51 protein-coding genes and 2 pseudogenes are annotated in these 47,709 nt (G+C 64.5%); 23 read left to right on the top strand and 30 right to left on the bottom strand.

The annotated features are described in order from the left end of the window. Nucleotides 1–122: 122 nt before the first annotated feature. Entirely contained in the window at nt 123–587 is a 465-nt protein-coding gene (locus G3480_RS10455; protein ID WP_240905738.1) for a hypothetical protein, read from the bottom strand. A 165-nt stretch (nt 588–752) separates the two neighbouring features. Then, nucleotides 753–1,232, bottom strand: a complete 480-nt coding sequence (locus G3480_RS10450; protein WP_164653832.1) for a putative toxin-antitoxin system toxin component, PIN family — start codon at nt 1,230–1,232, stop codon at nt 753–755. Between G3480_RS10450 and G3480_RS10445 the strand changes: the two genes are divergently transcribed. Then, nucleotides 1,191–1,424, top strand: coding sequence for a hypothetical protein (locus G3480_RS10445; protein ID WP_164653831.1), 234 nt, complete (start codon nt 1,191–1,193; stop codon nt 1,422–1,424). The genes G3480_RS10450 and G3480_RS10445 overlap by 42 nt on opposite strands. 3 nt (nt 1,425–1,427) lie before the next feature. Continuing rightward, nucleotides 1,428–1,607 carry a hypothetical protein gene (locus G3480_RS10440; protein WP_164653830.1) on the top strand — a complete coding sequence of 60 codons (180 nt, stop codon included), beginning with the start codon at nt 1,428–1,430 and terminating at the stop codon, nt 1,605–1,607. A gap of 248 nt (nt 1,608–1,855) precedes the next feature. Here G3480_RS10440 and G3480_RS10435 read toward each other — a convergent pair whose 3' ends face one another. After that, a complete protein-coding gene (locus tag G3480_RS10435; protein WP_164653829.1) occupies nt 1,856–2,164 on the bottom strand; it encodes a Clp protease/crotonase-like domain-containing protein in 309 nt (102 codons plus the stop codon). Nucleotides 2,165–2,231: 67 nt separating this feature from the next. On the opposite strand from G3480_RS10435, the gene moaE reads away from it, so the two are divergent. Further along, on the top strand, nt 2,232–2,690 hold the full coding sequence (moaE, locus tag G3480_RS10430) for a molybdopterin synthase catalytic subunit MoaE (RefSeq protein ID WP_164653828.1): 459 nt from the start codon (nt 2,232–2,234) through the stop codon (nt 2,688–2,690). Between the two features lie 2 nt (nt 2,691–2,692). On the opposite strand, the gene G3480_RS10425 is transcribed toward moaE, so the two are convergent. Together G3480_RS10425 and G3480_RS10420 are read right to left on the bottom strand one after the other, a co-directional pair. After that, the gene (locus G3480_RS10425) at nt 2,693–3,091 is read right to left on the bottom strand and encodes a hypothetical protein (protein WP_164653827.1); all 399 of its coding nucleotides are present in this window, start codon (nt 3,089–3,091) and stop codon (nt 2,693–2,695) included. 4 nt (nt 3,092–3,095) lie between these two features. Then, complete coding sequence (locus G3480_RS10420) at nt 3,096–3,275, bottom strand: hypothetical protein (protein WP_164653826.1); 180 nt, start codon at nt 3,273–3,275, stop codon at nt 3,096–3,098. A 609-nt stretch (nt 3,276–3,884) separates the two neighbouring features. On the opposite strand from G3480_RS10420, the gene G3480_RS10415 reads away from it, so the two are divergent. Further along, nucleotides 3,885–4,631, top strand: coding sequence for a HesA/MoeB/ThiF family protein (locus G3480_RS10415; RefSeq protein WP_164653825.1), 747 nt, complete (start codon nt 3,885–3,887; stop codon nt 4,629–4,631). Between the two features lie 2 nt (nt 4,632–4,633). Here the strand turns inward: G3480_RS10415 and G3480_RS28310 are convergent. The 4 genes and pseudogenes from G3480_RS28310 to moaB all read right to left on the bottom strand — a co-directional run. After that, nucleotides 4,634–4,840: pseudogene (locus G3480_RS28310) on the bottom strand (ISNCY family transposase); the annotation flags it as partial. A gap of 478 nt (nt 4,841–5,318) precedes the next feature. Then, entirely contained in the window at nt 5,319–5,573 is a 255-nt protein-coding gene (gene moaD, locus G3480_RS10405) for a molybdopterin converting factor subunit 1 (protein WP_164653823.1), read from the bottom strand. A 13-nt stretch (nt 5,574–5,586) separates the two neighbouring features. Continuing rightward, nucleotides 5,587–6,840, bottom strand: a complete 1,254-nt coding sequence (locus G3480_RS10400) for a molybdopterin molybdotransferase MoeA (RefSeq protein ID WP_164653822.1) — start codon at nt 6,838–6,840, stop codon at nt 5,587–5,589. A gap of 10 nt (nt 6,841–6,850) precedes the next feature. Next, nucleotides 6,851–7,381, bottom strand: coding sequence for a molybdenum cofactor biosynthesis protein B (gene moaB / locus G3480_RS10395; protein ID WP_164653821.1), 531 nt, complete (start codon nt 7,379–7,381; stop codon nt 6,851–6,853). A gap of 205 nt (nt 7,382–7,586) precedes the next feature. Here moaB and G3480_RS10390 point away from each other — a divergent pair, with 205 nt between their 5' ends. After that, nucleotides 7,587–7,934, top strand: coding sequence for a nitrous oxide-stimulated promoter family protein (locus G3480_RS10390; RefSeq protein WP_164653820.1), 348 nt, complete (start codon nt 7,587–7,589; stop codon nt 7,932–7,934). Nucleotides 7,935–7,952: 18 nt separating this feature from the next. On the opposite strand, the gene G3480_RS10385 is transcribed toward G3480_RS10390, so the two are convergent. Both G3480_RS10385 and G3480_RS10380 read right to left on the bottom strand, forming a co-directional pair. Next, nucleotides 7,953–9,125, bottom strand: coding sequence for an NnrS family protein (locus G3480_RS10385; protein ID WP_164653819.1), 1,173 nt, complete (start codon nt 9,123–9,125; stop codon nt 7,953–7,955). 126 nt (nt 9,126–9,251) lie between these two features. Then, nucleotides 9,252–9,893, bottom strand: coding sequence for a TusE/DsrC/DsvC family sulfur relay protein (locus G3480_RS10380; RefSeq protein ID WP_164653818.1), 642 nt, complete (start codon nt 9,891–9,893; stop codon nt 9,252–9,254). Nucleotides 9,894–10,073: 180 nt separating this feature from the next. On the opposite strand from G3480_RS10380, the gene G3480_RS10375 reads away from it, so the two are divergent. Then, nucleotides 10,074–10,934, top strand: a complete 861-nt coding sequence (locus tag G3480_RS10375; protein ID WP_164653817.1) for a LysR family transcriptional regulator — start codon at nt 10,074–10,076, stop codon at nt 10,932–10,934. A gap of 119 nt (nt 10,935–11,053) precedes the next feature. On the opposite strand, the gene G3480_RS10370 is transcribed toward G3480_RS10375, so the two are convergent. The 3 genes from G3480_RS10370 to G3480_RS10360 form a co-directional block, all read right to left on the bottom strand. Beyond that, nucleotides 11,054–11,617, bottom strand: a complete 564-nt coding sequence (locus tag G3480_RS10370) for an HPP family protein (protein WP_164653816.1) — start codon at nt 11,615–11,617, stop codon at nt 11,054–11,056. Further along, complete coding sequence (locus G3480_RS10365) at nt 11,614–12,246, bottom strand: CBS domain-containing protein (RefSeq protein ID WP_164653815.1); 633 nt, start codon at nt 12,244–12,246, stop codon at nt 11,614–11,616. The genes G3480_RS10370 and G3480_RS10365 overlap by 4 nt, the downstream gene beginning before the upstream one ends. Before the next feature lie 289 nt (nt 12,247–12,535). Next, nucleotides 12,536–13,078 carry an MOSC domain-containing protein gene (locus tag G3480_RS10360; RefSeq protein WP_164653814.1) on the bottom strand — a complete coding sequence of 181 codons (543 nt, stop codon included), beginning with the start codon at nt 13,076–13,078 and terminating at the stop codon, nt 12,536–12,538. A gap of 841 nt (nt 13,079–13,919) precedes the next feature. Between G3480_RS10360 and moaA the strand changes: the two genes are divergently transcribed. After that, a complete protein-coding gene (gene moaA / locus G3480_RS10355) occupies nt 13,920–14,957 on the top strand; it encodes a GTP 3',8-cyclase MoaA (RefSeq protein WP_338114110.1) in 1,038 nt (345 codons plus the stop codon). On the opposite strand, the gene G3480_RS10350 is transcribed toward moaA, so the two are convergent. The 9 genes from G3480_RS10350 to G3480_RS10315 form a co-directional block, all read right to left on the bottom strand. After that, complete coding sequence (locus G3480_RS10350; protein ID WP_164653812.1) at nt 14,881–16,011, bottom strand: sensor histidine kinase; 1,131 nt, start codon at nt 16,009–16,011, stop codon at nt 14,881–14,883. The genes moaA and G3480_RS10350 overlap by 77 nt on opposite strands. Before the next feature lie 13 nt (nt 16,012–16,024). Continuing rightward, nucleotides 16,025–17,455 carry a sigma-54-dependent transcriptional regulator gene (locus G3480_RS10345; RefSeq protein WP_164653811.1) on the bottom strand — a complete coding sequence of 477 codons (1,431 nt, stop codon included), beginning with the start codon at nt 17,453–17,455 and terminating at the stop codon, nt 16,025–16,027. A gap of 766 nt (nt 17,456–18,221) precedes the next feature. Next, a complete protein-coding gene (locus G3480_RS10340; protein ID WP_164653810.1) occupies nt 18,222–19,082 on the bottom strand; it encodes an iron-sulfur cluster assembly protein in 861 nt (286 codons plus the stop codon). Nucleotides 19,083–19,354: 272 nt separating this feature from the next. After that, a complete protein-coding gene (locus tag G3480_RS10335; protein ID WP_164653809.1) occupies nt 19,355–19,495 on the bottom strand; it encodes a type II toxin-antitoxin system HicA family toxin in 141 nt (46 codons plus the stop codon). Between the two features lie 109 nt (nt 19,496–19,604). Beyond that, nucleotides 19,605–19,709 (bottom strand): type II toxin-antitoxin system HicA family toxin, encoded by a 105-nt coding sequence (locus G3480_RS29725; RefSeq protein WP_476718466.1) that lies wholly within the window; start codon nt 19,707–19,709, stop codon nt 19,605–19,607. Then, a complete protein-coding gene (locus G3480_RS10330; protein WP_164653808.1) occupies nt 19,709–19,960 on the bottom strand; it encodes a type II toxin-antitoxin system HicB family antitoxin in 252 nt (83 codons plus the stop codon). The genes G3480_RS29725 and G3480_RS10330 overlap by 1 nt, the downstream gene beginning before the upstream one ends. A gap of 182 nt (nt 19,961–20,142) precedes the next feature. Next, complete coding sequence (locus G3480_RS10325) at nt 20,143–20,862, bottom strand: phosphoadenylyl-sulfate reductase (protein ID WP_164653807.1); 720 nt, start codon at nt 20,860–20,862, stop codon at nt 20,143–20,145. Next, nucleotides 20,855–22,534, bottom strand: a complete 1,680-nt coding sequence (gene cysI / locus G3480_RS10320; RefSeq protein ID WP_164653806.1) for an assimilatory sulfite reductase (NADPH) hemoprotein subunit — start codon at nt 22,532–22,534, stop codon at nt 20,855–20,857. Before cysI ends, G3480_RS10325 begins: the two co-directional genes overlap by 8 nt. Continuing rightward, nucleotides 22,531–24,315 (bottom strand): assimilatory sulfite reductase (NADPH) flavoprotein subunit, encoded by a 1,785-nt coding sequence (locus G3480_RS10315; protein WP_164653805.1) that lies wholly within the window; start codon nt 24,313–24,315, stop codon nt 22,531–22,533. Before G3480_RS10315 ends, cysI begins: the two co-directional genes overlap by 4 nt. Before the next feature lie 136 nt (nt 24,316–24,451). Here G3480_RS10315 and G3480_RS10310 point away from each other — a divergent pair, with 136 nt between their 5' ends. Both G3480_RS10310 and G3480_RS10305 read left to right on the top strand, forming a co-directional pair. Beyond that, nucleotides 24,452–25,372: a LysR substrate-binding domain-containing protein gene (locus G3480_RS10310; protein WP_164653804.1), complete on the top strand. Its 921-nt coding sequence runs from the start codon at nt 24,452–24,454 to the stop codon at nt 25,370–25,372. 288 nt (nt 25,373–25,660) lie between these two features. Further along, on the top strand, nt 25,661–26,086 hold the full coding sequence (locus tag G3480_RS10305) for a ribonucleotide reductase subunit alpha (protein ID WP_164653803.1): 426 nt from the start codon (nt 25,661–25,663) through the stop codon (nt 26,084–26,086). 798 nt (nt 26,087–26,884) lie between these two features. On the opposite strand, the gene G3480_RS10300 is transcribed toward G3480_RS10305, so the two are convergent. After that, nucleotides 26,885–27,694, bottom strand: a complete 810-nt coding sequence (locus G3480_RS10300; RefSeq protein WP_164653802.1) for a formate/nitrite transporter family protein — start codon at nt 27,692–27,694, stop codon at nt 26,885–26,887. Between the two features lie 714 nt (nt 27,695–28,408). On the opposite strand from G3480_RS10300, the gene G3480_RS10295 reads away from it, so the two are divergent. From G3480_RS10295 to G3480_RS10250, 10 genes are all read left to right on the top strand, one after another. Continuing rightward, nucleotides 28,409–28,621, top strand: coding sequence for a hypothetical protein (locus G3480_RS10295; RefSeq protein ID WP_164653801.1), 213 nt, complete (start codon nt 28,409–28,411; stop codon nt 28,619–28,621). A 531-nt stretch (nt 28,622–29,152) separates the two neighbouring features. Next, complete coding sequence (locus G3480_RS10290; RefSeq protein ID WP_164653800.1) at nt 29,153–30,049, top strand: iron-sulfur cluster assembly protein; 897 nt, start codon at nt 29,153–29,155, stop codon at nt 30,047–30,049. Further along, nucleotides 30,046–33,825: a nitrate reductase subunit alpha gene (locus G3480_RS10285; RefSeq protein WP_164653799.1), complete on the top strand. Its 3,780-nt coding sequence runs from the start codon at nt 30,046–30,048 to the stop codon at nt 33,823–33,825. Before G3480_RS10290 ends, G3480_RS10285 begins: the two co-directional genes overlap by 4 nt. 4 nt (nt 33,826–33,829) lie before the next feature. After that, complete coding sequence (gene narH, locus G3480_RS10280; protein WP_164653798.1) at nt 33,830–35,380, top strand: nitrate reductase subunit beta; 1,551 nt, start codon at nt 33,830–33,832, stop codon at nt 35,378–35,380. Nucleotides 35,381–35,382: 2 nt separating this feature from the next. Beyond that, nucleotides 35,383–36,108: a nitrate reductase molybdenum cofactor assembly chaperone gene (locus G3480_RS10275; RefSeq protein WP_164653797.1), complete on the top strand. Its 726-nt coding sequence runs from the start codon at nt 35,383–35,385 to the stop codon at nt 36,106–36,108. Next, nucleotides 36,108–37,640 carry a respiratory nitrate reductase subunit gamma gene (locus tag G3480_RS10270; RefSeq protein WP_164653796.1) on the top strand — a complete coding sequence of 511 codons (1,533 nt, stop codon included), beginning with the start codon at nt 36,108–36,110 and terminating at the stop codon, nt 37,638–37,640. Before G3480_RS10275 ends, G3480_RS10270 begins: the two co-directional genes overlap by 1 nt. Before the next feature lie 172 nt (nt 37,641–37,812). Further along, nucleotides 37,813–38,913 (top strand): tellurite resistance/C4-dicarboxylate transporter family protein, encoded by a 1,101-nt coding sequence (locus tag G3480_RS10265; protein WP_164653795.1) that lies wholly within the window; start codon nt 37,813–37,815, stop codon nt 38,911–38,913. A gap of 53 nt (nt 38,914–38,966) precedes the next feature. Beyond that, entirely contained in the window at nt 38,967–41,333 is a 2,367-nt protein-coding gene (locus G3480_RS10260; RefSeq protein ID WP_164653794.1) for a molybdopterin-containing oxidoreductase family protein, read from the top strand. After that, nucleotides 41,324–41,806: a cyclic pyranopterin monophosphate synthase MoaC gene (gene moaC, locus G3480_RS10255; RefSeq protein ID WP_164653793.1), complete on the top strand. Its 483-nt coding sequence runs from the start codon at nt 41,324–41,326 to the stop codon at nt 41,804–41,806. The genes G3480_RS10260 and moaC overlap by 10 nt, the downstream gene beginning before the upstream one ends. A gap of 81 nt (nt 41,807–41,887) precedes the next feature. Beyond that, a complete protein-coding gene (locus tag G3480_RS10250; RefSeq protein WP_240905737.1) occupies nt 41,888–42,511 on the top strand; it encodes a hypothetical protein in 624 nt (207 codons plus the stop codon). Nucleotides 42,512–42,579: 68 nt separating this feature from the next. Here G3480_RS10250 and G3480_RS10245 read toward each other — a convergent pair whose 3' ends face one another. After that, a complete protein-coding gene (locus tag G3480_RS10245; protein ID WP_164653792.1) occupies nt 42,580–42,870 on the bottom strand; it encodes an IS4 family transposase in 291 nt (96 codons plus the stop codon). A 97-nt stretch (nt 42,871–42,967) separates the two neighbouring features. Between G3480_RS10245 and G3480_RS10240 the strand changes: the two genes are divergently transcribed. Next, on the top strand, nt 42,968–43,150 hold the full coding sequence (locus G3480_RS10240; RefSeq protein ID WP_164653791.1) for a hypothetical protein: 183 nt from the start codon (nt 42,968–42,970) through the stop codon (nt 43,148–43,150). A gap of 175 nt (nt 43,151–43,325) precedes the next feature. Here G3480_RS10240 and G3480_RS10235 read toward each other — a convergent pair whose 3' ends face one another. The 5 genes and pseudogenes from G3480_RS10235 to G3480_RS10220 all read right to left on the bottom strand — a co-directional run bounded on the left by G3480_RS10235 (nt 43,326) and on the right by G3480_RS10220 (nt 45,127). Further along, nucleotides 43,326–43,679: a DUF5615 family PIN-like protein gene (locus tag G3480_RS10235; RefSeq protein WP_164653790.1), complete on the bottom strand. Its 354-nt coding sequence runs from the start codon at nt 43,677–43,679 to the stop codon at nt 43,326–43,328. Next, nucleotides 43,676–44,014 (bottom strand): DUF433 domain-containing protein, encoded by a 339-nt coding sequence (locus G3480_RS10230; RefSeq protein WP_164653789.1) that lies wholly within the window; start codon nt 44,012–44,014, stop codon nt 43,676–43,678. Before G3480_RS10230 ends, G3480_RS10235 begins: the two co-directional genes overlap by 4 nt. Before the next feature lie 22 nt (nt 44,015–44,036). Next, nucleotides 44,037–44,228, bottom strand: a complete 192-nt coding sequence (locus G3480_RS29720; RefSeq protein ID WP_476718467.1) for a helix-turn-helix domain-containing protein — start codon at nt 44,226–44,228, stop codon at nt 44,037–44,039. Next, nucleotides 44,220–44,627 (bottom strand): annotated as a pseudogene (locus G3480_RS10225) (recombinase family protein); the annotation flags it as partial. The pseudogene G3480_RS10225 and the gene G3480_RS29720, both read right to left, overlap by 9 nt. A 293-nt stretch (nt 44,628–44,920) precedes the next feature. After that, nucleotides 44,921–45,127 (bottom strand): site-specific integrase, encoded by a 207-nt coding sequence (locus tag G3480_RS10220; RefSeq protein WP_164653788.1) that lies wholly within the window; start codon nt 45,125–45,127, stop codon nt 44,921–44,923. 198 nt (nt 45,128–45,325) lie between these two features. Here G3480_RS10220 and G3480_RS10215 point away from each other — a divergent pair, with 198 nt between their 5' ends. From G3480_RS10215 to G3480_RS10205, 3 genes are read left to right on the top strand one after another with little or no spacing between them, the layout of a single operon-like run. Beyond that, nucleotides 45,326–46,567, top strand: coding sequence for a tyrosine-type recombinase/integrase (locus G3480_RS10215; RefSeq protein WP_164653787.1), 1,242 nt, complete (start codon nt 45,326–45,328; stop codon nt 46,565–46,567). Next, on the top strand, nt 46,564–47,502 hold the full coding sequence (locus G3480_RS10210) for a tyrosine-type recombinase/integrase (protein ID WP_164653786.1): 939 nt from the start codon (nt 46,564–46,566) through the stop codon (nt 47,500–47,502). The genes G3480_RS10215 and G3480_RS10210 overlap by 4 nt, the downstream gene beginning before the upstream one ends. Next, complete coding sequence (locus tag G3480_RS10205) at nt 47,499–47,690, top strand: hypothetical protein (protein ID WP_206171652.1); 192 nt, start codon at nt 47,499–47,501, stop codon at nt 47,688–47,690. Before G3480_RS10210 ends, G3480_RS10205 begins: the two co-directional genes overlap by 4 nt. Nucleotides 47,691–47,709: the final 19 nt, after the last annotated feature.

Here is a 47,709-nt window from a genome sequence, read left to right as displayed (position 1 = left end):
AGACAGAGATTGCTCTTGCCTCCGCACAACCAAAGCTTTGACTGTACAAGGATGCCTAGTTATCAAATAAGATGACTACAAGCGATCGGCAATATAGTAATTATAAAAATCGCATTTTATTGCTATAGCGAGTATAGCTCCAGCAGGATTCCCGTCACTGCTCCGCCGAGCAGGCCGCCGGTCAGTCCAAGGGGGATGTCGCGGAGGACGACGCTGATCTCTTGCTGTACCTCCAGATCCAGCATCGCGGAGGTTGTCCCCCCAAGGATCCAAATGCTCGCTGCAACCACGGCGGCGATAAGGCCGGCGACGACAGGCGCAGACAAGGCGTCCGGCAACCACCTCAGACTGCGGCCAACCAGCCAGCGCTCCGACACTTGAAAAAAGGTCCCGACCAAGGCCACGACACCGGCCGCGAGCACGAACATCCCAACGCGCTGGCCGAGAACATCGAGCACGTGGAAATAGGGGACGCACCACGGATAATGGTGCGTGATCGGCAGGCCCGCGCAGACATCCAGAGCCGATGGAGGTTGGGCGACGTCGCGTTCGAGATCGAGTTCGGTGACGACGCGTGCTGATCGCATAGTGGTGCTGCGCTACGCCCGAGAGCGTGGTGTCGGTTTGACCAGTCACGGCAGCAGGAGGTGCTGCCTCGACTGGTCGCACCAATGGGCCGGGAACTCAGCCCCACGGACCCGGCGCCGGATGACGTCCGCCAGCTTTTTCCGCCATTCGTCGTGCCGCGGGTGTCAGGGGATGCGGCCCTGCTGGTTCGCCAGGACCGCTGCCAGCATTGAGGCGGAAACCACCGGGGCGCCTCCGTAGCGGTCGCGCTCGAAATCGGAGTCGCCGGTGACGATGAGATCCGGCGCCGGCCGGGTAGTCACCAGGGCCACGAACGGTGCGTCTTTGGGGTCCCGAATGTGCTCGGTGACGGTCCCAGGCGTGACCAGATCTGCGATCAAGGCAAGCCTTGCAAGCAGGGCCTCTGGCCGGATCGCAGCGCGGGTAAGAAAGCGTTGGAGCCGCGGGCGAGCAAGCACATCCTGCAGCTCAGCCAGGGTCTCGCTGCTGAAGACAGGGGTGATTCTGCCTTCGATCACCGCATCGGTCGTGACGGGGTCGGCTGGATCACCGCCCTCAAGAGCGGGGCGATTCGTCGGCTGGTCGATGACGGGGTGATCTAGATGGATCTCTTCGATGAGGTCGATCTCTACGAATGCACCCATGAGGACTTCCCCGGCGGGCGTCTGGTGGTGTGCCGCAATCCGGCACTCGCCGCACAGCGTGCGGCCAAGCGCCGTGAGTTGCTGGAGGCGACCTGCACGCAGCTCGAGCAGGTGCGGCAGATGGTCGCCAACGCTCGCCTGGAGGATTGCGACAAGATCGGCGTGCGCGTCGGGCGGGTCATCAACAAGTAGAGGATGGCCAAGCACTTGGTGCTCGACATCGCAACCGAGCACTTCGCCTTTCACATCGATGAGGACAAAGTCGCTGAAGAGGCGGCGCTCGATGGACTCGATGTCATTCGCACCCCACTGCCCGTCGAGCAGGTCGGCAGCGCGGATGCCGTGCGCCATCACAAGGACCTCAGTCACGTCTGATCTGATCCAGTAGATCCGCCTGTAGCCAGACGCATACACCCAGGCTCTCTCGAAACACGAGCAGGATCAAGCGCATAACGCTTCGCATCGGCTGGAACTTCGGACTAAATCAGTGGCCTGGCACGACATCTCCGCTTCTTGAGTCGGCGGGTAAAGTCACAACGTAGAAATAAGCAGCGTCTTAAGTTGATTCCCAGGCGATGCTCCGGTGTTCAGCACCGGATTCGAGGCAGCGGAAAACAGGTAAATCAGGCGGTTACGCGCCTACACGTTTCGCCTACACGTTTTGCAACCTTTACAGCCATGGTGTCGAGACCGCCTGGGGTGTCGATGCGGATCACCAGGAGCGCGGCGCTCTGCCCCTCGGCTTGCGCGACCGATTCCTGGACATAGCTGGCGGTCGCCGGTCCGATGGCGCCCTCGATGTCCATCGCAAGGACCTCGCGACCGCCGGGTGGATTCGGCGCGTCCGCCGTTGCGAATCCAGGCATCACGCCCAACACGATGCTCAGGAACCAGATGCCTGCCAGCCGCCACCAAGAGAGTGGATGTGCCATTGACCCTTCTCCAGAACCGCCCCAGCGGGGCTATCTTCAAAGCTTAGACTGTCTTTCGGAGTGAGCCTTGACGACACGCATCCTCGTTCAGCCCGACCCATTCGACACCGCCGCCGAGCAAGCTGCGCTTTGTCGCGGAAACCCAAGGGTTGGTGCCCTCGTGACCTTCGTTGGCTTGGTGCGCGATCTCAATGATGGCAAGCGCGTCCACCGCATGACCTTGGAGCACTATCCGGGAATGACAGAGAAGGCGCTGCGCGAGATTGCCGACGCGGCGGCTTGCCGCTGGAGCCTGGAGGGGCTCAGCCTCATCCACCGTGTCGGGCCCTTGGAGCCACAAGACCCCATCGTCTTCGTCGGCGTGGTCAGCCAGCACCGCGGCGAGGCCTTCCGCGCCTGCGAATTCCTGATCGACGCGCTCAAGACAGGGGCGCCCTTCTGGAAGAAAGAGCAGGGTGAAGACGGCGAGCGCTGGGTCGAGGCCCGGGCGTCAGATGACGCTGCTGCCGGGCGCTGGCGGGAGTGATCTCAAATCTCAGGAAGTGGAACCCTCAAGGCGCAAAGCGCACGCAGGGAAGACGGCTCTGCCGATGCGCCGCTGGCCGCGCGAGGCGACATCCACCACCCCTCGGTGTTAGCGCACGGGAAGTCCCAGGTCGCAACTTGCCCGGCGTTATAGAAGTAGAGGCTGTAGAAGCTTACCTTCGCCGAGAGCCCCGGGGTGTGGGAGGCGATCCACAAGCGCTCCCCGATCGGTGCCCAGCCATAGCCAAGATCGGCCGCTTGGTGGATGTGGGCTTCATCGAGATAGACCAGCAAGGGGGGCTCTGGACCTAAAGTTTGCTCCAGCAGGGGCTGCAGCTTCGCGACGAATGCCTCGCGCGGGGCGGTGGTGGCCCGATTGAGCACTGCCTTCGATGCACCCAACGGATCAACGTTTGCAGGTGAGACGCCCCGCACTGCGGGCGGCCGCCGAGGCCCCTCGCCCCTGCTGGGTTAGCGCGTACAACGCCAAAAACCGCTCGCGGGTGCGCGCGTGCTCGGCCGTCATCGCCTCAGCCCGCAGATCCTCGGGGGTTTGGCTCCACTTCGCGAGATCCAGCTCAAGCATACACTACTCACTCTAGTCGTTCGGGTAAGGGTCCTGCGAACCGTGTGCGAGGCACGGGATTCAGACGACCATAAAAAAATCACGCATCCCGCTCTGGGCGGGGTTTAGTGAATCGTGATGCGATTGCCCTGGGATGGCAGGTCTGGTCTTCGGAATGGCCAAAACGACGTTGCGCAGACGACTGTCGAAGCTGCAAAACATGGTAGGCTACCTTGCAGCCTAAAAATGAAGGAATCGTTGTCGGACCCCGAAATGGTGCCAACTGTACGCCCAGCGGTCGTCGTGCTCGATCTGACCAATGTTGCACGCGGGAGCGATCCGGCGCGTTTGAAGGCGCTCTTGGACGACTATCCCCATGATCGGGGCAGCAGCCAGTCGGGGTGCGTGCATGGGGCAATCGGCCAATCACCATTGAACGGCAGTCGGCTAGTACAGCGGTGCGGAAATGGTCCGAATGGCGGGTGGATCAAGGTGCATGCTCCGTCACCTCAAAAAAGGACCCGAATCACAGATGCGCAGCATCCACCAGCCACCTTGCCATTGACCGCAAGCGTTCGGTGGATGCGCTGCGCTTCATCCATTACCCTAGAACTCGGTTAGCGGGCGATTATGACCGACGAGCAGTTGCTCCGCTACGGCCGACAGATCCTTCTCCCCGAATTCGGCATCGAGGGTCAGGAGCGTCTTGCCTCGTCCAGCGTGCTGGTGATCGGACTCGGTGGTCTCGGTTCGCCCGTCGCCATGTATCTGGCCGCTGCTGGTGTGGGCCGACTCTATATGGCCGACTTCGATGCCGTCGATCTCTCCAATCTGCAGCGTCAGATCCTGCATACAACCGACCGGATCGGTCTGCCGAAGACCGAATCCGCCCGGATCGGCCTCCAGGCGATCAATCCACTGGTGGAACTCATCACCATCAAGCCGCCCCTGACCGAGGGGCGACTGCCGGACCTGCTCGCTCAGGTCGACCTAGTCGTCGATGGCTGCGACAACTTCGCCACCCGCTTCGCCGTCAATGCGGCCTGCTTCGCCGCGCACGTCCCGCTCGTCGCTGGCGCCGCGATCCGGCTCGAAGGACAGGTGACGGCCTTCAGCGGACGCCCCGGCGGTCCCTGCTATCAGTGCCTCTATCCGCGCGACGGTTACGAGGATGAAACTTGCTCGGTCAACGGCGTCCTCGCACCCGTGGTCGGCATCATCGGCAGCATTCAGGCGACCGAGGCCATCAAGATCCTGACCGGACTAGGCACCCCGCTCTTTGGCCGGCTCCTGCTGCTCGACGCCGCGACCATAGAATGGCGCACACTGCGACTGCACCCGGACCCGGAATGCCCGATCTGCGGTTCGGAGGGATGAACCAAGCCGGGGCGGCCGGTCTGCGCGCTCACCGATCCTGCGCCATCCGCCCGCCCCGGGAGCACTTCCGCCAGGATGGCGAAGACCCGCTGGCGGATTTCCGTTTCCGTGGAAATATACTGCAAGCCACGCAGGATACGGGGGATGTCGTCACGCGAGCGGTGATCGATTTCAATGGCGGCAATATCCTGTTCGCCGAGTTGGAGCATGGCGGGAAACGGAGCACGAAGTTAGGTGATTTCCGGGAAACAACAGACCCGCAGTTCCGATCCCGATGGGCAAAGCCCTGGCGATGAGCATCTTTCGGAGTGCCGAGGGTCAAGGGGCGTGCCCATCATCCCAACTCAGCGCTTTGCAAGATGGGCACGTCCGTCCAGCGCCGAAGTGACGCTCAAGCCCCGAGTGCGGACTTTGCCCATCCTACCGACCCGCGCCTTTTGGGTAAGGTCATTTACGGAGTTCGCCTTAGCTGCAATTCAGCCCGCCGCGCGCTGCGCAGGGGCCGGAAGTCGGGTGGTCGCAACGAAAGATCAATGGGTTATAGAACGCATATGATCCCATCGAATCGGATTTCGTGCATTCTTCGATAAAGGGGGTCAGATTATAACAAATTGATTCAAATAGCGAAAAAAAGTTTCCGCCCAGGCACTACTTAGGTTGCAGTCTCCTCAAGGGCGCCTGGGTTTGCTATCCCCCCGTGACCGGCGGAAAGATCCCCAACTCATCGCCGTCACGAATCGCGGTGTCGGGGCGCACGAGTTCCTGGTTGACGGCCGTCATCAGGCGCTCGCCCTCGGGCAGCGTCTCGGCCCAAACCCCGCCGCGAGCACGCAGCTGGGCGAGCAGGTCGGCGACTGTCTCGATGCCAGGCCGACGGGGCAGCGTTTCGTCTGCTAGTCCGAGCTGTTCGCGGAAACGTGCGAAATAGAGGATGCGGATCATGGTGGCAGTGCGCTCACTGGAAGAGGTTGGCAAAGGGAATGAAATCGACCCGGTCGCCGGCTTGGATCACCTGGCCGGGCGCGATCTCGATCAGACCGTCCGCCCAGGCGACCGAGGACAGGACCGCCGAGGAGCGGCTGGGGTAGACCGCCAGCTCCAACTCGCCATCCTCGCCGGTCGCGATCCGCGCCCGATGGAACTCGGTGCGCTTGTCCGGCTTGAGCCAGTCGAAGCCGGCGCGAAGCCTGAGCGCGCGTGGCGTCAGGTCGCCGGTGATGCCCTGCATGCGCAGGATGAGCGGGCGGGCGAAGAGACAGAAGGTCACGAACAGCGACACCGGATTGCCGGGGCTTCCGAAAAAGGGTGTCTCGCCGACCCGTCCGAAGGCGACCGGCTTGCCGGGGCGTATCGCGATGTTCCAGAGATCCAGACTGCCAAGCTGCTCGACGGCCGGCTTGAGATGATCTTCTTCGCCCACCGAGACACCGCCGCTGGCGACGATGAGGTCTGCCTCCCGCGCCGCACTGGCCAGGGCGTCGATCGTGGCCTCTAGGGTGTCCGCGACGATCCCCAGGTCCAGGATCTCGCAGCCCAGCCCCTGAAGCAGGCCCTTCAGCGTGTAGCGGTTGGAGTTGTAGATCTGTCCCGGCCCCAGCGGCTCGCCCGGCATTGTCAGCTCATCGCCGCTAGCCAGGACGGCGACCCGCAGGCGGCGGTGGACCCTCAGCTGCGCGACCCCAATCGAGGCCGCCAGTCCCAGATGTTGGGGGGCGAGGCGGGCGCCGGCGGGGATCACCTCCGCGCCGGCCCGAATGTCCTCGCCCGCGCGACGGATGTTCGTCCCCGCCTTCGCGTCCAGAGGGATGACGGCTGTCTCGCCCTCGCGCACGCAGATCTCTTGGATGACCACGGTGTCGGCGTCCTCGGGTACGGGCGCGCCGGTGAAGATGCGCGCGGCGGTACCGGGCTCCAGCGGCGTGCCGGTCGTTCCTGCCGGGATGCGCTGGGCGATCCGCAGCCGTCCGCCGCATTCGTCCAGATCGGCTTGGCGGATGGCATAGCCATCCATGGCGCTGTTGTCCCAGCCGGGGACATCGATGTCACTCCTCACCGGCGCGGCCAGTACGCGTCCGAGCCCGGTCTCGGTCGGGATGGTTTCGGCGCCGGCGATTGGCTGGACCCGCGAGAGCAGGATGTCGATCGCCTCTTGCTTGCTCAACGTCGGGCGCCGATCGGTGATGGATCCGCAATCGTGAGACGTCGTCATGGGCATCATCTCAGTGTTCGCGCAGACGCGGGATGAGTTGCGCGAAATTGCAGGGGCGGGTGCGGATGTCCAGTTGGGGCTGCAGGATGCTCTCCCAGGCGGTGCGACAGGCGCCGGTGGAGCCGGGTAGGCAGAAAACGAAGGTGCCGTTGGCCAGGCCGGCGACGGCGCGGGACTGGATGGTCGAGGCGCCGATCTCGGCGAAGGAGAGCTGCCGGAACAATTCGCCGAAGCCTTCGATGTCTTTGTCGAACAGCGGCACGACGGCCTCGGGGGTGCTGTCGCGTCCGGTGACCCCGGTTCCGCCGGTGCTCAGGATGACATTGACCTGGGGATCGGCGATCCAGCGCGAGACGATGGCCCGCAATCGATAGCGATCGTCGGGCACGATCTCCTTGGCGACGACGGCGTGTCCGGCCGCCTCGGCGCGCTCTCTCAGAAAGTGACCGGAGGTGTCCCGGTCCTCGCCCCGGCTATCGGAGACGGTGAGGATCGCGATCTTGAGCGGAAGAAATGCCTGCTCGGCAAAGTGTTCGGTCATGTCGTTCCCCTTCGATGTAAAGCCTTGCGGTTTGGGCTCAATCCAGCTTGGCATACGGGTCATCTCGATCGCGCGACGCCGCGTACCGATTTGATCTTTGTCAAGGCGACTCCCAGGCCCCCCGGGAAAACTCCAGCACCGAATTCCTTCGCAGCACCGCCGGTCGCCTGCTCGGACTTGCGGCCCCGAAACCAGAGGATCGCCCATGTCAGCCGGACGTCGCATCACCCGCGAGAAGAAGACCATCGCCGCCATGATGGCGATCTATTGTCGCGATCATCATGCCAGCGCTCGCGAACTCTGCGAGGAATGCGCCGGCTTGCTCGACTATGCCCAGCGCCGCCTAGACACCTGTCCCTTCCAGGAGGAGAAGCCCGCCTGTAATCTGTGCGAGGTCCATTGCTACGCGGCGGTCCTGCGCGAGCGCACGCGCGCGGTCATGCGCTACGCCGGCCCGCGCATGCTGCTTCCCCATCCCATCCTGAGCCTCGGCCACATGCTCGACAAATGGCGCCCCGTGCCCAGGTTGAAAGCCCGCAAGCGCGATGGGTGAGGCACGCGTCTGACCGCGTCACCCCGGCCGGCCATCCGGTCGCGGGCTGAGCAGCATTGGGGCATGCACCCAGAGAAAGAGCCCAAAGGCCAGGATCCAGCAGAGGCCCCCGGCCATCAGCCAGACCTGGTAGCCGGCAGGAACGAGCAAGGGTCCGAGACCGCGCAGCGCCGCCGCCAGGTTGATTAGCACGAAGGCGACGAGCGTCAGCGCTGCCGCCTGCATCGGCCGTCCCGTGTGTCCCACCGTCACCCGCGACATCATGCCCAACGTCACGACGCCGATGGCGCCGATCGTCAGCGTGTGCAAAGCGCTGCGCGGCGTCATGGCGGCAAAGGCGGGCAGTCCATCCAGGATCAGGCCGAGCGCAAGCCAGAGCAGACCGACGTAGAGCACGGTCAGCATGGGCGTGGTCCAGATCCGCCGATCGTGCCAGCCGATCAGCCGCGTCAGTTGTAGGAGACCTAGCGTGAGTGCCAGGCCGCCCGCGATCCGGCCCATGGGCTGGACGAGATCGATCACCAAAAGCCCGGCGGCCACAATAAAAACCAGTCGCTCCAAGAGCGGAAACACCCGGGGCCGCGCGTTCGCGATGCCGCTCTTGATGAAGAAGGGCATCACCCGGCCCGAGACCAGCAGCATGACCAGCACCACCAGGTCCAGCATCAGACGGTGACCGCGCGTCGCGCCGCCGGCGATCAGGCCGAGCGCATCCAGATGCACCATCGCCCCCGCCAGGGTCATGCCCGCGAAGACCGCCAGAAAGACCCGATTGACCGGATTGGGACCGCTCCAGAGCGGTCGCCAGAGTGCGAGCGCCAGGGCCGGGAAGAAGGCGAGATCGATGAGGGCGACCAACCATGGAGGCAGCCCCAACCAGGGCGCGAGCCGACCGGCTAGCCAAAGCCCGACCAGCGCGGCGAGTGGGGCGCCGCTCGCCGTCGCCATCCCGGTCCAATTGCGCACGGCGGTCAGCAGGAAGCCGGCGATCACAGCGGCGAGATAGCCGAAGAGCATCTCGTGGGCATGCCAGGCGGTGCCGGCGAGATGGCTCGGTTGGGGCCAGAGCCCGCTCAGGATCGCCAGCCAGACGGCGACGCTGAGGATGGCCGCGACACCGGCGGCCAGAAAGAAGGCACGGAATCCGAGCGCGAGGACGGGGATGGACTGGAGGCGGGAGGCGGAGACCATAGGGGCTTGGACCTGGTGGCTGTAGCGACGCGTTCACGCACGCTAGCCGCCGCGCCGACCGCTGGCCTTGATGTCGGTCAAACGGCGGGACGCTTCCTGCCGTGACATGGATCGTCAATCCTGTCCTCAATGCTCACCCTTGGTCCGCAGCAGCCCGGCCAGTCGATTGCCCTGTTTCTGCGGTCCGCCGCGCGGAAAGATCTGATGGAGGTAGCGATTGCTGCCGCGCTCGCGCCCCCAGACGTTGCGGAAGTGAAGGATCATGTCCCGTACCGTCGCCTGGATGCCTTTGTGAGCAAAACGGGCGCGCAGGAAACGGATCACTTCCCAATGTTCTTCGGTCAAGACCAGCCCCTCCTGGTCGGCCAGGGCGCGGGCGAAGTCCTCCGACCAGTCCGAGGGGTCAACCAGATAGCCCTCGCTGTCGGTCAGGATGGCACGCGCGCCGACCTGCACCGCGCGGGTGGTCATGCTCGGGTAGGCGTTGCTGCCCGCCGGGAATTCGCCGGGGAGTCCGCGCGAGTCCCGCTCGGATTGGGTGATGGACCACAGCTCGATCGGGATCTCACCGTCGAGCCGGCCCTCGTAGCGCTCCACCCCGGAGACTAGAATGGTGCCGCTGGTTGGTGGCAGGTCGAAGCTGGCGATGCCCGCGCGGTCGGTCAGCACCGGCGGGGTCTCGCTCCCGTCCGCGTCCAGACGTAGCACCACAGGGGTGCGTTTTAGGGGCTCATGGGTGGCCTTCATGGAAATTCTGACTGCGATCATCGTCTCATCTCCGACGGTTACGACATCCCGTGGCTCGGTGGACGGCGATTCGCCCCGAGCCCACACTAACTCAGACGGGATCAAAGTAACGGCGATCATGGTCAAAGAAAAACGAAATCTATCGCTAGTTGCTATCGGAATGTTCGATATAATTAGGCGCCCGATCTTGAAGGACAGGGCATGGACATCGACCAGATCAAGACCTTTCTCGCGGTCGCCGCCCACGGTAGCTTCCTGGAGGCCGCCGAGCGGGTGCATGTCACCCAGTCGACCGTCAGCGCGCGCATCCAGAACCTGGAGCAGGGACTCGGCGCCCGGCTGTTCGTGCGCAACCGCTCGGGTGCCAGCCTGACCCAGGCCGGCCAACGCTTTCTGCGCCACGCCAAGACCCTGCTGCTCACCTTCGAGCAGGCGCGTCACGACGTCGGCCTGCCGAGCCGCTTTCGTGCCAGTCTGACGATCGGCGCGCGCATCGCGCTCTGGGACGACTTCCTCCCGCGCTGGGCCGGGCGCATGCGCGCTTCGGCGCCGGACATCTCGCTCAATACCGAGATCGGTTTTGAGGAGGACCTGATGCGCCGCATCATCGCCGGGACCATGGATCTGGCCTTGATGTACAGCCCGCGGCAGGGCGCCGGCATCCAGGTTGAGCACCTGTTCGACGAGACCCTGATCCTGGTCGGCAACGACCCGGAACAGCCCGCGCTGGACGACGGCTATATCTATGTCGACTGGGGACCGACCTTCTACGCTCAGCACCGCAAGGTCTATCCGGACCTGGAGCGGCCCGCCCAGACCGCCAACATCGGCTGGCTGGGTTTGCAATTGATCCTTGCCAACGGCGGCAGCTGTTTCGTGCCCGAGCGGGTTGCCGCCAGCTACCTGCGCGGCGGCTGTCTGCACCGGATCTGCGGGAGCCCGACCCTGACCCTGCCAACCTATGTCGTCTATCCGGGCGACAGCGACTCCACCGAGCTCATGACCGCGCTCGCCACGCTGCGCGCGCTGGTGGTTGAGGGGGCGGCGACGGGGGGCGCCTGAATCGGATCGCCCGGCCGCCCCACCACTCACTCCCCCCCCGCCCTCCCCAGCCTCCTATTGCGTGCGACCGTCGCGGATGTCGCAGACGCGTGGCCCGCCGTTCGAAGTGGTCGAGCCGGCTACAACCAGAACTCCGGATAGCGCCGGGCGGCGGGGATATTGTTGACGAGCAGCGCCACGGCGAGCAGCACCAGCGGTCCTAGCGTGGCCGGGATCAGGACGAAGAGATAGCCCATGGCATGCACCTGGTCGGAGCCGATGACGGCGATGAGCGCGGTCGCCCCGCCGGGCGGGTGCAGTGTGCGGGTCAGATGCATGAGGGCGATGGCGGTGGCGACCGCGACCGACTGCGTCAGCCAGGGATCGCCGCCCAGCCACTGCCAGCAGGTCACCCCCACCAGCGCAGAGAGGACGTGTCCGCCGATGAGGTTGCGCGGCTGCGCGAGCGGACTGCGCACCGCGCCGAAGACCAGCACCGCCGAGGCGCCAATCGAGCCGATGGTGAGCGTCAGATCGGCGTCGGCGAAGAACCGCTGATTGAGCCAGCCGACGGCGGTGATCCCCAGGAAGGCGCCCGCCCAGGACCAGAGCACCTCTGGCAGGCGAACCCGAGGCGGGCTGCCGTGGGTGCTGCCGCGCATCTTGCCGAGGTAGGACTTGAGGCCCGAGGGCCGGAGCCTCATGGTCGACGGTCCGGGTGGCAGGCGTTCAGGAAGACCTTACGCGGGAGCAGACCCGCCAGGCGGCCGTCGTTCGTGAGCACCGGCATGGCGCGGCCGGCATGGCGGGAGAAGGCGGCGAGCAGCTCGCGCATGCCGGCGTCCAGCGGGACGCTCACCACGGGTGCGGTCATAAGCTCGCAGACAGGCCGATGGTGCTGCTCGGACTTGATGCACTTGGCGTCCGCGATCACCCGCGCGAGCAGGGCGAGGAAGGTTTCCGCCCCCAGGCCGCGCAGCACATCGGTTTCGGTCAGGATGCCGAGGACGCGTCGCTGCCCGTCCACCACCGGCAGCGACTTCAGATCCTGCCGCACGAAACTGGGGATGGCCTCCGCGAGCGGGGTGTCAGGCGTCAGCGGACGGACCTCCCGGCGCATCAGCCGCCCCGCGGTGATGTCGCTGAAGAGCCGATCGACCGCGTGGCGATGGGCGAGGTGATAGAGGGCACGGAAATCGCTCGTGGTGATGTCGAGGTAGCCGGGAATCTCGCGCATCGCCTCCAGGATGTCGTCATCCGTGAGGTTGGTCTCGGCGATCTGGTCCTCGGCGGAAAGCGGGTCAGAGAAGGCCAGGGATGGATTCAGGTTCATTGTGGAGATCCTCCGTTGAGGGCGCGGCGAGGCCATGCGCCGGGCGCTGCTTGCGGTCAGGCGGGCGGCAAGCGGCCGTGAGAAGGCGCACTTGCAGGCAGTCCCGCAGGCACTGTCGGCAGTCATCCGACACTGACCGATCGGAGACGATCAGTTGGCGGATCGACGGCCATTGCAAGAGCATGGCACGGTTGACGCCTTGATTCGCATCAAGCGCCGGGGGGCGATTCGCGGGGTGGGAAGCCCGGGAAGCGAGTCGCTCGGCCGCTCGCTTGGCCACCACCAGGGTCTACAGCGGTTCGAGCCCGTGATAGGGCTCGGCCGGCAAGCGCACGCGGATCGCGTCCCCCACGGCCAGTGTTCCCCCGTTCACCACGACGCCCATGACCCCTGCCTTGTGGATGAGACGGCCGTCCGGGTCATGGTCGAGCACGGCCGCCATGAGTCCGGGCCGGTAGGCATCCAGTTGGGCGCAGGGGCTGCGCAGCCCCGTGAGTTGGATCACGACCTGGGCTCCGACGGTCAGCTCGGTGCCTTGCGGGAGCGACAGGAGGTCGATGCCGCGCGTGGTGATGTTCTCGCCCATGCCGCCGGGATCGATCGCGAAGCCACGCGCGGCAAGCGCCTCGAAGAGTTCGCTTTGCACCAGGTGCACCTGCCTCAGGTTCGGTCGGGCCGGATCGCGCCTGGCGTGAGAGCGGTGCTGGACGGTCGCGCCGCAGTGCGCGTCACCCTCGACGCCAAGCCCCGCCAGCAGACGAATGCTCGGCCTGGTCTGCTTGGAGAAGCTGTGCCTCTCGCTCGATGCAACGGCGATGACGATGGCGGTCATGGCTGCGCGCAACCTCGGTTGATGGTCGAATCGAAACTGCGTTGCCACCGCGATGATGTTGGGTGATGGATGACGGACCAGGCGTCGTCGCGGCGCGGCATGGCCCAAGTGCCGGTATCGAAAAAAAACCGGCGGGTGCCGGTTCGCAAAACGTCTCACACGAACGGAGACGAGGAGGATGAAAGCACGGGGCCAGGTCGAGATCAATCCGGGCAGTGGCTGCAGATCGGCGACATCGGTTCAGCAAGGCGACGTGGCTCCCGAGAGTTGTATGGTCTCCTCTTTGGGATGCCTTATGCACATCACGCGCCAGAACGTGGGGCGTCGGGGTTAGCGCAGCGAAACCCATCCTCAAATCTCCGTGGTTCAAATTGCTAAGGATGGGCAAAGCTCGCGTGCAGAGACGGAGATGGAAAGTCGATGCGTGATCCCGACTCGATGCTCGGTCTTGGCCGAGTTGGGCGAGCTTTGCCCATCCCTCCAACGGGGTTGAGACAAAACGCCCCGATCGATGAACGGCGTCGAGACTCTTTGTCCCGGTCGCGACGCAAGATGATGGGCTGACGACCCTCACCACCTATCGGTTTTATATAGCCAGGGCCTTCAGCCCTGGCAAACCAGGCCAGGATGGCCTGGCTACGCAGGCTTGGAGCGGCTGTTCCGGTTGATTTCGGGAAACCGATAGGTGTTGAGGCTGACGACCTAACACAGACGGGTCGTCCGTGGTATGGCACGGAGTCTGCTTAGATCCTGTCGACCGAGGGTGGCGGGAACCAATACGCATGCTCTCGGTAAGGGCTCGGGAGTCATGCGCACTCGTCAATCACCATTAGGAGACCGCGTGAATCGGCAACAACCCGCTCCACCCGCCGCCCAGTGCGGAAACCCAGTGGCTGGTCTGATCGATCGATTCGGTCGCCGGGTCACCTATGTTCGCTTGTCTGTCACGGATCGCTGTGATTTGCGCTGCGTCTACTGCATGTCGGAGAAGATGACCTTCCTGCCGCGCGCGCAGCTCCTCACCCTGGAGGAGATGGCGCGACTCGGCCGTCTGTTCAGCGAGCTGGGTGTAACCAAGCTGCGTGTGACCGGCGGCGAGCCTTTGGTGCGGCCCAACGTGATCTGGCTGTTCGAGCAGTTGGGCGCGCTGTCCGGCGTGCGGGATCTCACCCTCACAACCAACGCGACCCAGCTCGGGCGCTATGCGGGCGCGCTGAGGGATGCCGGCGTGAGCCGGATCAACATCAGCCTGGACACCTTGATTCCGGAGCGTTTTCGCGCCATCACCCGGGTCGGCGAGATCGGTAAGACCTTGAGCGGGCTGGAAGCGGCGCGTCGCGTCGGCTTCCAGCGGATCAAGCTCAACACCGTGGTGCTCAAGCACCGCAATCATGACGAGGTCGTCGACCTGGTGCGCTTCGCCATCGAGCGCGGGATCGACATCAGCTTCATCGAGGAGATGCCACTGGGTGTGATCGGCGATCACGACCGGGCGGAGGCCTACTATTCCAGCGACGCGATCCGGCGCGACCTCGCCGAGCACTTTGACCTCGTGCCGACCATCGACGGCACCGGCGGCCCGTCCAAATACTTCCAGATTGCCGGAGAGGAGACGCGCGTCGGCTTCATCTCGCCCCACAGTCACAACTTCTGCGGCGACTGCAATCGGGTCCGGGTCACGGCGCTCGGGCGGTTACTGCTCTGTCTGGGTCAGGAGCATTCGAGCGATCTGCGGCGCGTCCTGCACGCCAATCCGACCGATGACGATCGGGTCAAGCGGGCCATCGTCGCCGCCATGGACCTCAAGCCCCGGGGTCACGCGTTCGATCTCCAGGCCAAACCGGTGATCTTTCGTCACATGAACATGACCGGAGGTTGACCGACGTGTGGGGCGTTGAGGTCGCCGTCAGGCCCGGCCAGGTCCAGTACGCACGCGTCTCGAAACGCGGGCAAGGCGACGCGGGCGAGTCCTTGCGCCAGACCCAGGGCGGTTGCCGCGGTCGCGCTTCCAGGCTCGACACCAGGGTCTTGGCGAGCCAGTTGTCGTGCTCGTCGAAGATCGGCTCGCGCCGCACCCAGATCCGGAATTCGGTCCCCTGCCTGGAGGTGGACTCCAGGGTCAGCGCCCCGCCATAGCGGCGGATGAGCCCCGTGCTGACCGAGAGCCCGAGCCCCGTTCCGCGTCCCGCGCCCTTGGTCGTGAAGAAGGGGCGGAAGATCCTGTCGACGACATCGGGCGGTATCCCGGGGCCGCTATCCCCGACCTCGATGAGGATGCCGCGCGACTCCAGATCCCGGGAGCGAATCGCGATCGTCCCCTGGTTGGCCTCGACCGCGTGCACCGCATTCACGAGCAGGTTGAGGATGACCTGGCGCAGATCCTGGCGGCTGATCCTTACCCCCAGGGTCGCTTGCAGATCGGTCCGGACCTCGACATCCGAGCGGCGCGCCTCCTGGAGGACGAGACTCAGGCATTCCTCGATCAAGGTCTCCAGCTCGGACGGCTCCAGAACCCGGATGTCGTCCATCGGCCGGGTGATCCGCAGCAGGCTGTCGATGATTCCGCGTGATCGTTCGATCTGCTGGAAGATGAGTTCGACCTCCTGGCGCACCGACCAGGTTTCCGGTCCCAGCTCACGGATCAGCAGCTCCATGTGGCCGAGCATGATGGCGAGCGGGTTGTTCAGCTCATGGGCGATGCCGGCGATCAGCTCACCGACGGCGGCGAGCTTCTCGGCCTGGGCCAGATGCTCGTGACGGGTCTCGCGCAGCGTGGCGGTGAGGGTTTCGATGCGTTGGCTGAGGCGGGCGATCTCCTCCTCGCCGTCTTTGGGCTGCGAGACCGCTCGATGGTCGGAGCCGCTCGGCGATTCGGCCCCGGTGAGCCGGGCGCGCAGCCGGGCCAGGAATGGGCGGACGCCTTGGCGAGTCATCGGATCGCCGACGTTAGTCCGCTTCGCTCACATTGTCCGGCTGACTCCAATCCTTGAGTTTGCGCTCCACCGTCTTTCTCGACACCCCCAGCGCGCGCGCCGCGACTGTCTTGTTGCCGTCGGCGGCGGCGAGGGCACTCAGGATATGTGCGCGCTGCACCCGTTCCAGCGAGGCCGGACCGGACCCCAGGGCGCTCTCGCTCGCGCCCGGCGCTTGCGGGGGCGTGATGCAGAGCAGTTGAGCGACGGGTTTGCCGAGGAGCAGCGAGCGCTCGATGACGTTGCGCAGCTCGCGGCAGTTGCCTGGCCAGTCGTAGCCCATGAGCTGTTCCAGATCCCAAGGACTGAGTTCTGCGTTGGGGACACCCAACTCGGTGGACAGGACGTTGAGGAAATAGCCCGCGAGGAAGGGGATGTCGCCTCGGCGCTCGCGCAAGGGCGGCAGGCGCAGATCGACGACGTTGATGCGGTAATAGAGATCCTTGCGGAAGCGCCCGGCGAGCACCTCGGCGGCCAGATCGCGGTTGGTCGCGGCGATCACCCGTGCGTTGACCGGGATCTCCTGGTTACCGCCGACCGGGCGGTAACGCCGCTCCTCTAACACGCGCAGCAGCTTCGCCTGCAAGGGGAGTGGCATCTCGCCGATCTCGTCGAGAAAGAGGGTGCCGCCATCGGCATGGCTGAAGAGCCCGTTGCGGGCCTGGTGCGCGCCGGTGAAGGAGCCGCGCAGGTGTCCGAACAGCTCCCCCTCGATCAGGTCGGCGGAAATGGCGCCGCAGTTGACCGGGACATAGCTGCCGCGCCGGTCGCTGAGATCATGGAGCGCGCGGGCGACCAGTTCCTTGCCGGTGCCGGTCTCGCCCTTGATCAAGACCGTCGAGGGCATGGGGGCGAGCCGATGAATGGTCCGCCAGATCTCCTTGAGCGACTCGCTCTCCCCCACGATCCGCTTGGCGACGGGCCGCCGATCCTGCTCGCGCTGGGTCAGCGCCCGCTCGTGCGCGACGCGCCGCCGCTCGCGCGCACGCTGGATCACGGTGAGCAGTTGGTCCGCGAGGAAGGGCTTTCTGAGGACATCGGCCGAGGCGTCGCGCAGTGCGTCGATCTCGTCATAGATATCCGCGTAGCCGGTGACGAAGATCACATCCAGATCAGCCTGGTGGCGGTCACGAATCTCGCGCGCCAACGCCAATCCACTCTCTGAGCCCTGAAGTCGGATGTCAACGATCATGAGGTCGAAATGAAGGTCTCGGGCCAGTGTACGTGCGGTGTCGGCGTCGGCCGCCGTCTCCACGCGCGCGAAATGCGGCGCGAGCGAATGCTCGATAAAGCTCAGCATTCCGGGCTCGTCGTCGACGATGAGAATGGAGTCGCCCGCGTCCGGCGCGGGCCTGTCGTCGCCTGGGCGGTCGAACCCTCGGCTTTCGAGTGGCTGGGATGTCATGGTCTCCTCCTCCTCGTTGGTCGCTGGTGGGCGCGCGTGCGCCCCCAACGGCTTATCTTATAAATGAGTGGTGCGATCGCTTTCTCACGGGATCCGAGGCGATTTTCAGAAAAGGCGCTCCCCTTCGGGGTCTCCTCTCCCGAGGGGGGAGGCTTTGGGATGGCCTATCCCGGAATTCCCCCGATCGCCGTTCGAATAGGGCATCCCTGTTGCCGGACAGCGGCAGATGACGTTGACACAAGGCTGCGAAGACTTGCGGTTATCACGGGATACGAGCGGAATTCAGCAGCGATCAATAAAAAGAATACCGTATTCCTATACTGATACAAATGGAATCTATTGGACGCTAATATCGCCTTGTTCGATAGAACAGTCGCTTTGATGCGGTCTTGAGAATAAGTAGTTGGGAAACTGGTGAATCAGCGAAGCGGAATTTGATCACGGCCGTCGACGACCGTCGGGAGTGCGGATCGGTTTGCCGGCAAGTCCGCGCGCCTGACTGGATCGGGGGCGAGGCCAGGCGCGCGGTCGCGGTCGATCTGCTCGGTCGGCGCTCAGGTCTTGCTGATCAGATCTCTGGTGACGGCGCTACCGCTGCTTCACCCGCGGGAAGAGACACCGGCTTGGCGGGGTGTCCGGAGTTCGAGCGGGAGCTTCGTGAGCAGGTGCTCTCGTGAGTCGGATTGCCAGGATCCGGTCGCTGGCGGCTGGAAGCGCGTGATGATCAGGGTCGTGAAGGCGGTTGCCCGCCTCACGGTACGCGTCCTCAGATGCGATCCGCCCCCTCGGCCGCCGCTGGCTCGGGTTCGCCCGCTTCCCCTTGGTAGGCGCGGCGGAAGGCTTCGACGAAGGGCCGGAAATCCTTCACGGTGCCATAGATGGCGACGACGCCCGCGCGTTGGCGGTCGTAGACCAGGTTGACGCCTTCGGTGCGTCCGGCGGGATTCGGGCGGGCCTCGCCGTTGTAGTAGATCCAGTGCCGGGCATGCACGGAGGCATAGATCAGATCCTGCTCGGAATGGTTCAGCCAGAGGACGACATAGTTCCAACTGTCGATGCTGAGCTTGACCTTGTTGGCGGTCGCCTCGGGCGACTCGGGATCGACCTGCCACTGAAAGACCGGGATCGGGCCGTCATAGGTCGGGTCCGCGTTGCCCTGCGGCCCCTCGATGAGCGGCGGCTCGAAGTCGGCGGGCGGCTCGGTCGGCGGCCCTTTTGACTTCGCTGGCTTGCCCGCCTTGTCCTCGCCAGCCGCGAGGAGATCCTTCAGGTGCGGCGCACCCCCATGTCCGGGGTCCGGGATGGGATCCAGACCATACTCGCGCAGATCCACTTGCAGCGGGTTGACGGAAGCCCCTCCGAGCAGCAGTGAGTCGTCGTCGTAGGGCGGCTCGGTGTGGATCTCGATCGTCTCGAAGCGCGCCTCGCGCAGCAGGTCGTGGACCTCGCGCTCCATGATTGCGACCTTTTCGGCATTGATCGAGTCCGGCGTGATCTCGACCTCGATGCTCGACCCTTCGACGGCGATGCTCTTGAGGAACCCGAGCGAGACCAGGTCACGCGAGCGGCCGGGAAAGCGGACTTGCCGTAGGAGATCCCGGACTTGTTCTGGCAGCATGGGCGACATCTCGATCCTCCTTTGGATCTGGTGTAGAACGCCCTGAGAAGAAGCGAAATTCGGGCCAGAGACGGATATTGATGACGGGCAAGAGACCCGACTAGGGGTAGGACGTCCTTCGGAAATCGGGGAAACCGGGACGCGGGGAACTCTGTCTCGACTGATAGATGAGTCTCAGCCGCTGTCACTAGGGGCGCCTCGGATGACGTCCGCGGTCGACTGGGCAAGCCGACACTGGCTCTTGGCGCGCGTTGCCTCTATTGTCACTGGAAATGACTCGATCAGCCGTTGAGCCAGTCCTTGCGGGCAATCCCCGCCTGTCGGAGGATGCGCGTCAAAAGGGCGGGGGCGATGTCCTGGCCATGGGGATTCGGGATGGTCAGCCGCAGTTCATCCTTAGACGCTGTAGAGGAACCGACCATCGACAAATCAAAAGCTTGCTGTTGAGATGACCTCTAAGATGGCCTTCAAGGCTAGAAAACGTCAAGAATAAGACCATCAAAATCAGCAAGTTACTTCTTATACAGTCTCTTAGATCATGAACAGGTGCTTACCACCTGCATGAGGTCCCTCGAAGCCATGCCGCTTCAGCCCCGCGACGAGCTGGGCGTGGCTGATCGGCGGCAGCTTTGGCATCAGGCGGCCTCGGCTCCGATCTCTGCGATCTCGGCATCACCGAGCCTTGGTATGGGCAACGATCGCTTGACGCTGAGCAGGATCCATCCCTCCACCATCTCTTTCAGCTCGCGCCGACAGTCCTCTAAGGTTGCTCCGCTCGCCCAGACGCCCGGTAGATCGGGGATCTCGCCATAGAAGGAAGCGTCGGGGTCCTCGATAATCTCATAGCGTGCGCGCTTCAAGGCTTCTTCGATGTACTCAGTCAGCATGCGTTCGTCTCCTGGGGTCGACAGTCGATCGAAGGCCCAGTGTCGACAGGGGAACGGAAAGGGGCAAGTCAAGCCCGATTTCGAGATTTGCTCCAGCATATCGATGCAGTCTGACCGGAACCACTGCCCCGCTGGATGCGGTAGCGCGCCGCCAAAAGCGTCGCCCGGCGACTTATGGGTTTCTACCGATGCAGACCGCATTCGCGCTTGAGGCCGAAGAAGCGGGTCTCTTCCTCCAGCATGCCGGGCAGGAGTCGCGCGGTGGTGTGGACGTCGCCGATCGAGACGTAGCCCTGATCGCGTAGCGGGTGGTCCGGGAGGTCGTGACGGCGCAGGTAGCGATGCACGTCCGACTCGCGCCAGTCGATGATCGGGTGGACCTTGAGGCGGCCGTCCTGCACCCGCAGGACCGGCAGTTCGGCGCGGCTGCGGGCCTGCTCGCGGCGCAGACCGGCGAACCAGGTGCCGGCCTTCAGCTCGCTCAGGGCACGGTCCATCGGCTCGACCTTGTTGATCCAGTTGTAGCGGTCGATACCGCCCGAGCCCTGTTCCCACAGCCGTCCCAGCCGCGCTTCCTGCCAGGCGGGGGAGAGCGCGGGCCGATAGACCTGGAGGTTGAGCGCGAGCCGGTCGGTCAGCTCGTCGATCAGGCGGTAGGTCTCGGCGAACAGATAGCCCGTGTCGATCAGGATCACCGGGATGTCGGGCCGCAGGCGGGTCAGCATGTGCAGCAGCACGGGCGATTGGGCACCGAAACTGGAGGTGAGGACATGCCGCCCTGGCAGTTCGTCCAGGGCCCAGAGCGCGCGATCCTCTGCCCGCTTGGACTCCAGTCGCCGGTTGATTGCGTCGAGCGCGGCCCGGTCGCCGGCCAGAATGGCGTCGAGATTGGTCTCAGTCATGGAAGTCCTCCGCTGGATTCACCACCGCCCGGACGATGCCGTCGCGGATCAGATAGTCGCCGAAGCCCTCGCCCGGTTGGCGGTTCGCGGCGAAGCGCCCAAACAGGCCGTCGATCTCGGCGAGAATGCCTGCCTCGTCGAGGTTCTCGCGATAGAGCCGGTTGAGCCGGGTGCCGATGCCGTCGCCGCCGAGCATGAGGTTGTAGCGGCCCGGCCCCTTGCCGACCAGGGCGAGTTCGGCGAGGTAGGGGCGAGCGCAGCCGTTGGGGCAGCCGGTCATGCGGATCACGATCCCCTGATCCGCGACGCCGTGTCTGTCGGCCAGACGCTCCACCTGATGGATGAAGTCCGGGAAATAGCGCTCGGCCTCGGCCATGGCCAAGGGGCAGGTCGGGAGCGCCACGCAGGTGAGGCCGCTGCGCCGCAGCGGCGACCGACCATCGGCCAGCAGTCCATGCGTGCGCGCCAGCGCCTCGATGCGGGCCTTCTCTCGCTCCGGCACACGCGCCACGATCAGGTTCTGATTCGGCGTGATGCGGAAGTCGCCCTCATGGATGCGCGCAATTTCGCGCAGTCCTGCCATGGGGCTGTGGTCGGGGCCATCGCTCAGGCGTCCGCTCTCGATGTAGAGGGTCAGATGCCAGCGGTCGTCTTGCCCCTTGACCCAGCCATAGCGGTCGCCCTGGTCGGTGAAGCGCAACGGGCGGGCCGGAGCGAAGCGCACGCCCGAGCGTCGCTCGATCTCGGCGCGGAAGGTCGCGAGGCCCATGCGTTCGATGCTGTATTTGAGCCGGGCGTGGCTGCGGTCCTGACGGTCGCCGAAGTCGCGCTGCGTGGTGACCACGGCCTCGGCGATCGCGAGGGTGTGCTCTGGGGTGATGAATCCAAGTGCATCCGCCAGCCTCGGAAAGGTTGATCGGTCCCCATGGGTGGCGCCCATGCCGCCGCCGGCCAGGACGTTGAATCCCACCAATCGCTCGTCCTCGGCGATGGCGACGAAGCCCAGATCGTTGGCGTAGACATCGACGTCGTTGTGCGGGGGCACGGCTACGGCGGTCTTGAATTTGCGCGGCAGGTAGGACTCCCCATAGATGGGCTCGGCGTCCCCACCCACCTGCTCGCCGTCGAGCCAGAGCTCATGGTAGGCGCGGGTGCGCGGCAGCAGGTGCTCGCTGATGCGCCTGGCCCAGTCGTGGACCTCCTCGTGCAGCGCCGACTCGACCGGATTGGGGTTGCAGAGGACGTTGCGATTGACGTCGCCACAGCCGCCGATCGAGTCGATCATGGCCCGGTTGATGCCCTGGATGACCGACTTGAGGTTGTGTTTCAGGATGCCGTGATACTGGAAGCTCTGGCGGGTGGTCAGGCGCAAGCTGCCGCTGGTCAGTTCGCGGCCGATGCCGTCGATGGCGAGCCACTGAGCGGGCGTGCAGACCCCGCCCGGCAGACGCGCGCGCAGCATGAAACCGAAGTAGGGTTCCAGGTAGTGCTCCCGGCGTTCCTGGCGCAGATCGCGATGATCCTGCTGGTAGAAGCCGTGGAACTTGCTGATCTGCGCGTCGTCGCCGCCGAGCGCGCCGGTCAGGCCATCGGCCAGGCTCTCGCTCAGCGTGCCGCGCAGGTAGCGGCTGCGGACCTTGATGTGCTCGTTCTCGTGAAGGGGTGTGCTCATGCGTAGAGGTCTCGGTGGTAGCGCGCCTCGCGGCGCAAGGTGTCGAGGAACTGCTCGGCGGCCTCCGGGGCCTGTCCGGCCTCGGTGGTCAGGATGTCCAGCAGCGCGCGGTGCACGGCCTGGCCCATGGCGGTTGCCCCGCAGACGTAGAGATGCGCGCCATCCTCGATCCAGCGCAGCAACTCGCGGCCTTCTTCGCGCAGGCTATGCTGGATGTAGCGCTTGTCCGCCCCGTCGCGCGAGAAGGCGAGGCTGACTCGATGCAGCAGACCGGCCTTGCGCTGGGCCTGCCAGTCGAGCTGGTAGAGGAAGTCGCGATGGTAGTGCCGGTTGCCGAACACCAGCCAATTGCGGCCCTGGTCGCCATTGGCCGCACGTTGTTGCAGGAAGGCACGATAGGGCGCGATCCCGGTACCGGCGCCGATCAGGATCAGGGGTGCGTCCCCGTTCGCCGGCAGACGAAAGGACTCGTTCTCCGCGACATAGACGCGGACCGGTTCGTGCTCACCGAGCCGCTCGCCCAGGAAGCCGGAGGCCCCGCCGAGATGGTCCCGCCCATGGGCCTGGTAGCGCCGTACCGAAACCGTGAGATGGACCTCGTCCTCGCACTCCGCCTGACTGGAGGCGATCGAATAGAGGCGCGGCTGGAGCGGACGGAGCAGGCCGACCAGTGTCTCGGCATCGACGCGCGCGGGATGGGCCGCGATCAGGTCGATGAGCTGACGCTCGCCTGCGTAGGCCCGCAAGGCCGCGGCATCCGTCGCCAGCGCGCTCAGCGTGTCCGCCTTCGCCAGCCCGGCCCAGGCGCGGACGCTGGCCGGATGCAGCTGCGTCAGCTCAAGGCGCTCGATCATGGCCTGGCGCAGACCCAGCTCCCCGTCGGCGAGACGCACTGGCGTTTCGCCGTCGAGTCCGAGCGTTGCCAGTACCGCGTCCGCCAGCGCCGGGTCGTTGTGGAACCAGACTCCCAGGGCGTCGCCCGGCTGGTAGCTCAGGGCGCTTGGATCGATCGACAGGGCTAGATGGCGTACGTCAGCGACGGCATCCCGGGTGGTGATACGGCGATTCTCCAGCAGGGTCGCGGGGTAGGGGGCATCCTTGCCGATGGCGCGGGAAGGGCTCGGGCGCCCGCCCGGCAGCGCCACCACGTTGCTCGGTCTGGCCGGCGCCAGTTGGGCCAGCCGCTCCAGGACATCCGCCGACCAGCGCTGAGTGTCGGGCTGATAGTCCAGATCGCAGCACTGGAGCGGCAGGATGCGCCGCGCGCCCAGTTCCGCGAGCCGTCGATCGAACTCGACCGCCGTCCGGCAAAAGTGCTCGTAGCTCGAATCTCCCAGACCCAGGACGGCGTAGCTCAGTTGCTCTAGACGCGGCGCGCGCGGGTCATGGATGAAGGCATGCAGGGCCCGGGCGCTGTCCGGGGGCTCGCCCTCGCCGTGGGTGCTGACGAGGAAGAGCACCAGCCGTTCCTTGGTCAGCCGGCGTGGACCGAAGTCGCCCATGGAGCGCACCTGGACATCCAGCTCCTGGCCGAGCAACCGCTCGCCGAGTCGCTCCGCGACCGCCTTGGCATTGCCGGTCTGCGAGCCGTAGAACAGGCTGATGGTCCCGGCCGGGGTCGGCGTTGCGGCCGTGGTAAGCGCGTCACGGCTCACGCCCGCCAGATAGCCGCTGACCCAGGCGATCTGGGTCGGCGACAGATCCTTTAGCGCGATCTCGAGTGCGCGAAGCTGCTGGTCATCGACCGGACTGGTCAAGGCGTTCAGGTGTGTCAGCGCCATCGTTCGGAATCCCCTGGCATCGGTCATGCGTCACGCTGGACGCCGTTCGGGCGATTGCCTCCGTGCGCCAGAGTCTAGTCAGGCGTGTGAGACGACATAAAATGATGATTCATCAATCGTTATCGCGAGAAATGATATGGAGCTGCGCCAACTCCGATCCCTGGTCACCCTGGTCGAGACGCACTTCAACGTCAGCCGCACGGCCGAGCGGCTGCACCTGGTGCAGTCGGCCGTGACCCAGCATCTCAAGCACCTGGAGAGGGAGATCGGCGCGCCCCTTTTCGTGCGCCAGGGCAAGCGTCTGGTCGGGCTGACTGAGGTGGGCGAGCTGGTCGCGCGCTACGCGGCGGAGGCACTGCGTCAGACCGGCAATATACTCGCGGTGGGACGCGATCACGTCGAGGAGGCGAGTGGTGTGCTGCGGCTGGGTGCGACCCATACCCAGGCGCGCTACGTGCTGCCGCCGGTGATCCGGCGTTTCGCCAGTGCCTATCCGGAGGTGGAGCTACAGATCCATCAGGGGACGCCGGGTCAACTGGTGGATCTGGTTCTGCGCGATCGCGTGGATCTGGCCATCTGTACCGAGGCGCTCGGCGATGAGATCGGTCTCCACGCCATTCCCTGTTATCGGTGGAACCGGGGGCTGATCGCGTCCCTCGGGCATCCCCTGCTCGACTTGGAGTCCCTGACCCTGGCCAGTCTGTGCGAGCACCCGCTCGTCACCTACGTCTTCGGGTTCACTGGGCGGAGCGGGTTCAGCGACGCCTTCGCGAAGGCCGGATTGCGGCCGAGGGTGGTCTTGAGCGCCGCCGACACGGATGTGATCAAGACCTATGTACGCGAGGGGCTTGGTGTCGGCATCATCGCCGCGCTCGCCTACCAGCCCGAGGAGGACGCCGATCTGGGTTTGCGGGATCTCAGCGCGCTCTTTCCATGGGAGGTGACCAAGATCGCTTATGCGCGGGACAAGCACCTGCGCAAGTACCATCAACACTTCATCGACAGCTTCAAGGCCCACACGCGCAGCCCCATCGATCGCGCGAAGGCCGCCGCCTGACGGCCGCGCGCCTTCCCGCGCCGAGCGACCGGGCTCGACCGCGAACGGTTGCGACAGAGCGAGTGGATGCGACAAAGTGTCGCGCCGCCGTTTGATCGCCAGGCCATTTTGTCCCGGCCAACAGGTCCCGAGCCGCTGTCGCACGTCCCGGAATCGTCCCGTCCGTACCTCGCGTCGGTGCTGAGGGTATTCCCTCGATCGATGGTCTGTTTTGTGCTGAACGCCTGGGTGAGCGCGCGGCGAATTCATCGTCGCCAATTCGGCTGAGACGAAGAGGCTATGGCACAGATGACGACCGGACTCAAACTGACGTCCTTCGACGATTTCCTGAAACTGGCTCGGAAACAAGCCGAGCCTCAGCAATTGCTTTTCGTGTTCACGCGCAACGAGCTGCCCGCCGACCACACTCCGGAGCAGGCCGCGTCCTACGCAGCCGGCCAGGGCGGGCATCTGGCGCCTGTCGTCTGCGTGGACAGAGGCCTGCACGAGATCTCCGGCTTCGAGGCATTCGCGAGCGAAGCCGAGGAGCACATCGACGACTGGGCGGTCATCTTCGCCGCCGCACTGCCGGGGATCGGCAACCGACCGCCCACGCCGCTCGCGATCGATCAGGCGCTCGAACGGATGGTCGATACCGTCCGCAGCGGTCAGATTGCGAGCTACATTGCGTTCGATCGCGAGGGGACACCGTTGCGATTGGCGACAACCCACTGAGCGGCGTCGTGCACTGCATCAGATGCTTGAGAGGCACGAGGGCCTTGGCTGACAGCGCCTTGGCCCGCTTGTCGAGCAGCGCCGAGGATCCCTCTTGACGATCGCCCGTGGGAGTTCCCTTGAGGCAGAGCCAGGGGACGAACGCCTGGATACTGCGCGAGCGCTTCAGACACTGTGGCCGACGGCCGGGGTGAAAGGCGGCGCCCCCTCCGCTGCGATCACGCACCTTCGCGACCTCACCAATGCCTGTCTGCACCCTGCGCTCGGACAGGTAGCCACTGCGCACCACCGCGTGGCGTCGGTCCTAAAAGGGCTGCTCAGCAAAGCAGCAAAGCCTTTCAGGGAACTCGCGAGGTCCGCCTCGGCAGCCATGGCGATCCGATGGCGCGGGTCTTCGCGCAACAACGCATGCGGCGGATCCGATTCCTCGATCCCTTGGTTGTGGAACGACCTCAGCGCAGACGCGCGCATGTCGTATCGGTACCTGCCGACTGTGATCTTGGCCGTGATCAGTCACGGGGATACGCCACCTCGCCACGGCGACGCTGTACCCCAGAAATCACGATAAGTGTTCGCAACCGGATGATCCCGGATAGGACGTGATCCTAGCGATACGAAACGCTGGGCGCGAGCCATTTCATCGAGCGCTCCGGATCGTCGCTCGAGAGGCATGTCTTGCCGCGAGCGACCTTTGCGCAAGGCGCCCTGGCATCCGTGACACCGCAGAGCGGTGTCACGAGTACCCGGGATTCTGCGCTCGCGTCGTTGAGTCGACGGCTATCCGGTTCGTTAAGTCGTCTAGAGAATGTGCTCCGGTGAGGTCTTGACATGCGTCGTATAGACCGTCAGACCCGTCAGTGATACACCGCCAACCAGATTTCCGAGGACGACCGGCAATTCGTTCCAGAGGAGATAGTCCATGATCGTGAAGTTGCCGCCCATCATCAGCCCGGATGGAAAGAGGTACATGTTCACGATCGAGTGCTCGAAGCCCATGTAGAAGAAGAGGAAGATTGGCATCCACATGGCAATGACCTTCCCGGTGACGGTCGTGGATATCATGGCGCCGACCACGCCCAGCGAGACCATCCAGTTGCAGAGGCAAGCCCGGATGAAGATGGTCAACCAGCCTTGCGCACCATATTGTGCGTAGCCGACCGTCCTGGACTCGCCGATATGAGCGAGCTTCTGACCCACCTCCCCGGGCTCGATCGAGAATCCAAAGGTGAAAACGATGGCCATGAGCACTGCAGTGGTCAAGGCTCCCGCGAAGTTCCCGACAAAGACAAAGGCCCAATGCTTCAATACGCGCCAAATCGTGATGCCGGGGCGTCTGTCCAGCCAGGCGAGCGGTGTCAGAACGAAGACGCCGGTCAGCAGATCGAAACCCATCAGATAGAGCATACAGAATCCAACGGGGAACAGAATGGCGCCGGCGAGCGCGGAGCCCGACTGAACGGTGATAGTGACTGCCATGACCGCTGCAAGCGCCAGAATGGCACCTCCCAGATAGGCCCTGATCAGGCAATCCCTGGTCCCCATTTTGATCTTCTTTTCACCCGCATCAACCATCTTCATGCCGAATTCCGAGGGCGCGACGTAGGACATGTCTGATCTCTCCGGTTCGTAGTGGATCCAATAGGCTGGCGACGGTTCCAGGGAAGGGCGGATTGATTGCGTTTCCGGTCCGGGCCGTGGATGGCCCTATCACTGGGCTCGCCGCTGTTTTTATTAAGGATTAGGAGCAAGAGGGCCGCGCGCTGATCGATGGCGATCGCGGACGCCGACACAGCCGGCTTATTCTTGGCGCGGCTGCTGGAGTCATTTGCACGATCAATGCCGTCTATTCCATTCTTGCAATGGACCAGTCGATGGAGGGCGGTGCGGTCGCGCCTGCGAATGAAGACCGGGCGTCCGTCCGCCACTGCTTAACCGCGCCAAGGCGCACGACAGCTCTGTCCTGGACCGGATAGGAGACTGGAAGCGCACTTGCCGATTCGGGATCTTTCGCAGGCGGGCCGAATGCTCGACGGGCGCGCTCCGTCGGGGGCCGCCAGGTGGGGAATCCGCTCGCGCTGAGCCGGCGGTTGAGACAGAACGGCCCTTTGCCAGGAACTCGCCGGGACACTTTGGCCCGGAGGAACGATCAGTTCCAACCCCTGAGCGGACGACTCCGGCCGACGAGTTGCCGCAACGGATGACCTCGGCGGCGGGGTGCCGGTATTCGCCTGGAAGCTGGCGTGTTTCCTGCAGGACAGTTGGGGACAATCGATACCCTCAATGCCAAGCCATGTCAGTCCTCAGGCCAGCGCCGGAACAACAATGAGCAACGCCGAAGACATTCTCTCCGAGCCCCATAAGCCTCAGTTTGCCAGTGCGCCGAATCAGGCACGCAAGGCCGCCACCGTGGAGGAAGCCATCGCCGCCGCCATCGAACTCAAGCCCGGGGTTGGCCGGGTCCGCAAGATCGCCAAAGAGCGGCGCGCGCGTCTCGCGGCCATTGGCAAGCTTGCGCTGCCGCCGGAGGATTGGTGATCGGAGCGGGGGTGTCCCGACCCCGCGAATGCTGCCGCATCTGCGGCTGAGTATGCATGCTGTGTCATCCCTGCCCGCCGCGCTTCAGTACGTCGATAAGCCGCATCATCGGGCGCTTGCCCAGTCACATCCTGCCGGTGTATCCGACTATTCAGCCCGGTCCTGCAGGAGACCGTCTCCATCGAAACGCAGGTCACCATCGAGCCGGGGAGGCTTGGGTCGTTGAACGTATTGGCGCGTAACGAAGCCGCCTTCCCGGCTCCAGTTCTAGGAAGTTCCACCCAATCCTCACTCGCACCATCGGACATATTCTCCCAACCGCGCGCGGACCGCGGGAACAAAGTGTCGCAGCGGCTCGCCGCGACTCTCCCGCAAAGCGCGTCACCACGCCACTGGGCACCTCTTCGGTCCTCTGGCACGTCGGTTGCTGTAAGTGTCATGTCGACATCATCCCTCCAGGACAGCCGATTCGGACCCCATGGGTGCCGCGGCTCCTGGGCCTGACAACGGAGGATGAGGAGTGAAGAGACCATGATGAGTGCGCAGTCGCAGGAGGTGCGCGAGCTGCTTCGGGAGGTCCAGTACCCGGGCTTCTCGCGTGACATCGTCGCGGCCGGGTTCGTCGGCGACATCGTCGCCATCGGACCGATGGTGGAGGTCGAGTTCAAGCCGGATACGCGTGACGAGGACAAGGTCGCGGCGATGGAGCGCGAGATGCGCGAGGTGTTGCGGCGCGCGAGCTACGCGGATATCCAGATTCGCCGGGCAAGGCCCTACGTCCCCGAGGTGCCGCTGCGCAGCGCTCAAGACTTGGCGAGGGAGGTGGGCCGCAAGGGCAGTCGCGTCGAGCAGACGGCCAGCCGGCTCATGACGCCCCTGCAGGCCGAGATGCTGGAGGACGGCGAGCTCCCGGAGTCCGACCTGCTCGCCATCACGCTCGGCCGTTTGGACGTTGCGCCGGCGGCCGGCTATGGCCCGGGTGGACCCCAGCCGCTCAGCGGACCGCGCGAGGCCATCCGCTACGACATCGCCGTCCCCGTCCTGCAATGGGACATCGACCCGCACGACCCCGAGGCCCGCACGGTCCAGCGCGAGATCGAGCTGGCCGGCTGGGACTACCGCGTCTGGTGGCAGGCCCATCCCAGGTCAGAACTCCTCTATGTCTCCATGCAGGCCATGAAGGAGGACTGGGTGGACCACGACAATAACGCGGTCCCGCACCCCATCGGCCGCTCCGAGGCGGTCAACCTGGTTTATGACGAGCAGCGCGAGGCGGTGGTGGCGATCTACGGCACGGTCCGGGATTTCCGCCCCTTCGTGAAGGCGTTCTCCATGGCCTACGACAGCGTCGAGGGCGAGCAGCAAGACTCCGCAGCTCAAGACCCCATAGCTCAAGACCCCGCAACTCAAGAGGCACGGCACCAATGAGCAAGAACAAGGCTGAGGACAAAGGCGGCGCGGGATCCCGCTGGTTTCGCGAGCTGGACGAGCCGCGCAAGTGGGAGGACTTCTACCGGCGCCGCTGGCAGTACGACAAGTCCGTCCGCACCAGTCATAGCGTCAACTGCTCCGGCTCCTGCTCCTGGGAGGTCTTCGTCAAGAACGGCATGATCACCTGGGAGCTGCAAAAGACCGATTGGCCCCAGATCAACGACGAGACACCCAACTACGAGCCGCGCGGCTGCCAGCGCGGGATCTCGTCGTCCTGGTATCCCTATAGCCCGGTACGTCCGAAATACCCCTATGTCCGGGGCGTGCTGCTCGACTTCTGGCGTGCCGAGCGGGAGGCGGGCAAGGATCCGGTCGCCGCCTGGGGCGCGATCGTCGAGAACCCCGAGCGCACCACGGCCTACCGCAACGCACGCGGCAAGGCCGGGTGGCGCCGCACCACCTGGGACGAAGCGACCGAGATCATCGCCGCGGCCAAGGTCTACACCATCAAGGAATACGGCGCGGACCACCTCGCGTCCTTCTCGCCCATCCCGGCCATGAGCATGGTGAGCTTCCTCTCTGGGCACCGCCTGTCGAACCTGCTCGGCGGGACCATGCTGAGCTTCTACGAGTGGTATCACGACCTGCCGCACGTCATGCCGATGATTTGGGGCGACCAGACCGACGTGCATGAGTCGGCCGACTGGTATCAGAGCGCCTACTGGATCGTCATGGGCTCCAACCTGCCCATGACGCGCACCGCCGACGCCCACTTCGCCTCCGAGCACAAGTACAACGGCGGCAAGCTGGTCAACCTCTCGCCGGACTACTCGGACGTGACCAAGTTCGCCGACCTCTGGGTGCCGGTGCGTCCGGGCACGGATACCGCCTTCATCCTCTCCTGTATCCACGTCATCCTGCAGGAGTTCCACGTCAATCGCCGCGCCTCGTACTTCCAGGACTACGTCGGGCAGTTCACCAATCTGCCCTTCCTAGTGATCCTGGACGAGGAGGGCGACCACTACGCGAGCGGCCGCTTCCTGCGCGCCAGCGACCTGGAGGCCTACCAGGACGAGGAGCTGGGTGACTGGAAGATCCCCTGCTTCGACAAGGACGGCGAGGTGCGGTTGCCCGGCGGCTCTGTCGGCTTCCGCTGGGAGGAGCAGAAGACCGGTCGCTGGAACCTCAAGAACGAGGACGCCGTGACCGGGAAGGCGTTCGACCCGATGCTGACCCTCATGGACGGCGACTACGAAGAGGTCATCGTCGAATACGCCGACTTCACCCACACCTTCAACGTCGAGTTCGGAACCACGGCATTGCGCGGCGAGAAGGCTCAGAAGAGCCTGCGCGGCGTGCCGAGTCGGGTGCTGACCAAGGCGGACGGCACCAAGGTGCGCGTCGCCACGGCCTATGACTTGCTGCTGGCCAGTTTCGGCGTGAACAGAGGTCTGTCGGGATCGGGCTATCCCAAGGACTATGACGACGCTTCCCAAGCCTATACCCCGGCCTGGCAGGAGCAGGAGACCGGCGTCGACCGCAACCTGGCGATCCGGGTGGCGCGGGAGTGGGCGGACACCGCCGAGAAGACCAAGGGCAAGTGTCTCTTCATCACCGGCTCGGGCATCCTGCACTGGTATCACGGCGGCTCCCTGACCTACCGCTCCGAGGCCGTGATGGGGATCTTGACGGGCTGCCAGGGTCGCAACGGCGGCGGCTTCGCCCACTACGTGGGCACCGAGAAGATCCGCAACGTCGCCGCCATCGGCACCATCGGCAACGCGGTCGACTGGGGCAACGTCGGGCGGCAGCAGAACTCGACCTCCTACTTCTACTTCCACACCGACCAGTGGCGCTACGACGGCATGAGCCTGGACCCGCTTTGGGCGCCGCGCGCCAAGGAGATGCCCACCAAGGCCAACCACGCGGCGGATATGAACGCGGTCGCGGTCCGCAACGGCTGGCTGCCCTTCTTTCCGCAGTTCGACGAGCGCAATCCCACGGATGTCATGCAGGACGCGCGCAAGGCCGGGTGCGAGAGCCTCGACGACGTCAAGGCGTGGGTCGCCAAGCAGTTCAAGGAGCGCAAGCTCAAGTTCGCGCTGCCCAACGTGGACTCGCCCAAGAACCACCCGAAGGTGCTCTGGATCTATCGCGGCAATCTCATCGGCACCAGCATGCGCGGACATGAGCTGAACCTGAAGCACATGCTCGGCACCCACAACAACGTGCTGGGTGGCGACACCCGTGCCAAGGACATGGTCAACGAGATCGATTGGACCGAGAACGCCCCGCTCGGGAAGCTGGATCTCATCTACAACGTCAACCTGCGGATGGACTCCTCCGCAAACTACTCCGACATCGTGCTCCCCACGGCGCACTGGTACGAGAAGTTCGATCTCACCTGCACGGATCTGCATTCCTTCCTGCATCCCTTCACGCCGGCGCATGACCCGGCCTATGAGACGAAGCACGACTGGGAAGCCTTCCGGATCATCGCCGAGAAGGTCAGCGAGCTGGCCAAGGTGCATCTGCCGGACCCGGTCGAGGATCTGGTGATGACGGCGCTGAGCACGGACACGCCGGATGAGCTGGCACAGCCCATGGGCGAGCTGCGCGACTGGTGGACGGGGGAGAGCGAGCCGATTCCGGGCAAGACCTTCCCCAACGTCAGCGTCGTGACGCGTGACTACACCAAGGTCCACGACATGTACACCACCTTGGGTCCGGCCGTCACCAAGCCGAACGGCTATGGCGCCAAGGGGATCAAGGGCGATCTCGCCGAGGCCTACGAGCAGATGAAGGAGAGCTATCTGGTCGGGGAGAAAGACGGTCGGCCCGATATGACGACCGCGGCCAAGGTCTGTGAGGTGATTCTGCGCACCTCACCCGAGAGCGACGGCGAGTTGTCTTATCAGATCTTCAAGAAGATGGAGGAGCGCTGCGGCGTGCCGCTCGCGCACATCGTCGAGCATGAGCGCGAGACCGCCTACCACTACCCCGATCTGATCTCCCAGCCCAGGCGGGCGCTGACTTCCCCCCATTGGTCCGCGATCGAGACCAAGGGTCGGACCTACTCGCCCTGGACGCTCAACATCGAGGCCCTCAAGCCCTTCCACACTCTGACCGGGCGCCAGGAGATCTACTACGACCACCGCATGTTCCGCGACCTGGGCGAAGACTTCCCGGTGTACAAGCCGCCGGTGGACATGGTGTCGATCGGCGACGTCCATCCGGAGGACATCAAGATGAAGGGGGCGAAGTTGTTCCGCTTCATCACTCCGCACCAGAAGTGGGGCATCCACAGCATGTTCGGCGACTCCTGGCAGATGCAGAACATGTTCCGCGGCGGACCGACGGTCTGGATCAACGATGACGACGCGCGCGCCATCGACGTCAAGGACAACGACTGGGTGGAGATCTTCAACGAGAACGGTATCCAGGTGGCCCGCGCAGTGGTCAGCCACACGGTGCCGCGCGACATGTCGATCGTCTACCACCAGACCGAGCGGCATGTGAACGTGCCCTTCTCCTCACTGGCGCGGGAGCGGGGTGCTAGTGACCTGCGCGGCGGCAACAACAACGCCACCACGCGGATCATGATGAATCCTGCAACCATGGTCGGCGGCTATGCCAACTGGACCTACTGGCTCAACTACCAGGGCACCAGTCCATCGGAGCGCGACTGCGTGGTGTTGATCCGCAAGAAGCCGATGGAGACGCGCGGGCGGAAGGTCATCTATCAAGAGTCGCAGCTCAACGTCGGGGCATAACCTCATGCGCATCAAGCAACAGATGGGAATCGTCTTCAACCTGGATAAGTGCCTGGGTTGTCAAACCTGCACCATTGCGTGCAAGAACGTCTGGACCAACCGCGAAGGCGCGGAATACATGTTCTGGAACAACGTCGAGACCAAGCCCGGCGCGGGTTATCCCAAGCAGTGGGAAAACCAGGAGAAGTACCGCGGCGGCTGGAAGCAGGACCCGGAGGGCGACGCGCCTAAGCTCAATCAGGCGTCGCGCTTCTGGGAGATGATCAGCCTCTTCTACAACCCGGTCTTGCCGCAGATGGACGCCTACTACGGCAAGGGGCCATTCACCTTCACCTACGAGGACCTGCACTCGGAGCAGCCGACCAAGTATTCCCAGCCGGTCGCGCGTCCCAAGTCGCAGATCACGGGCGAGGAGGACATCGAGCTGACCTATGGGGTCAACTGGGAGGACAACGGCGCGGGCACCCACGAGGAGGGGACCGGCTCGCTCGATTACAACTTCAGCGACATGACGCCGGAGGCCCGCAAGGCGCTGCTGAAGTTCGAGCAGTCCTTCATGATGTACCTGCCCCGCATCTGCAATCACTGCCTGAACCCAGGCTGCGTCGGCTCCTGTCCCTCGGGCGCCAACTACAAGCGCGAGGAGGACGGCGTGGTCCTCATCGACCAGGACCGCTGCCGCGGCTGGCGCTACTGCGTCTCCGGCTGTCCCTACAAGAAGACCTACTACAACTGGCGCACCGGCAAGTCCGAGAAGTGCATTCTCTGCTTCCCGCGCCTGGAGACCGGCCAGCCGCCCATGTGCTTCCAGGCCTGCGTGGGGCGTATCCGCTACCTGGGTCCGCTGCTCTACGACCTGGACCGCGTGGCCGAGGTGGCCAACACCCAGGACGAGAAGGCGCTGGTCGCGCGCCATCGCGAGATCATCCTCGACCCCTTCGATCCGGAGATCATCGCGGAGGCCAAGCGCCAGGGCATCTCGGACAACTGGCTGGACGCCTGCCGCCGCTCGCCCGTCTACAAGATGGTCAAGGAGTGGGAGATCGCGCTGCCGCTGCATCCGGAGTTCCGCACCCTGCCGAGCCTCTTCTACATCCCGCCGGAGAGCCCGGTGCAGACGGCCAAGCCGAACGACCGCGGCACGCTGGACATGGTCGACGGCGGCTCGGTGCTGCCGGACCTCAAGGAGTTCCGCATCCCCATCGAGTACCTGGCGCGCCTGCTGGCCGCGGGCAATACCCAGGAGGTCGAGAAGGCCCTGCTGCGTCAGCTCGCGCTGCGCGAGTTCCGCCGCCAGGAGCGAGTCGAGGGCCGCACCGACGACAGCATCCTCAAGGCCGTCGGTCTGAGCGTCGAGCAGGCCAGGCACATGCATCGGCTGCTCGCGCTGGCGCATTTCCACGAGCGCTTCGTCATCGCGACCTCGCGCACCGAGGACACCGACAACACGCCCTATCTGGAGCGCGGCTTCACCGGGTACGACCTCTTGGCTCCGGAACAGAGTCCCAAGCGGCGCACCTCCTTCCACGGCAACAAGATGGGCGTGGGGAGCTGACCATGAATACGGTTCGACTGACTGAATCCTTCTCGGAGGGACTGGGATCGACGGGGTCGGCGAGCTGGGATCTCGGGGCCATGTACGGGGTGATCGCGGAGCTGTTGCTCAATCCATCCGTCCGGGATGCCGGACGGGTGGAGCGGTATCTCGAAGCCCTGCCACGGACGCCGATGCGTGAGTGCATCGAGCGTTTCCTGGCCTCCCCAGCCGCGCACGATGTCGATGAATACACCCAGACCCTGGAGCTGACGCCGCCCTGTCCGCTCTACCTCGGGGCGCACCTGTACGACGAGCCCAACTCCTGTCGGGGCGCGGGGGCCTGCGGGCGCAACCAGTACATGATCGAGCTCAAGGCCATGTACGAGCACTTCGGGTTCGACCTGGCCGGGGCCGACCTGCCGGATTTCCTGCCGGTGATGATCGAGTTCCTCGCGATCAGCGTCGACCACCCGGAGCGCGACGGCATTGGCTTGCGACGACGCTTCGTCGACCAGTATCTCTTGCCGGGCATCCCGCCGATGCGCAAGGCGCTGCAGAAATACGAGAGCGTCTACGACCTCCTGATGGAGGCGCTGGAATCAGTCGCGGAGGAGGACCAGGAGCGTCTCGCCGACGACCCGGTCTGGCTCGCCCCGGAGGTCAAGGCGACCATCCCCGTGCGCATGGGTAGCCCGGCTGGAGAGCCGTCGTCTCAAGGTCTATCAATGACAGGGTGGGAACGTTGATGAACGACTATCTGGGTTCGAGTTATCTGATCTGGGGTGTCTTCCCCTACGTGGCGCTCACGCTCTTCTTCGTGGTGCCCTTCATCCGCATGGTCTACCGGCCCTTCGGCATGAGCACCCGCGCCAGCGGCATCTTTCTCGGCCGCGACATCCTCGGCCTGGCGACGCATCTGCTGCACTGGGGCATCTTCCTGGTCTTCTTCGGCCACCTAGCCGGATTGATCGGCGGCATCCTGGGGTGGGGCGCTTGGGTCGGGGCCTTCTTCTGGATGGCGACGCTCGGCGGGCTGGCAGCCATCACGGGCTCGATCATCGCCCTGGCGCGTCGAATCCAGGTGCCCGAGATGCGCGCCATGAGCCAGCCGGACGACTACATCGTGCACGGCTTTATTATCGCCATCCTGGGTATCGCCATCTACCAGGCGCTTGTCCATAAGATCTGGGGTGTGTCCTTCACCGCCGCCCCCTGGTTCGCGAGTCTCTGGCGGTTCTCGCCGCAGCCCGAGCTGATGGCCTCCGCGCCGCTGCTGACCAAGCTCCATGTACTGCTCGCCTTCGCCTTCGCGGCCTACTTCCCCTTCACCAAGTTGATCCACGCCTGGACGCTGCCTGTCAACTATCTCGTCCGGCCCTATCAGGTGCTGCGCACGGCGGCGAAGAAGTTCCAGAACGGCTGGGTGATGGGCTGCTGGGAGTTCAAAGGGGTGACCGACAAGTCCTACATGAGCTATCTGGCCATCGGCGTCCTCGTGGTCCTGGGCCTCATCGGTCTGACCCTGCCGGGACCGAGCATGGATGGTCTGGTCCAGGAGGCACAGGCAACGACGATGACGGCGGCCCGATCCGATGCCGCCCGCTCGCGCCCGGTGCTCGATGGCTATCCGCTCTATGTGAGTCAGTGCGCCCGCTGTCACGGTCTGGAGGGGCAGGGCGATGGTCCTGGCGCCAAGTCGCCGACCTTCGCCGCGGTCCCGCGCGACCTCACGGCCGGGCACTTCCAGTTCATTTCGACTAGCAATGGGGTCGCATCGGACGCCGATCTGCGTCACGTGGTCGTCAATGGACTCGAGGGGTCGGGGATGCCGAGTTTTAGCCGGCTCTCCGAGCGACAGGTGGATTCCCTGATCGAAACCGTCAACTTCCTGTGGAAGGGTCGGCCCGCGCCCGGCGAACGGATCCAGGTCCCTCCGAGACCGGCGACGACAGCGGCCATGATCGCGCAGGGCAAGCAGGAGTATGCCAACCAATGCACCGTCTGCCACGGTGCCAACGGCGCGGGCGACGGTGTTCTGACCAAGCTGAGGACGGATGCCGCCGGACACGTCATCCCGCCTCGCAATCTGAGGACGGAGCCGCTGAAGGGCGGATCGAGCCCGACGCAGCTCTACTACCGCATTGCCGCCGGGATGCCCCGCGCGAAGGATGAGTGGCTCATGCCCCATTACGCCAATCTCGGGCCAGAGCGGATCTGGGCGATCATCGCCTACCTCGAGCAGGACATCCTGCCGCCTGGGCAGGTTGCGAATCGGTAGTGGTCCATGGGGACAGCGGCCCGGCAGGCTGTCGCAGGAAAGGCGCCGCCGGCCGACGGCCGCGGAGCCCATCGCTGTCGAATTCACCGCCGGGGGATGAAAACGATGGGTCTCGGCGCGCTCTACTCATGTCAGGCATCGGATCAGTCCCGTTCTAACCAGGTCACGAGCGATGCGATACCGGACGCGCAGGCAGGCTGTCGCGAGCCTGACTCAGGATTGGATCGCGAGCCTTCCGCCATCCTCATTCGCGCTGGTGATGGCGACAGGCATCGTCTCCATCGCGAGCGAGACACTTGGGCTGCACTGGTTGGCGCTGCCCTTGCTTCTGGTCAATCTCGTGGCCTTCGCGGCCCTCTGGGTCATGACGCTGCTGCGTCTCTTCATCGATCCGGCGCGCCTGATGGGCGATCTGCGGGCGCATGCGCTGGGGCCGGGGCACTTCACGATCGTTGCGGGAACCTCCGTGATCGGGGTCCAGATCCTCATGCTGACCGACCAGGGGGGGCTGGCGGCGGGACTCTGGCTCTTCGCGCTCTGTCTCTGGCTGCTCATCACCTACGCCTTCTTCACGGCCGTCATCGTGCAGCCCGCCAAGCCCGCGCTCACGGACGGGCTCAGTGGCGTCTGGCTGATCGCCTCGGTTGCCACACAGTCCATTGCGGTGCTCGGCACCCTTGTGGCCGATCGCTTCCCGGATCACCAGACGACCGTCCTCTTTCTTTGCCTGCTGTTCTTTTGCATGGGCTGCATGCTGTACCTCAACATCATTGCCCTGATCTTCTATCGGCTGACCTTCATGCCGGTCGAGCCGGGCAGTCTGACCCCGCCCTACTGGATCAGCATGGGGGCCACCGCCATCGCGACCCAGGCCGGCGCGACCCTGATCATCCACGCCGGGGAGTCGCCTCTATTGCTGACCCTGGTACCCTTCCTGAAGGGTTTCACACTCTTCTTCTGGGCCGCGGGAACCTGGTGGATTCCGCTCCTGATCGGTTTTACCGTCTGGACCTATTGGTTGAGGCGCGTTCCCCTCGTCTATACGCCGCTGTTCTGGGGCGCGGTCTTTCCGCTCGGGATGTATACCGCGAGCACCCATCAGTTGGCGCTGGCATTGGAGATCGAGGGATTGAGCCGGATCCCCGCGATGACGGTCTATGTCGCGCTTCTGGCCTGGGGACTGGCCTTTTTCGGACTCCTGCGGCGGCTGTTGCGGGGTGCCGCCGAGATCCTGAATGGCCTCGGTTCGGTCCAGCCGAGGAAGAGTCTTTGAGACATCGAGGCACGATGACAGGCAAAGGCATTGATAAGGCGGGGTGATTGAGCATGTCCGAGATTCATGGCTACTGCCCGCTCTGCATCTCGCGCTGCGGTGCGATCTCGACGGTGGAGGCCGGCCGTCTGGTGAAGGTGCGTCCAGACCCGGAGCATCCGACGGGAGGGAGCTTCTGCGTCAAGGGGCGAGCGGCTCCCGAGCTGGTCCACAGCGACCAACGGCTGCTCTATCCGCTGATGCGCACGCGGCCGAAGGGTGATACGGACCCCGGCTGGCGGCGCGTCTCCTGGGACGAGGCGCTCGACTTCACCGCGGAGCGCATCCGCCAGAGCGCCGAGCACGCTGGCGCGGAGTCGGTCGTGTTCGGGGTCACGACGCCGAGCGGGACGGCCGTCGCGGACGCCTTCGGCTGGATTCATCGTCTGGCGCATGCCGTCGGAAGTCCCAACATCCTTTTCGCGACAGAGAATTGCAACTGGCATAAGGACTTCGGGAGCGCCCTGACGTTTGGATCCAATATCGGCATCCCGGACTTCGATCACACGGGCTGCATGCTCTTTTGGGGCTTCAATCCGTCCACCTCCTGGCCCGCCTACGCGCGGGCCGCCACCGAGGCAAAACGCCGCGGCGCGCGGCTGATCGTGGTCGACCCCCGCCGGGCCGGGCTTGCGGGCTCTGCCGACCAATGGCTTGCGGTCCGGCCAGGATCCGATCTGGTGCTGGCGCTCTCCATCGCCGGGGAGATGATCGAGAACGGTTGGTACGACCAAGACTTCATTGCACACTGGAGCAACGGTCCCTTGCTGGTGCGGTCCGATGATGGTCGTTTCATGGCGGCGGAGCGATCGACCCCACAGGGCGCACAGCGGGTCCTGATGGCCTGGGATGCGCGACGGCAGCGCACGGCCGCCTATGATCCGGTCCGCGGGGCCTACCTCGACGATCCCCCGGACAAGCCGTTGCTGCTCGGCGACGTCGTCTTGCGGGAGCAGGGCCGTGAGGTGCGTTGCCGTCCGGCCTTTCAGGTCTTCGCCGAGTGCTGCGCCCAGTATCCGCCCGAGCGTGCGGCGACCCTCAGCGGCGTGCCGGCGAGGCAGATTCGCGAGACCGCGCGGCTGCTGCACGACTCGGGACCAGTGAGCTTCTTTCATTGGGCCGGGATCTGCCAGCAGGCCGAGGCGACCCAGAGTGGCCGTGCCATCGGTCTGCTGTGCGCGCTGACCGGCTCGTTCGGCGCGCCTGGCGGCAATGTGCGCTTCGCCGTGCCGCCGCTCAACGACATCATGGGCTTCGACCTGCTGCCCCAGGATCGGCTCGGCAAGGCCCTGGGCCGAGAGGACCGACCGCTCGGCCCGCCCGCCAAGGGCTGGGTCACGAGCCGGGATTTCGCGCGCGCGGTGCTCGAGTCCGAGCCCTATCCGGTCAGGGGTCTGCTGAGCTTCGGCGCCAATCCGCTCCTCACCAAGCCCAATACGCCGACGCTCGATCCGGCGCTGCGCGCCCTGGATTTCTATGTCCACGCGGATATGTTCCTGAATCCGACGGCTCAGTACGCGGACCTGGTTCTGCCGGTGGCCTCGCCCTGGGAGAGGGAGGGTCTGGCGGCCGGGTTCCAGCTGGGCGAGCGAGGCTCGCGCTGGCTGCAGCTGCGTCAGCCGGTGCTGCCGCCACAGGGCGAGAGCCGCTCGGATACCGCGATCGTCTTCGCGCTGGCCGACCGGCTTGGTCTGGGCGACAAGTTCTTCGACGCTGACCAGCGGGCGGGACTAAGCCACCAGATCGCGCCGACCGGCATCGGGCTCGAGGAGCTGGAGCGGCATCCAGAGGGGGTTCCCCTCCCGCTCGAGACGGTCTATCGACCCTATCTTCACGACGGCTTCGGCACCCCGACCAAGCGCATCGAGATCTATTCGGAGACGCTGCTCGACGCCGGTCTCGCGCCGATACCGGAGCCTGGGCCGGACCGTCTGCCGCTGAGTGATGCCTATCCGCTGCGCTTGACTACGGCGAAGTGGCCCTACTTCTGCCACAGTCAGCACCATGCCATGCCCTCGCTGCGCGGCAAGCTGCCCGAGCCGCTGGTCGAGCTGGGTCCGGAATTGGCTGAGCGCAAAGGGATCTCGGAAGGCGATTGGGTCAGGATCGCGTCAGCGGTCGGGTCGATGCGGGCGCGCGCCCGCATCACCGATCGGCTCGCGGCCGATACCCTCTGCGCGCAATACGGGTGGTGGGAATCCTGCCCGGAGCTCGGTCTGCCGGACTACGCCATCGACCGCTTCAACTACAACGCCCTGATCGACGATGCGCGTTTCGATCCCGCCAGCGGCTCCAACGCGATGCGCGGCTATCCCTGCGCGATCGCGCGCGTTGTCCCAGCTCAACCACCGGCTACTCAGGTGAATTCTGGATGTCACTAACCCACTTCACTCACGCCGGCGACGCCCATATGGTGGATGTGGGCGGCAAGGCCGTGACACGCCGTAGCGCGGTGGCCGAGGGCTGGATCCGGATGGAGGCGGCAACCCTCGCGCTCATCGAGCGGGGTGGGCACGGCAAGGGTGATGTACTCGGTGTCGCGCGTATCGCCGGTATCATGGGGGCAAAGCGGACCGCCGATCTGGTGCCGCTCTGTCATCCCTTGAGTCTGACCCGTGTTGCGATCAATCTGACCCTTCGCCCCGAGGATCTGGCGGTCCATTGTCGCGCGACTGTCGAAACCAATAGCCACACCGGGGTCGAGATGGAGGCGCTTTGCGCCGTTCAGGTTAGCCTGTTGACCATCTATGACATGTGTAAGGCGGTCGATCGCGGCATGACGATGACGGACATCCGGCTCGTTGAAAAGGCTGGCGGAAAATCTGGCCACTGGCCGCTACGCGGCCAGGCTTAGGTGAATTCTGCAGGTGACTTTACCAAGACATCACACCCCGTAGGATCTTTTCCGGAAATCGCCTGAACGCGGAGTCTTGCCATGAACCCATTGAATTCGATCAAAGGTGTTTGGATCGCTGGTCTGCTCCTCTCGGTCCTGCTTGCCATGATCGTCAATCTCTTCAGCGGTCACGGACTGCTGGAACTCAATGAGCTGGCCCTCCTGCGCTGGGCGCACATCGTCGCCGGCATCATCTGGGTCGGGCTGCTCTACTTCTTCAACTTCGTCCAGATGCCGGCAATTGCGGCGGCCACCGCCGATCAGGGCGGACCAGGGCCGGCCGCGATCGGCAAGTACATCCTGCCCAGGGCGCTGCTCTGGTTCCGCTGGGCGGCACTGGCCACCTGGTTGACCGGCGCCTGGTATCTGGTCCGCACCGACCAGTTGCTCGCCGCTTTCACCCTGGGTCTGAGTCGTGGCGGTGACACGGCGTACGGGCTGCCCATGGGCATCGGCGTCTGGCTGGGGACCATTCTCCTGATCAACGTCTGGCTCGTACTCTGGCCGAATCAGAAGAAGGTCATGGGGATCGTGAAAACCGAAGGCGAGGCGGATCTCGCCAGGGCCAGGAAGACCATCGCCACCGTGGCGCGGATCAATGCCGCGCTCTCGATTCCAATGCTGATGTTCATGGTCGCGGCGGGTCATGGGGTGGCCTTGTGATCCGTCAAGACAGAGGTTTCGCCGACCTGTCGTCTTCGCTATCTATTTCCCACATTGAGCACACCGCATTACGGTCTGGCCGGGATCGAGGGATGAAAGATCGAAAACGTATCGGTGATATCGGACAGTCGCGCCAGTCCGCGCCAGAGTGCGATCGCCCCCTGATTGCCGTCACACTTGCGCCCGAGGAAGCCGCCGAGCTTGGCCAGCATGTGCATCGCCTCGCCGAGGGTTGGCGGTGTCTCGGGCGGATGGGGTGAGCGGTGGTGATGGCAATGCAAGGCTTGCCACTCGGCTTCCTCGAAGAACACCGAGCAGGGCACCTCCGGGGTCTCGCGCCCGAGCTTGCTCTCAGCCACATCACGCGCCAGGCGACCACCAGATCGATGGCGAGGCGGTGGTCCTCGATGCGGCAGCCGCTCTTGAGCGTGCGATGAAACACCTCGACATGCTTGCTTGGAGAAGATCGAGGACGCACGCCTGAATCTGGTCCATGAGTCCGAGGACTTTGTCGACAGTCGGTTCGGTATTGACACGGTCGACACTTCCGAGGTTCTTGAAATCGGTGAAGGGCGCATTGGGTTGGAGCCTTGTGCGCGCCCTCAGCCGATGCGCGTGCTTGAGGGCTTGGCCATGTAATGATCGGTGAAAAACGAGACGCTTCCCTGGTGCTTGCGGACCGTCTCTTACTTGAGTGCGCTCTCTGCCAGCCAGATCCCGAAGCCTTCGAGCAAGATGGCGTTCTCCCCCGGATCTGATTCACCATCTGTTCGAAATCGATCTCGGTTTGCTGTGACATGTCAGCTTCTCAGAGTCACCGCAGCGGCAGGTAACGGACTTGTCCTTCCCTCTCGCCATCCTCGCTACAGGTGGCCAGGAGGACGATATCGTCGATCGCCGAGCGTAGCGCCATTGTCAGGCCGAACTCGAAGACGCCCGGCATGGAATTACTCGCGCGAACGCGCTCGTAGGCAAACGCCGTGATGGTCGCGACGTCGTGGGTCAGCAGGACTCGCTGATGCTCCGCGGCCCACTCCAGAACGCTTGGGTCGTCGGCACCGCAAAGGCCGACGTCCTGGATGCGGACCAAGTCGATGCGCGGCTCGCGGAGCCGGACGCCTCGAACGATGTTGTTGTTGAAGTTCTCGTCGGCGAGCAACCGGATCACGGTGAGCCCTGCTCAGTTTGGCGGGCCATCAGGCGTGCGCGTATGCCGGTCGGATCGAAGAGCCGCTCGTTTGCTTGCCGAACCTCTGCCGAGCGTTGTTCTCGCGTGCGGAGGTAGTCATCCACCTCGGCGGTGTGGGCCAGGTAATAGGCGATGACGGCGTAAACCTGGCCGAGGGAGATCGCTGGATATTGTTCGACGATCTCCTCGGCAGTCGCCCCGTCACGGAAGGCGCTGACAACGCTATCGAGGGTCACACGAGAGCCCCCTACGCGAAAGACCCCAAAAGTATCCGCCGACAAGGGCGGTGTTTCCGCGGCGACAACCATGGTCATGTCGATTCTCCGAGTCCGTTGATTAAGTTGCCGGCGTTGGCTCTGTGGCCACTGCGAGATACCGATAGAAGGTCGCCCGCGAGATTTCCAGCGTCCTGCAAATCTGCTCGACGCTCAGCTCGTGATCGCGATGCATCCGGCAGGCGGTCTTCACGCGGGGATCGTTTCGCGTAATCGCCTTACGCCCACCTTTGCGTCCCCGCGCACGGGCCACAGAGAGCCCTGCCTTGGTGCGCTCCTGGATCAACCGTCGCTCGAACTGCGCGAGCGGCGAGAAGATGTGGAAGACCAATTCGCCGGACGCGCTGGTGGTGTCGATGGCCCCGTCCCGCAATGAGCGGAACGCCACGCCTTTCTCAAGAAGCTCCTAAATCAGGGTCACCAAGTGCGGCATTGACCGGCCAAGTCGATCGAGACGCCAGACTAGAAGCGTGTCTCCCGGCTCGAGTGCGTCGATGCAGGCATCGAAGCCAGGACGCTGGCTTTTGGCCCCGGAGACCTTGTCGACGAAGATCAGCGCGTCGCGGCAGCCTGCCTCCCGCAACGCATCGAGCTGCATGTCCACATCCTGCTCAACGGTGCTTACGCGCGCGTAACCCACCAGTTTTCCCATCAGATCCTCTTCCGCTCGCCTTCTGTCTTGCCTTCACCTCGCCTGCATGGGTAAATGAGACTTTCATTCTCGAAACGAGAAGATGCGACAAGTATGGGCCGTTCTTGAGGCGGTTGCGAACCCCGTTCGCCCGTCTCGTCAAACGACCGTTTGGTGAGACGCCAAAAATAGGCTTTAAAAGTCGGTCGTTTACGCCTTAACGTAAGTTTCCGTTCTTATCGAAAGCTCATCGTTATGGAAAGCAGTCGAGCATCGAGGCCGGCGGATGGCGGCTGGCCAGCCTCGATCGCTTTTCATAACGCGGCCTCCCGAAGCTGGGCGATCAACCGGTCCGGGGCGTTGAAATGTCCACGAGTGAGCGACGGCGGAACCACTGATTCGATCGCCTCAAGCTTCTCCGTCGGGTCGGCCTGGAGGTAGATCTCGGCGGTCTGCATGCTGGCATGACCGAGCCACAGCGCGACCTTGCGCAGATCGCCCGTCGCCTGATAGATCACCATGGCGCAGGAATGGCGCTAATGCCGGGAACGGCATTAGCGCCATAATCCCGGGTGCCGAATAATGCCGGGTAGTGTTGGCGTCCTGCTCCAAGATCTTTTTCGATCAGTGTGTTACTGCTGATTCCATGATTGTCTGACCGGCATTATTCTGATTGTTTCCCAGCGGCGAGTCATCCGATCAGCCACAGAGGAAACATCATGAACGAGCATTGCGACCCCAGACCGGTTGTTTGGGAGAAATTGCAGGCAGGCCTATTGGCGCCGCATCTCAAGGCGGTTAGCCGGGAGCTCTCCGAGCGCGGATACGCGATCACGTCATCGAACTACGCCCTGCGATTGTTCGCCGCGTTAGGGGCCTGGCTTGAGCCATCGTCACACACGGTCCTCGATCTGAATGAGGCTATCCTCGACGCCTTTCTGGCGGAGCGTTATCAAACCCATCAGCCACATCGTCAAGACCGTGCGATGTTGGCCTTCTTTTTAGCGTGCTTGCGCCGGACAGGCGTCCTCGTACCGCGTCCTGAGTGCCCGGATCTTCATCCGACCGCTCCGATTCGGGAGGCATTTCGCGCGCATCTGATCAACCAGCGCAACTTGGCCCCAGAGACGGTCAGCACCTATCTCGACACGGTCACGCGGTTTCTCGACTGGCGATTTGGGGTGCAATCGCCACCCGTCTTGAGCGCCCTCAGCGCTGAGGATGTCAATGCGTTCATGCTCGAGCAGGCACGCCGCTACGGCGCCGGGCACACCCAACTGATCGCCAGTGCGTTGCGCGGATTCCTGCGCTTTCTGCTGCAGTACGGCATCCTGGCCATCGATCTGGCGCAAGCCGTGCCAGCGCCGGCGCGCCGGCAATTGGCGGGCTTACCGAAGTTCATGCCGCCCGAGGATGTCGAGCGCTTGCTGGCCTCGGTCGATCAGACGCGCCCGCAAGGTTTGCGCGATGAGGCCATTCTGCTGTTACTCGCCCGCCTGGGGTTGCGTGCCGGCGAGGTCGCCCGACTGCGCCTGGACGACCTCGATTGGGAGGCGAGAGAGCCGGTCATCCGTGGCAAGTGCGCCCGCGTCGAGCGCTTGCCCTTGCCGTGGGACGTCGGCGAAGCCCTCAGTCGTTATCTGCGCGAGGCCCGACCGGCGTGCATCACCCGCCAGGTCTTTGTCTGTCTGCGCGCCCCGCGGCGTGGCTTCCAAGCCGGCAACGCCGTCGGGACCATCGTGCGCCGTGCGTTGGCCCGCGCCGATCTACATCCGCCACATCAGGGCGCCCATCTGCTTCGGCATTCGCTGCCCACCCGGCTACTGCGCGAGGGTGCGTCTCTGGTCGAAATCGGGGAGCTACTGCGCCACCACAACCTCGACACCACGCGGATCTACGCGAAGGTGGATGAGCCGTCCTTGCGTCGACTGGCACCACCCTGGCCGGGAGGTGCGCAATGAAGACGCTGGCACACGCCCTTGAGGAGTACCTGACCTTACGCCGCGCGCTCGGGTTTTGGATGGATGAGGCGCAGCGCTTGCTGCCGCGCTTCCTGGCCTTTCTCGAACAGCACGGCAGCGTGCACATCACCAGCGAGCTGGCGTTGCAGTGGGCCACTCAGTCGCCAACGCTCTCGCCCGCCGAAGGGGCTCGGCGCTTGACGTTGGTCCGCGGCTTCGCCCGTTTTCGTGCTGCCATGGATCCTCAGAGCCAGGTTCCCGCGATCGGGCTCTTGAGCGCCCGCGCACAACGGGCCATCCCCTATCTCTACACGGAGACTGAGGTCGCGCAGCTGCTGGAGGCCGCCGCCCAGTTGCCCTCACCAACCGGGTTGCGCGCCCAGAGCGCGGTCACCGCCTTGGGGCTGCTGAGCGTGACCGGGATGCGCGTCGGCGAGCTGCTCGCACTCGATGATGCCGACGTCGATCTGACGCTCGGGGAGGTGACGATTCGCCATGGCAAGTTCGGCAAAGCGCGTTTACTGCCCCTGCACGCCACCACCCAGAAGGCACTCCGTGCCTATGTGGCCGCCCGCGATCGCGTCTTTCCGATCGCGCCCACGCCAAGCTTCCTGGTCTCCGAGCAGGGAACACGACTCAGTCAGTGGTCTCTACGAAGAACCTTCGTGCAGCTGTCGCGCCAGATCGGTCTACGCGGGGCGACGGACCGCCACGGACCTCGGCTGCATGACTTTCGCCACCGCTTTGCGGTTGAGGTGCTGTTGCGCTGGTATCGTGAGGAGGTCGATGTTGAACGGCATCTGCCGGAACTGTCGACTTATTTGGGGCATGTGAAGGTGGCCGATACCTTCTGGTACCTTTCGGCCACCCCGGAATTGCTCCAGCTCGCCTTGGACCGCTTGGAACAGGGCCTGCCACTGCAGGTGTGGCCATGAGCGCGCCCCTCACGTTCCCGATCTTGCTGGAACGCTTCTTCACCGAGCGACTGATTCAGCAGAAGCACGTCAGTGCCCACACCATCGCCAGCTATCGCGACACCTTTTGCCTGCTCCTGCGCTACGTGAGTATTCCGATCCAAACCGGACACCAATCCGACGTCAAAGCGGACAGCATTCCGAGCTGAAAGCGGACACTGATCCGAC

The sequence above is a fragment of the Thiorhodococcus mannitoliphagus genome (assembly GCF_010915725.1).
In the GTDB taxonomy this organism is placed as follows: Bacteria; Pseudomonadota; Gammaproteobacteria; order Chromatiales; family Chromatiaceae; genus Thiorhodococcus; species Thiorhodococcus mannitoliphagus.
This window is presented reverse-complemented; position numbering and strand designations above follow the sequence as displayed.

Excerpts from the sequence above, each read along its gene's own strand:
- G3480_RS10310 (WP_164653804.1), top strand. The coding sequence starts at position 24,452 with ATGGAGCTGCGCCAACTCCGATCCCTGGTCACCCTGGTCGAGACGCAC.
- G3480_RS10300 (WP_164653802.1), bottom strand. The coding sequence starts at position 27,694 with ATGTCCTACGTCGCGCCCTCGGAATTCGGCATGAAGATGGTTGATGCG.
- G3480_RS10305 (WP_164653803.1), top strand. The coding sequence starts at position 25,661 with ATGACGACCGGACTCAAACTGACGTCCTTCGACGATTTCCTGAAACTG.
- G3480_RS10335 (WP_164653809.1), bottom strand. The coding sequence starts at position 19,495 with ATGGTCGGTTCCTCTACAGCGTCTAAGGATGAACTGCGGCTGACCATC.
- G3480_RS29725 (WP_476718466.1), bottom strand. The coding sequence starts at position 19,709 with ATGCCAAAGCTGCCGCCGATCAGCCACGCCCAGCTCGTCGCGGGGCTG.
- G3480_RS10220 (WP_164653788.1), bottom strand. The coding sequence starts at position 45,127 with ATGGTGATCTATCAGGCGACGGGCGATCTGCGCAAGGTCGCGCTGTGG.
- G3480_RS10390 (WP_164653820.1), top strand. The coding sequence starts at position 7,587 with ATGTCAGCCGGACGTCGCATCACCCGCGAGAAGAAGACCATCGCCGCC.
- G3480_RS10325 (WP_164653807.1), bottom strand. The coding sequence starts at position 20,862 with ATGACTGAGACCAATCTCGACGCCATTCTGGCCGGCGACCGGGCCGCG.
- G3480_RS10290 (WP_164653800.1), top strand. The coding sequence starts at position 29,153 with ATGATGAGTGCGCAGTCGCAGGAGGTGCGCGAGCTGCTTCGGGAGGTC.
- G3480_RS10260 (WP_164653794.1), top strand. The coding sequence starts at position 38,967 with ATGTCCGAGATTCATGGCTACTGCCCGCTCTGCATCTCGCGCTGCGGT.
- G3480_RS10275 (WP_164653797.1), top strand. The coding sequence starts at position 35,383 with ATGAATACGGTTCGACTGACTGAATCCTTCTCGGAGGGACTGGGATCG.
- G3480_RS10375 (WP_164653817.1), top strand. The coding sequence starts at position 10,074 with ATGGACATCGACCAGATCAAGACCTTTCTCGCGGTCGCCGCCCACGGT.
- G3480_RS10295 (WP_164653801.1), top strand. The coding sequence starts at position 28,409 with ATGAGCAACGCCGAAGACATTCTCTCCGAGCCCCATAAGCCTCAGTTT.
- G3480_RS10385 (WP_164653819.1), bottom strand. The coding sequence starts at position 9,125 with ATGGTCTCCGCCTCCCGCCTCCAGTCCATCCCCGTCCTCGCGCTCGGA.
- moaC (WP_164653793.1), top strand. The coding sequence starts at position 41,324 with ATGTCACTAACCCACTTCACTCACGCCGGCGACGCCCATATGGTGGAT.
- G3480_RS10205 (WP_206171652.1), top strand. The coding sequence starts at position 47,499 with ATGAGCGCGCCCCTCACGTTCCCGATCTTGCTGGAACGCTTCTTCACC.
- G3480_RS10445 (WP_164653831.1), top strand. The coding sequence starts at position 1,191 with ATGGATCTCTTCGATGAGGTCGATCTCTACGAATGCACCCATGAGGAC.
- G3480_RS10270 (WP_164653796.1), top strand. The coding sequence starts at position 36,108 with ATGAACGACTATCTGGGTTCGAGTTATCTGATCTGGGGTGTCTTCCCC.
- G3480_RS10265 (WP_164653795.1), top strand. The coding sequence starts at position 37,813 with ATGCGATACCGGACGCGCAGGCAGGCTGTCGCGAGCCTGACTCAGGAT.
- G3480_RS10455 (WP_240905738.1), bottom strand. The coding sequence starts at position 587 with ATGCGATCAGCACGCGTCGTCACCGAACTCGATCTCGAACGCGACGTC.
- G3480_RS10285 (WP_164653799.1), top strand. The coding sequence starts at position 30,046 with ATGAGCAAGAACAAGGCTGAGGACAAAGGCGGCGCGGGATCCCGCTGG.
- G3480_RS10400 (WP_164653822.1), bottom strand. The coding sequence starts at position 6,840 with ATGACGACGTCTCACGATTGCGGATCCATCACCGATCGGCGCCCGACG.
- G3480_RS10330 (WP_164653808.1), bottom strand. The coding sequence starts at position 19,960 with ATGCTGACTGAGTACATCGAAGAAGCCTTGAAGCGCGCACGCTATGAG.
- G3480_RS10345 (WP_164653811.1), bottom strand. The coding sequence starts at position 17,455 with ATGACATCCCAGCCACTCGAAAGCCGAGGGTTCGACCGCCCAGGCGAC.
- narH (WP_164653798.1), top strand. The coding sequence starts at position 33,830 with ATGCGCATCAAGCAACAGATGGGAATCGTCTTCAACCTGGATAAGTGC.
- G3480_RS10420 (WP_164653826.1), bottom strand. The coding sequence starts at position 3,275 with ATGCTTGAGCTGGATCTCGCGAAGTGGAGCCAAACCCCCGAGGATCTG.
- G3480_RS10370 (WP_164653816.1), bottom strand. The coding sequence starts at position 11,617 with ATGAGGCTCCGGCCCTCGGGCCTCAAGTCCTACCTCGGCAAGATGCGC.
- G3480_RS10360 (WP_164653814.1), bottom strand. The coding sequence starts at position 13,078 with ATGACCGCCATCGTCATCGCCGTTGCATCGAGCGAGAGGCACAGCTTC.
- G3480_RS10340 (WP_164653810.1), bottom strand. The coding sequence starts at position 19,082 with ATGTCGCCCATGCTGCCAGAACAAGTCCGGGATCTCCTACGGCAAGTC.
- G3480_RS10435 (WP_164653829.1), bottom strand. The coding sequence starts at position 2,164 with ATGGCACATCCACTCTCTTGGTGGCGGCTGGCAGGCATCTGGTTCCTG.
- G3480_RS10350 (WP_164653812.1), bottom strand. The coding sequence starts at position 16,011 with ATGACTCGCCAAGGCGTCCGCCCATTCCTGGCCCGGCTGCGCGCCCGG.
- G3480_RS10315 (WP_164653805.1), bottom strand. The coding sequence starts at position 24,315 with ATGGCGCTGACACACCTGAACGCCTTGACCAGTCCGGTCGATGACCAG.
- G3480_RS10450 (WP_164653832.1), bottom strand. The coding sequence starts at position 1,232 with ATGGGTGCATTCGTAGAGATCGACCTCATCGAAGAGATCCATCTAGAT.
- moaB (WP_164653821.1), bottom strand. The coding sequence starts at position 7,381 with ATGACCGAACACTTTGCCGAGCAGGCATTTCTTCCGCTCAAGATCGCG.
- G3480_RS10415 (WP_164653825.1), top strand. The coding sequence starts at position 3,885 with ATGACCGACGAGCAGTTGCTCCGCTACGGCCGACAGATCCTTCTCCCC.
- G3480_RS10365 (WP_164653815.1), bottom strand. The coding sequence starts at position 12,246 with ATGAACCTGAATCCATCCCTGGCCTTCTCTGACCCGCTTTCCGCCGAG.
- G3480_RS10250 (WP_240905737.1), top strand. The coding sequence starts at position 41,888 with ATGAACCCATTGAATTCGATCAAAGGTGTTTGGATCGCTGGTCTGCTC.
- G3480_RS10210 (WP_164653786.1), top strand. The coding sequence starts at position 46,564 with ATGAAGACGCTGGCACACGCCCTTGAGGAGTACCTGACCTTACGCCGC.
- G3480_RS10215 (WP_164653787.1), top strand. The coding sequence starts at position 45,326 with ATGAACGAGCATTGCGACCCCAGACCGGTTGTTTGGGAGAAATTGCAG.
- cysI (WP_164653806.1), bottom strand. The coding sequence starts at position 22,534 with ATGAGCACACCCCTTCACGAGAACGAGCACATCAAGGTCCGCAGCCGC.
- G3480_RS10230 (WP_164653789.1), bottom strand. The coding sequence starts at position 44,014 with ATGACCATGGTTGTCGCCGCGGAAACACCGCCCTTGTCGGCGGATACT.
- G3480_RS10380 (WP_164653818.1), bottom strand. The coding sequence starts at position 9,893 with ATGATCGCAGTCAGAATTTCCATGAAGGCCACCCATGAGCCCCTAAAA.
- G3480_RS10440 (WP_164653830.1), top strand. The coding sequence starts at position 1,428 with ATGGCCAAGCACTTGGTGCTCGACATCGCAACCGAGCACTTCGCCTTT.
- moaD (WP_164653823.1), bottom strand. The coding sequence starts at position 5,573 with ATGATCCGCATCCTCTATTTCGCACGTTTCCGCGAACAGCTCGGACTA.